This window comes from Mesorhizobium sp. B264B1B (genome assembly GCF_020165765.1).
GTDB lineage: Bacteria > Pseudomonadota > Alphaproteobacteria > Rhizobiales > Rhizobiaceae > Mesorhizobium.
The window spans coordinates 1-53,156 of sequence record NZ_JAIUIS010000019.1; the positions used below are offsets into that span (position 1 = coordinate 1).

The following is a 53,156-nucleotide window of genomic DNA, read 5'->3' on the forward strand; positions in this document are numbered from 1 at the left end:
GCCGTCTGGGGCGCGGCCGACATGCAGCGCGCCACGTTGATGCGCGACGAAGCCGCCGTCGAAGATCGCCCGGCGGCTCGCCAGCGTCAGCGCGCGCACCAGGCGGTTGCCATAAGTCTCGGTGAACAGGGCGGCCGAGCGGCCGCTGGCATGATAGCCCGGCTGGCTCTCGCGCTCGATGAGGGTGACGTCGGCCCAGTCCGCCACCTCGGCGGCAAGCGAGAGGCCGGCAATGCCGCCGCCGATGACGACGATTTTCGGGAGTGAATTCGACTGCATCGTTCAGTCGTAAAAATAATTTCTTATCCAGTCAATATTTAGCGTATAAGAAAATTGTTGGCGTTGTTGATGACGGCGGGAAGTTCAATTACCTAGGATGGAGCGGCGCGATCCCGCGGCATGGAGCTGATATGTCGGAGCAACCGAAGCTGGGTGATTGCCTGCGCGGCTTGAGGAAGACGCATGGCTGGACCCTCCAGGAGGTGAGCAGGCTCACCGGTGTCGCGGTGTCGACGCTGTCCAAGGTCGAGAACGACCAGATGTCGCTGAGTTACGACAAGCTGCTGCAGATCTGCGAAGGGCTCGGCATCCATGTAACGGAACTGCTCAGCGGCGACCGCAAGCAGCCGGCGGCGCGCACCCGCCGCTCCGTGACGTCACCGTCCAACACACTGCGCCAACTGACCCGCAATTACGACTACCGGTACCTGGCCACCGACCTGGTGCGCAAGCGCATGGTGCCGATCCACGCCTATGCGCGCGCCCGCACGCCCGAGGAGTTCGGGCCGCTGACGAAACATGCCGGCGAGGAATTTTTGATCGTGCTCAAGGGCGAGATCGAGCTGCACACCGACCAGTACGCGCCGGTGCGGCTGAAACAGGGCGAGAGCGTCTATATCGATTCCACCATGGGCCACGCCTACCTCTCTGTGGGCGACGGCGACGCCGAAATGCTGTGCGTCTGCTCCGGCGACGAGCCCGACATGGAAGGCACGCTGCTCAGCGTGCTGGAGACGGTGGAAGGATAGGGCGGTTGGCGCGTCGCATTTTTCTGCAGGTCGGTTCAGCCTTTCTGGTTCGAAGCGGCCGACGAAACCGGCTATATGACCGCTGAGACGAAATTCCCGCCAACCCGAGAAGGAAAACCCAATGAGTTCAGAAAAAGTGGCTGTCATCGTGGCCGGCGGCAGCGGCATGGGGGCGGCAGCGGCCAAGCGGCTGGCGGCGGACGGGTTCAAGGTCGCCATCCTGTCTTCGTCCGGCAAGGGCGAGGCGCTGGCCAAAGAACTGGGCGGCATCGGCGTCACCGGCTCCAACCAGTCAAACGAGGACTTGCAGCGCCTCGCGGACTTGACGCTGGAGCGCTATGGCCGCGTCGACGTGCTGGTCAACAGCGGCGGCCACGGGCCGCGCGCGCCGATCCTGGAGATCACGGACGAACAGTGGCACGCCGGCATGGACGTCTACCTGCTCAACGTCATCCGGCCGGTGCGCATCGTGGCGCCGCAGATGGTCAAGCAGAAGGCCGGCGCCATCATCAACATCTCGACCGCCTGGGTGGTGGAGCCGAGTCCGATGTTCCCGACCTCGGCCGTGTTCCGCGCCGGCCTTGCCGCCTACACCAAGATCTTCGCCAATACTTATGCAGCGGACAATGTGCGCATGAACAATGTGCTGCCCGGCTGGATCGACAGCCTGCCGGCGACGGAAGAACGCCGCGACTCCGTGCCGATGCAGCGCTACGGCACGTCGGAAGAGATCGCCGCGACCATCGCCTTCCTGGCTTCGGACGGCGCCGGCTACATCACCGGCCAGAACATCCGCGTCGACGGCGGGATCATTCGCGCTATTTGAGGCGGGTCCGGGAGGGGAGGCCTGTCCGACGCGCGCCGCGGAGGGGGTCCGGCATCCCGCCTGGCGCGACGACATCTCGCACCAAGGAGGAAAAATGCGGCTTCTGATACTTGGCACCGGCTGGATGGCGCAGGAACATGCACGGCAATTCAGCGCCATCGATGGCGTCGACATTGTCGGGGCCGTCGACCTCGATCCGGCGCGCGTCGGCGAATTCGCCGACGGCTTCAACATCCCCAACCGCTTCACCGCGCTGGACGAGGCGCTCAAATGGGGCGCTTTCGACGCCGTGGCCAATGTCACGCCGGACCGCATCCACCACCCGACCACCATGCAGCTGATCGCGGCCGGCAAGCCGGTGCTGTGCGAGAAGCCGCTGGCCGAGAATTTCGGCAAGGCGATCGAGATGGCCGAGGCCGCCGAGAAAGCCGGCATCGTCAACATGGTGAACCTCACCTACCGCAATGTCGCTGCGCTGCAGAAAGCCCGCCGGATGGTGCAGGCCGGCGAGATCGGCACGGTCCGGCATGTCGAGGCGTCCTATCTGCAGAGCTGGCTGGTGTCGAAATTCTGGGGCGACTGGCGCAGCGACCCGAAATGGCTCTGGCGGCTGTCGCGCGGCCACGGCTCCAACGGCGTGCTTGGCGATGTCGGCATCCACATCCTCGATTTCGCCAGCTATGGCGCGGCCCTCGGCATCGATCATGTGTTCTGCCGGCTGCGTTCCTTCGACAAGGCGCCGGGCAACCGCATCGGCGACTACGGGCTCGACGCCAATGACAGTTTCGCCATGACGGTGGATTTCTCCAACGGCGCCTTCGGCGTGGTGCATGCCAGCCGCTGGGCGACCGGCCATCTCAACGAATTGCGCCTGCGCATCTATGGCGATCGAGGCGGTCTCGAAGTGGTGCACAATCTCGACGGCTCGTCGCTCAAGGCTTGCCTCGGCGAAAATGTCGACGACGGGATATGGGAAGAGCTCGACGCCGGCACGGTGGCCACCAACTACCAGCGTTTCGCCGACGCGGTGCGGACCGGCGTGCAGGCCGAACCGTCCTTCCGCCACGCCGCCGAACTGCAGAAGGTGCTGGATCTGGCCGTGGTGTCGGACGAGAAGCGGGCGGAGCTCGCGGCGAGCGCGCAGACGCGGTGAGGGTGGCGCCTTCCTCTCAGGGACCGGTCACGAGGCCAAAAACCAGTTTTTGCAAATTGCCGCCATTGCCGAATTCGACGCGGTCGAAATCGCGGCTTGCCCGCCGCTGCGCCTGCGACAATTCGGAGAGGCGCCTGGTCATCTCGGTCCGGATCTTGGCGCATTTGGGATCGTCGGCAACGCTGAGGCCGACGGTCGCCGCCTCGATCTTGCGCACCATGGCGATGATATCGGCGCCATGCACTTTCTCATGGGCGGCGACGCCGGCGATGAAGCTGTCCCAGCTCTTCTGCACGGCCGGCGGCAGGGAGCCTGACGGCTTCGGCAAGGCATAGGTGATGATCAGCTTCGGCCTGGCCGATGCCAGGACGCAATCGCCGCCCTTGTTCTGGTAGTCCCTGGTCCAGGTCAGCTTGAAATTGGTGTAGGCGATGGTGCGCGTTTTGGCGCCGCGGATCAGCGGTCCGTTCTCGCCGATCGACCGGTAGAGCTCCTGTCCGGTCCGGCCTGAAATGGCGTAGGGCTCGACCGTCTCGACGGGCTTCCATTGTGCATGGGCGGCAAGCGGCAAGGCGAGCACCGCGACCAGCGACAGGCACAGACGAACACACGCTCTCAACACCGCTCTCCGCGAAACCAGGACCGGCGCCGACGCCAATGCCATCTTGTGGCTTTTCCTATATGCTGCCGGCGGGTGCTGCAAATGTGTTGGAGGGAGGCGCTGGCGCCGTGCGGCAAGACCAGGATGGGTATGGGGTTGAAGAAGTTCCCTCGGTTCGTCATCCTAGGGCGGAGCAAGGAGCGAAGCGACGCGGCGCAGACCCTAGGATCCATGCCGTGACACCTGCCGAAGAATGCAGCGAATCAGGATGTTCTCCCAACGCATGGCCCGATAGCCCCGACACATGACCGGCTATGTCTACATGACCGCCAGCCAGAAGGCCGGCACCATTTACATCGGCGTCACATCGTATGCCAGAACACAAGTCGGGCCAGGGTTCGCGCTTCACCAGCCAATATGGCGTGCAGCGACTGGTCTGGTACGAGGAGTATTTCGATATCACGGACGCCATCCAGCGCGAGAAATCGCTCAAGCGCTGGCGGCGGCAATGGAAGGTCGAACTGATCGAAAAGGCCAATCCTGAATGGTTCGAGCTATTTCGTGGAACAGGATGGTAGCCAGTGGCCACTTCGTCCTCGGGTTGACTCGGGGCATGTCGCGGGGCTCGGTGATCGAAATTCCGCACGGTAGCGGCGCTCCCATGTCACGGCATGGATTCCAGGGTCTCCGCGACGGAGCTTCGCTCCTGCTTCGCCTAGGATGACGAAGATAGGGTGGGGCTTCCGAACCAACGGCCTTGCCGGCGCCGGCGTGTCGCCGTAAGTCGTGCTCATGATCACCTTCCGCAAGGCCCTGGCCTCCGACCTGCCTGCCCTCGTGGCCATGCTGGCGGACGATCCGCTTGGCGCGGCCAGAGAGGATGCCTCGCTGCCGCTGGCGCAGGGCTATGTCGATGCCTTCAACGCCATCGATGCCGACCCCAACCAGTTGCTGGCGGTGGCGGTCGATGGCGCCGACGTGGTCGGCACCTTGCAGATCAGCTTCCTTGCCGGGCTGTCGCGCAAGGGCGCCTGGCGCGGTCAGATCGAGGCGGTGCGGGTCGCCGGGCACCGCCGTTCCGAAGGCATAGGCAGGCTGATGATCGAATGGGCTGTTGATCAATGCCGGGCGCGCGGTTGCGGCCTCGTCCAACTCACCACCGACAAGACCAGAGCGGACGCGCACCGCTTCTATGAAAGCCTCGGCTTCACCGGCACCCATCTCGGCTACAAGAAGACCTTGTAGCGCAGGCGGGGCCGTCGCTTTCCGCTAAGGCGGGCGGCTGGCGCATGCGGGAAGGCTAGCAGGCCCTATTCAATTTGCGGCGAGACCAGATATAGGTCAGCTAAGTTGACCTATATTCGATGCGTCCGGGGAGGCGTGCTTGACCCTTATGAACCTGTTGGCGTCGCGCTCCTCGCGCATGAAGGCCTCGGAAATCCGCGAGCTGCTGAAGCTGCTCGACCAGCCGGACATCATCTCCTTCGCCGGCGGCATTCCCGATCCGGCGCTGTTTCCGGCCGAGGCGATCCGCGACGCCTATGCCGACGTGCTCGGCGGCAGCGAGGCGGGGGCGGCGCTTCAGTACCAGGTGAGCGAGGGCTATCTGCCGCTGCGGCGATGGATTGCCGGCCAGATGGGCAAGCTCGGCGTCGCCTGCGAGGAAGCCAACATCTTCATCACTTCGGGTTCGCAGCAGGCGCTCGATTATATCGGCAAGCTGCTGCTGTCGCCCGGCGACACCGCACTGGTGACGTGGCCGACCTATCTCGGCGCGCTGCAAGCCTTCAACGCCTATGAACCGCGCTACGACCGGCTGCGGCCGGAAGGCGGCAACATGACGCCGGATGCCTATCGCGCGGCGGCGGCGGCGAATGGCGGCCGGGTCAAGTTCGCCTATCTGGTGCCGGATTTCGCCAACCCGACCGGCAACACGCTGGACAGGCAGCAGCGCGAGGCGGTGCTCGACCTTGCCGGCGAGCTCGACATCGCCATCGTCGAGGACGCCGCCTACCGGGCGCTGCGCTATGATGGCGAAGGCGTGCCGCCGATCCTGGCGCTCGACTGCGCGCGATCCGGCGGCATCGACAAGGCGCGCACGCTCTATTGCGGCTCGTTCTCGAAGATCCTGTCGCCGGGCATGCGCGTCGGCTGGGTCTGCGCGCCGCGCCATGTCGTGGACAAGCTGGTGCTGATGAAGCAGGCTTCCGACCTGCACAGCCCGTCGATCAACCAGATGGTGATGCACCGGGCGGCCGAAGCGGTGTTCGAGGCCCAGGTCGAAAAGCTGATCGGCGCCTATCGCGAACGCCGCGACGGCCTGCTCGGCGCGCTCGCGGCCAACATGCCGGAAGGCGTGACCTGGAGCCGCCCGGAAGGCGGCATGTTCGTCTGGGTAACGCTGCCGGAAGGCGCCGACGCCACCGCGCTCCTGGCGCGCTCGGTGAAGGAAGCACGTGTCGCCTTCGTGCCCGGCAATGCCTTTTATGCGGACGGCACCGGGCGCAACACGCTGCGGCTGTCCTTCACGCTCGCCAACCAGCGCGCGGTGAGCGAGGGTATCCCGCGGCTGGCGGCGCTGCTCAAGGCTTAAGGCGCCGGCCAGACGACGGTGCATCGCCCCAGCGGCGAACAAACCCGGGTTGCCCTGACTTGTTGCGGGTGCAAAATAGCCTTGTGTCGACGAACGCGGGTTCATGCGCCATGACCGACCTTTCCGGTATCTACCGCGACTACATTGCCTGCCTCAACCGGCAGGACTGGCCGAACCTCGGGCAGTTCGTCGACGATGACGTGTCCCACAATGGCAGGCGGATCGGTCTCTCCGGCTACCGTGCGATGCTGGAGAAGGATTTCGACGACATTCCGGATCTTCGTTTCGATATCCGGCTGCTGGTCTGCGATCCGCCTCATGTCGCGAGCCGCCTGATGTTCGACTGCACGCCCAGGGGAAATTTCCTCGGGCTTGCCGTAGACGGCCGGAAAGTGTCCTTCGCCGAGAACGTCTTCTATGAATTTCGCGGCGCGAAGATCCGGCTCGTGTGGTCCATCATCGACAAGGCCGCCATCGAAGCCCAGCTTTGAACCACGAACCTCTCCTGGCGTGCTCGGTGAAGGAAGCGCGTGTCGCCTTCGTGCCCGGCAGCGCCTTCTTCGCCGATGGCACCGGGCGCAACACGCTGCGGCTGTCCTTCACCTTGGCCGACCGCCGCGCGGTGACCGAGGGCATTCCCAGATTGGCCAAGCTGCTGAGGAACTAGCAACCGACCGGATTCCTGGCCCCGGGGCGTCAGGCCGGCTTGTCGGCAGCCCTTGTGCGCCTGGCAAGGCGTGCGGTAAATGCGGGCGTGCCTTTGCCGGTCGAATGAGGATGTCATGGTCTCCGCAACGCCCAGAGTGACGCTGCTTCTCGGCAGCGCGCCCGACGTCGTGCGCTGCGCCGCCTGGCCGAAGGAGACCTTCGCCAGCATCGTCGCCATCAACAATGCCTGGCGCGTGCGCCCCGACTGGGACGTGCTGGTGCATGCCGGCGATTTCCCGTCCGACCGGATGCCGCCTCTGGAACCGCTGCGGCAGGCCGAGATCTTCAGCGCCGCGCATTACGTGCCGGCCCAGAATACTTTCGGCGGCTTCGTCTATGCCGGCGCCACCATGTCGCTGACAGCGGCCTATTGGGCCGTCCACAGCCAGAGGCCGGACGTGCTCGCCTTCCTCGGCTGCGACATGATCTACGACACGGCCGGCGACACCCATTTCTACGGCATCGGCCGCGCCGACCCGCTGCGCGACGATGTCACGCTGCAGAGCCTCGAGGCCAAATCCGCCCGCCTGCTCATTCATGCGCTGCGACGCGGCACGCTCTGCATCAACCTGTCGGACCTGCCGCAAAGCCGCCTGGTCTTCCCAAGGCTGTCCTTCGAGGAATTGCGGTTACTGTCCCCCGAGCGCCTCGCCGGCATGAAGATGGATGCGCGTGCGGGCATCCATCAGCATAGGGTCGAAGTGGCCGAGCAAATCGAGCGCGAGCTCGGCTATTTCTACGAGGATGGCATGTACTGGAACCATCTCGACGAAATCGACCGCGCGCAGCTAGCCGACATCGACCGGCTCTGGATCTCGGCGATCGGTCCGCCTGCGGCTGAGCCGACCGAAGAATGCAGCGCGGCGGAATAGCGCCGTCGGCAGCCCATGTCGGGAGGATCGACGGTTCCAGCAGCCCCCACCAGCAGTTTCGCGCCAAATTGCCTAATTTCGGGCCGCTTTTCGGCTAAACTCGTCGGCATCTTGGCTGGAAGTGGAGGAAGCCATGAGCTTGCGCCTCGGTTTCGCCGTGCTGGTGCTGTTCGGCCTCGCCAATCAGGCGGCGGCTTTCGAGATTTCAAGCCCGTCGGTTTCCAACGGCAAATGGGCCGAAAAATATCTCGGCGACAAGGCCGGCGGCTGCAGCGGGCAAAGCGTATCGATCGCCTTGAGATGGAAGGACCCGCCGGCAGGCACCAAGAGCTACGCGCTCACCATGTTCGACCCCGACGCCGGCGGCGGCAAGGGTTTCTGGCACTGGCTGGCCTGGAACATCCCGGCAAGCGCGAAGGGCCTGGCCGAAGGGGCTGGCTCGAAGCGCGGCAAAGGCTTGCCCAAGGGTACGGTGCTCGGCAAGGGTGGCATCGGCCGCGCAGGCTATTTCGGGCCATGCCCGCCGCCCGGCAGCGGCACGCATCACTATGTCTTCACGCTCTATGCGCTCGGCGCGCCGAAGCTGCGCGCGCCGGAGAATCCCTCTCCGGAAATGGTGGCAGTGGCCGCGAAGAGCCAGGCGCTCGGCGAGACCAGCGTGACGTACACCTATGGGCGGTAGGCATGACCGGTTCAGGCAGTCGCCCGGGCCACCAGCGCATTGACGACGCTGTTGGCAAACACGTTCCAAGAGATCGTTTGAATTCCGTTCCGGTGGCCATCTGGCGGCTTTGCGCGCGGCCTCGGCCGGCGCGTCAGCGCGTCCAGAAATCGCGATGCGGCGCGATCAGCTCGTCCTCGATCTCGGGGAAGGGGCCAAAGACCTCGATCTTCTTCTGGCCCGAGGCGAGCACTGTGCGCGAGGGCAGGCTCATCGTCGGATTCTCGGCGTGATCGCCGGTGAGCGCCAGGAGCTTCGTCTCCTCGAAGCCGTAGACCAGGCGGCCGATATTGGCCCAGTAGAGCGTTCCGGCGCACATCGCACAGGGTTCGCCGGTCGAGACCAGCGTGCAGGACCAGAGGAAATCCGGCTCGTAGGCAGCCGCGGCGCGCCGGGCGAGCTCCGTCTCGGCATGGCGCACCGTGTCGAGGTTTCCCTGGCGCATAAGCACGCGATCGTCCGGCCCGACCAGTACGCAGCCGAACGGATGATGGCCGTGCACGGCCGCGTCGCGAGCGACGGCGTCGGCAGCACGGAGGTGGGCGAGCATCTGGTCGCGGGTCATTGCGCAATCCTAACACGACGGGCGAGGAGAGGAACCGACGCCCGGCGACCGGCTTCGTAGGGCTGAGAGTGCGCCGATCGGCGGGCATTGGCAAGCTTCGCCCGGCGGGCAAAACCCGAGCGCGGACCATCGCCTGATCAGGTTTGAAGCACTGTTCTCCGCTCTCGTATCCCTGTATACGAAATTGAAATGATCTGTTTTGAGGAATTGATGAGCCCACCGCCTGGGACCGTGCCGTTTTTCAGCCAGTGGGAGACGCCCGATATGACTTCGGCCGTCCTTGCCGATGGCGCCGAGGTGGCGCTGCGGCACGATCCGCTGTGGGAGAACTCGGGCGCGCGCACACTCGACGAATACGCGCTGTGGGCCGCCAATGTCTGCGGCATGGCGTGCCTCAAGATGATCCTGGCGGCGCGCGGCCAGATCGTGCCGACGATCGAACTGGCCAGGCGCTGCACCGGATATGGCGGCTATGTCGTCACCGAGGGATCGATCAAGGGCCTGATCTACGCCCCGTTCGTCAGCTTCGTGAAGGCGGAATTCGGCCTCGAGGCAGAGGTGATGACCAATGTCGCGACAGCCGACATTGAGGCGATCCTCGGGCGGTCGCGCTTCTTCATCGCCTCGGTCAGCAGCTCGATCCGCTGGCCCGAGCGCGAGCCCCCGTCCAAGGGCGGCCATCTGGTGCTGGTCATGTCGGCATCCGATGAGGGTTTTCGTTTTCACAATCCGTCCGGCCATACCGGCGCCACACGGGCAAATGCAGTGTTGGCGCCGGCCGATTTCGACCGCTTCTTTGCCAATCGCGGCATTGCCGTCAGCATTTGATCTCGAGGGATTTCGATGAAGGACAAGGCTTTTCAATGAAGAACAAGATTAGGGTCGCCGTCCTCTATGGCGGGCGTTCGGCCGAGCATGACGTGTCGCGCCTTTCGGCCGCCAATGTGCTGAAGGCCATCGACCGGACGCGCTACGAGGTGGTGCCGATCGCCATTTCCAGGGACGGTCGATGGCTGCTGCAATCTTCGTCCGAAGCCGGCGACGACAGAGCAGGGGCGCCGGTGTCAGAAGAAGGCGTGGAGGTCGCATTGTTGCCCGGTGGCAGAGGCAGGTTGGTGGCCGCACCAGGCGGCGGAGCACAGCCCGACCTGCCGCCGGTCGACGTCGTCTTTCCCGTGCTGCACGGTCCTTTCGGCGAGGACGGCTCGGTGCAGGGCTATGCCGAGGTCGCCGACGTCGCATATGTCGGCTGCGGCATTCTCGCCTCGGCCGCCGCCATGGACAAGGATATCGCCAAGCGGCTGCTGCGCGAGGCCGGGCTGCCGGTTGCCCGTTCCGTCACCGTGCATCGAAACGATGTCGGGCCGTTCCAGGAGATCGCCGGCGCGCTCGGCCTGCCTTTCTTCGCTAAGCCGGCGCGCCAGGGCTCGTCCTTCGGCGTCAGCAAGGTGAACGACCGGGACGGCTTCGAACGGGCCGTCGAGACGGCTTTCCGCTACGACGGCAAGGTCCTGATCGAAGAGTTCGTCGACGGCCGCGAGATCGAATGCTCGGTGCTGGAGCGGGCCGACGGAACGCTGACCGTATCGCTGCCCGGCGAGATCATCCCGGCCGGCAAGCACGGCTTCTACACCTATGAAGCCAAATATCTCGACGCCGACGGCGCCGTGGTGAACGTGCCCGCCGATGTCCCGGCCGCCGTCGCCGACAAGGCAAGGGAGATGGCCGCGCGGGCTTTCCAGGCGCTCGGCTGCGAGGCGATGGCCCGCGTCGACTTCTTCCTGCGCGCCGACGGCTCGCTGCTGGTCAACGAGGTCAACACGCTGCCAGGCTTCACCGACATCTCGATGTATGCGAAGGCGCTGGCGGCGATCGGCATCGGCTACAGCAAGGTCATCGACGTGCTGATCGAGCACGCACTGGCGCGGCATGCCGCGCGAAAGTCCTGACGTTCGGCGCGGCATTGACGGCGGATCACGCGAAGCTAGTTAGATTCGAGCCCTTGGCGAGAGGAGAGCTTGCATGGAAGAACTGCATCGCGGCCGGCTCATCGATCATATCCAACTGGTGGTCAGGGACATCGCCGCCAGCCGCCGCTTTTACGAAGCAGTATTTCGAGTGCTCGATATTCCGATCGGCGGCAGCGCCGCCGATTATTTCTGGGCCGACGAGCTTTTCATTTCAACCGCCGACAGCCGCGCGGCTCGGGGAGAGTTGACCGGTCGCCATCACCTGGCATTCCAGGCGAAAGACCGCGCCATGGTCGATGCGTTCTATAGGGCCGGGCTGGACGGCGGCGGCAGGGACAATGGCGGGCCGGGTGAACGCCGGTACCACCCCGGCTACTACGCCGCTTTCCTTCTCGACCCGGACGGCAACAACATCGAAGCGGTGCATCACGGGGCGGCCAACCGCAGTGCCGCCTCGGTGAAGATCACGTTCTAGAATGCGCCGACAAGAGGCGGGTGGTTTTGCTTTGATGTGGCCGGTCTCGTTGATCCCGATCGGGTGGAGGGAGCTCGATCCACGCGGAGGCGACCCGTCCGTGGGGCAGGCCTTGAAGGCCATGTGAGGCATAGTTACATCAACCATTAAGCGTGCGTTTGCACGCGAATACAACGCTTTGGCCAAGCTTCATCTATGGAGGTTGTCATGGCAAATACACTCATGGAAGGAAAGAAAGGCCAGGACTGGCTCAATCTGGTCCTTGCCGTCTGCCTGTTCATCTCACCCTGGATAATCGGCTTCGCTGCTGAAACCGCTCCCGCATGGAACGCCTGGATCGTCGGCGTCGTGCTGGGCGCGGTGGCCGTGGCGGCGCTTGCCGCCTTCGCCGAGTGGGAGGAATGGGTAGGTGTCGTTCTCGGGCTCTGGCTGATCGTGTCGCCCTGGCTGCTCAAATTCATGGCGAACACGAATGCGATGGCCACCCACGTCATTCTCGGCGTGCTGGTGGTTGCCGTATCGGGTTGGGCCGTCTGGGACGTCCGTCACCCGCACGCACATGCGTGACCGCTGACCAAGGACGGGGCCGGCGCGCGAGCGGGGCCCCTTCCGGCTTTGAACGTCTGCCCATTGCGTTTGCCGCCGGCTGCGAAGGGCAGGGTCGCCGGCTTGCAATCTGAGGCCAGGCCATGGATTTCGACGGACCCAACGCCATATCCTGCACAGCATATCCTGCGTAATCCAGGGAGTTTTGAGCGTGACCCTCGCGCGGATGGCGGTTCTGGCAGCGGCCTTCATGGCCGCCGCGGCCGCCAGTCACTCTTCCGTGACCGCGGAGGCTACGGAGAAGGTCGCGTTGCGCGTCGTGATCGACGGCGCCATCGGCCCGGCGAGCGCCAGGCAGCTCAACGAAGCGCTGGCCAAAGCCGCCGAGCGGCACGCCGAAGCGGTTGTCCTCGAGATCGACACGCCGGGCGGGCTGGTCACCTCGATGCGCGAAATGATCGCCGATATCCTTGCCTCGCCGGTTCCCGTCATCGGCTATGTCGCGCCCGCCGGCGCGCACGCGGCAAGTGCCGGGACCTATATCCTTTATGCCACCCATGTCGCGGCGATGGCGCCCGGCACCAATCTGGGCGCCGCCACGCCGGTCGAGCTTGGCGGGTTGCCGCCCCTTCCCGGTGGCGACCAAAAGGACAAGGGCGACCAGAAGAATGCCACCGGGCCTCCGGCCGGCGACCCGATGATGACAAAGGTGACGAACGACGCGGTCGCCTTGATCCGTTCGCTCGGCGAACTGCGCGGCCGCAATGCCGACTGGGGCGAAAAGGCGGTGCGCGAGGCAGCCAGCCTTTCCGCCAATGCGGCACTTCAGGCACATGTAGTCGACCTCGTCGCCCGCGACACCGCCGAGCTGCTCCAGCTTGCCGACGGCCGCACGGTCGAGGTGGCCGGCAAGCAACAGGTGCTGGCGACCAAGGGCGTGGCGGTCGAGACGCTCGATCCCGGCTGGCTGATCCGGCTTCTCGCCGTCATCACCGATCCCAACATCGCCGTCGTCCTGATGCTGGCCGGCGTCTACGGCCTCGTCTTCGAGTTCACCAGCCCAGGCGCAGTGGCGCCCGGCGTGATCGGGACCATCTGCCTGCTGCTCGGGCTCTATGCCCTCAATTTGCTGCCGATCAGCTATACCGGCCTCGCCCTGATGCTGCTTGGCATCGCCTTCCTCGTCATCGAGGCCTTCAACCCGACCGTGGTGCTCGGGCTCGGAGGCGTGGCCGCCTTCCTGCTCGGCGCCGCCATGCTGCTCAAGGTCGAGGGCCCCGGCTTCGAGATGTCGTGGGCGCTCATCGGCACCGCCGCGGCGCTGACGCTTGGCCTGGCGCTGCTGGCCGGCAGCTATCTGTGGAGGGCGCGCAGGAGCCTGCCGCGTGTCGGCGCGCAGGCCATGCACGGGCTGCCGGCCAGGATCCTCGACTGGTCGGGCAGCGAGGGCCATGTGCTCGCGCAGGGCGAGCGCTGGCGGGCGAAAGCCGATGAACCGCTCGCCCCCGGCGACAGCGTCGAGGTGGCCGATGTCAGGGATCTCGTGCTGACGGTCCGGCGCAGGAACAATGGAGCAAGGCAATGATCATCGGTTACGTCGCCTACCTGGTGCTCGCCCTCATCGTGCTGATCTTCCTGTCCGCCGCCATTCGCATCCTGCGGGAATATGAGCGCGGCGTGGTCTTCACGCTCGGCCGCTTCACCGGGGTGAAGGGCCCCGGCCTCATCCTCCTCGTCCCCTTCGTCCAGCAGATGGTGCGGGTCGACCTGCGCGTGGTGGTCCAGGACGTGCCGCCGCAGGACGTGATCTCGCGCGACAATGTCTCGGTGAAGGTGAACGCGGTGCTGTATTTCCGGATCGTCGACGCCGAGCGGGCCGTCATCCAGGTCGAGGACTTCATGGCCGCGACAAACCAGCTCGCGCAGACCACGTTGCGCTCGGTTCTCGGCAAGCACGAACTCGACGAGATGCTGGCCGAGCGCGACAAGTTGAACAGCGACATCCAGGAGATCCTGGACCAGCGGACCGATGCATGGGGCATCAAGGTGTCCAATGTCGAGATCAAGCATGTCGACCTCAACGAGAACATGGTCCGCGCCATCGCCAAGCAGGCCGAGGCTGAAAGGCTGCGGCGCGCGAAGGTGATCAACGCCGATGGCGAGCAGCAGGCGGCGGCAAAGCTGGTCGAGGCCGGCAAGATGCTGGCGCAGGAGCCACAGGCCATGCAACTGCGCTATTTCGAGGCGCTGCACGACATCGCCGGCGAGCGCTCGTCGACGGTGGTGTTTCCGCTGCCGATGGACCTGCTCACGATTTTCAACAAGCAGCCGGGCGCCGGGAAATAAGCTTGGGAGGGGTTTGGCAGCCCGGCCGCGGGCCGGCGAGCTCGGGACCGGCACGATCACCCGGCGATTCCCCGAAGTTGCGATCTCCACGCCAAGCGCTGCCGGTCCTTTGCTGTCAATTTTAGGAGTTTTATTCAGAATTCGGCAATATATAGCGGGCTTTTTAGCGGATTCATTGTTTTTAATTAGCTTAAGCTTTCGCTATGGATTCTCGACTAGGGTGACGGCGAAATGATCGAGAGCCCTGACGGCGTGGCGGCTTGCCCGGCCAGTCAGGTCAATCGCCTCCTGCAAGTCAAGCTTCGGTTGCATAAATGAGTGGGCCCATGTCGATTGCCGGCATCATCGAAAGGATCCTGGACAAGTTGTCCGGCTCCAGCCTGCTTGCGGCCGGCCTCTTGCTGCTGACCGCGCTGGGCAGCGCCCTGATCGCCTATTGGCGGACGGCGGAGCGCAAGAGCTTCAGGGAATTCTTCGATTTCGTCTTTCCCAACGAGATCGTCACGCATCCCTCGGCGCGGGCGGACCTGCTTTTCTGGATCACCCGCAAGGCGATTATGCCCTTCCTGATGCTGCCGGCGGGCGTGACCTTCGTCGTCGCCGTCGGTTACGCGACGAATCGGACGCTGGCGGCACTCCTGCAAATCGAGCCGCCGCTGCTGCCGGGACCGCCGGGAGCGGTGACGATCGTCGTCTTCACGGTGACGATGCTGATCGCCTACGACATATCCTATTACCTCTACCATGTGGCCCAGCACCGCTTCCCGTTCCTGTGGGAGCTGCACAAGGTGCATCACTCGGCGGAGGTGATGGTCGGGATCACCAAGGACAGGGTTCATCCGCTCGACGAGCTCATGAACCGCGCCTGGGACGGCGTCATACCCGGGATCTGCTTCGGCATCTGGACCCTTTTGTCGCTTAACCTCGTCGAAGTGACGATCTTCGGCGTCAACGTCTACGTCATGCGCAATATCCTGATGATGGATTTCGTCAGGCACACCCATTTCAAGATATCGTTCGGGCCGCTCAACAACATCGTGCTGTGCCCGCATTGGCACCAACTGCACCACAGCGTCGATCCAAGGCACTACGACAAGAATTTCGGCTTGCTGTTCTCGTTCTGGGACCGGCTGTTCGGAACGTTGTGCGTGCCCAAGCCCGATGAGGATTTCAGGTTCGGATTGATGGAACGCGGCGCGCGCGACTATCAATCCCTGTCGGGGCTTTACGTGCTGCCGCTCAAGAAGATGTGGGGGCACATCGCCCGGCGGTTTCGCCGCCGCGCTTCGTCCGAGCCGACACGGAGCCCGCAGCCATGAACGCTCACGCCGCGATCGAGGGCCGGAAGGCCGGCGCTTTGGAGATCGTCACCTCCGAGGAGCGCCTCGCGTCGGTCGGGCCGGCCTGGACGGAGCTGTGGCGCCGGGCGGAGGGGCTGATCTTTCAAAGCCACGCCTGGGTCACGGCGTGGTGGCAGACGGCCCCGGACCGGGATCTGCGCGGTCTCAGGATCGGCCTCGTCTGGAACGGTGACCGGATCGAGGCCGTCATCCCGCTGGCGACGGTGCGGCGCAAGGGCGTCAACGTCCTGGAATGGGCTGCCAAGGACCACAGCGACTATGGCGACGTGCTGGTCGCGCCGGACTGCGATCCGGCGGCGGTCGCGGCGCTATGGCAGGAAATTTCGGCCGCGGGCGGCTTCGATCTCGTCTATCTGAACCGCCTGCTGCCGGACGCCGCGATGCGCACGCTGCTTGCTCCCGCTTCGGCGCCCAAGATGGCGCTGCGCCCGAACCGCCGCAGCGAAACCAGCTTCCGGGTCGCCGGGCCATGGCGTACGGGCGCGGACTGGTTCGGGGAACAAACGAAGAAGATGCGCCAGAATTATCGCCGTGGCCGCAAATTCCTCGAGGAAGGCGGCGAAGTGCGGTTCCGCCTCATGTCGCCGGACGAGCCGATGCAGCCCGTCCTCGACAGGCTCGCCGAGTTCAAGCGCAAATGGCTCGCCGCGCGCGGACACGAATCCAACCTGTTCGATGAGGGGTCGCCGGCCCTGGCCGCGCTGGTCGCGGTGCTGGCCAGGGAAGGGCTCCTGCATGTCTTCGTGCTGGAATGCGCCGGGATGGTGGTGGCGGTCTCGATCAATTTCGTCCAGCGCAACACGATGATGGCCTTCGTCACGACCTACGATCCGGATGTCGAACGGGCGTCTCCCGGCATGGTGCTGATGATGGACTACATCCAGTGGTCGATCGACAGGGGACTGACGATGGTCGACTTCCTGTGCGGCGGCGAGGATTTCAAGCGGCGCTTCGCGACCCAGTCGGTGACGCTGGATTCGGTGCTGGGAACAAGGACGTTGCGCGGAACACTCGCCGCGCTGGCGGACCGGACCCTGCATGCCGGCAGGGAACTGCACCAGCGGTTGCGGCCTGATCCTCGGCAAAAGCCGGCACCGGTGGAATAGGCCCGATTCACCGGCGACGTGCGAACCTATCGGTCGATCATCACCATGGTGCGGTCGCCGTAGCGCGGGCCGGAGACCTTCCCCGGGGCCAGCGCGTCGTCGAGCGCCGCCATCTCGGCGGCCTCCAGTTTCAGCGACGCCGCGGCGACATTTTCTTCCAGATATTTGGTCCGCTTGGTGCCGGGGATCGGCACGATGTCGACACCGAAGACATTGCCCTTCTCCAGGAGCCAGGCCAGCGCGATCTGCCCTGGCTTGACGCCTTTGGCGGCGGCGATGTCGCGGACCTTCGCGGCGGCCTCGACATTGGCGTCGTAGTTCGCGCCCTGGTAGCGCGGGTCGCCGCGGCGGTAATCGCCTTCCGGATAGTCCTCGGCGCGCTTGGCGCCGCCGGTCAGGAAGCCGCGGCCGAGCGGTGAGAACGGCACCAGGCCGATGCCGGTTTGCCGCAGCAGGGGAATGATTTCCGGCTCGAGATTGCGCTCCCACAGCGAGTACTCGCTCTGCAGCGCCGAGACCGGAAACACGGCGTGCGCCCGCTGGATGTTCGCGGCTCCCGCCTCCGACAGGCCGAAGAAGCGGACCTTGCCCTGTTTGACCAGCTCGCCGACCGTGCCGGCGACATCCTCGGCCGGCACGGCTGGATCGACACGGTGCTGGTAGAGAAGGTCGATATGGTCGGTGGCGAGCCGCTTCAACGACCCTTCAACCGCCGCCCTGATGGTTTGCGGCCTGCTGTCGCGTTCGGTGCCGACCTGCCGGCCATTTTCGATGCGAAAGCCGAATTTGGTGGCGATGGTCACCTGGTCGCGCTTGCCCTTCAAGGCGCGGCCGAGCAGCGCCTCATTGGCGTAAGGGCCATACACCTCGGCGGTGTCGAGGAAGGTGCAGCCGAGTTCGATGGCGCGGTGCAGCGTGGCGATGGATTCGGCTTCGTCGGCCGGGCCGTAGGACTGGCTCATGCCCATGCAGCCGAGGCCGATGGCCGAGACCCGCAGCCCCTGGCTGCCGAGCTTGCGTGTGTCGAGCGTCATGGCGTGTTCTCCAGAGGGGGGAATTCAAACACCATATAGCGCGCGCGCTCAATTTCCACAGGTAGGCGGCGTCCAGCGGGCTCGCCCGGCCACCGGAGCCCTGATGCAGGTCGCCCGAAATGACTTAGCGCGTCGCCTCAAATCTGTTCAGACGAGGCGCTTCAGGGCAGGGGCCGGTCCGCCGGGGCGGCCGTTGACATGAGCGTCCGGCAAGCGGTCGATCATGGTCAGGCCCTCGAATTCGATGGCGGCTCCAAGCAGTTGGGCGGCCGCCAGGACCAGGTGCTCGACGTCCTCGAGAGCAACGTTTTCGTCGAGGTTCCTGAGCCTGATCCGTTCGGCCACCGCGGTGATGTTGACGATGCCGTACGTCCTGAAAGCCGTCGTGACCGCGGATTGAACGTCATCGCGCAACCGCGTCGAGTAGTCATACCGCATCGAAACCTCCTGGACTGGTTTTGCCTTTGTAGCATGCGCCTCGCATCGGCGTCTGGCAAGCGAAAATATGAAAATAGTCGATATATATCAGTTAGTTAGCATGGTTACGCAAAGGCGCACCCGACGCTTTATAGTCATCATGAGCAGGATGGGGAGGTCGCGTATTTGCCGACCTTGACGTGTTAGGATTGCTATCCTAATTATTAGTGGAATGAGACAGATACTCATTCGCGTATTGGGTTTTGCGAGGAAGTGCCGTGACTGAACTGGAACGTCCTGAACGCTTGCAGGTCATGCTGACCGCCGATGAACTGGCGGCATTGGAGAACTGGCGCTTCGACAAGCGCATGCCGAGCCGCTCGGCCGCGGTCAGGGAGCTCTTGCGGCGTGGCCTCGCCTCGGACGGATTCCTGGCGGCGGAGCAGGGCGTCAAGTCCCAGGACTTCGGACTGCTGTCCACCCCGGGCGGCAACGGCAATGTGGGCGACGGCCATTCTGACTGAGGCGCGGTGACATTCAGGTGATGCCGGCCCGCAAGGACGGGTTCCGCGCTTCCGGTGCCCATGGACTTGAATGTCCGCTCTGTCCTGGTGCTCGAAAACCATTTTGTATGGTCGCTGGCGTCTCCGATGCCGGCCGCCCTGATCTGCGGAACGACCTTCCCCTCGATCACTCCAGCCGGCGAGGCGATTTCGATGAAGTTGAAGCAGCAGGCCGCTTCAAGGTGATTGCCTTGTCCGGCGCACGCGTTATCTAGTGGCTATAGGCTGACACCTGGCGGGGCAATGGCTGACATAGCAAGCGGTGAAAAACAGGACGCAACGGCCGATGCGCAGCTGGCGGCGATCGTCGATTCCTCCTTCGACGCCATCATCAGCAAGGACCTGAACAGCATCATCAAAAGCTGGAACCAGGCGGCCGAACGCATGTTCGGCTACAGCGCGGAGGAAGCGTTGGGGCAGTCGATCCTGATGCTCATCCCCGACCACCTCAAGAACGAGGAAACCGAGATCATCGCCAAGGTCCGCCGCGGCGAACGCCTCGCGAGCTACGAGACGACGCGAAAGCGCAAGGACGGCACCTTCATTGCCGTTTCGCTGACGGTGTCGCCGATCAGGAACGCCAGCGGCGAGATCGTCGGCGCCTCGAAGATCGCCCGCGACATCAGCGCCAGCAGGGAGAACGAGCGCCGGATCAAGATGCTGATGCGCGAGGTCAACCATCGCGTCAAGAACCAGTTTGCGGTGATCCTGTCGATGGTCAGGGAAACCAGCAAGCGCTCGCAGGACCCGCGCGAGTTCGAGGAGATGATCCGCGCCCGCATCATGGCGCTGTCACGCTCGCACGATCTGCTGGTCACCTCGAACTGGGCGGGAGCCAGCCTGTTCGACCTGGTCCAGGAACATCTCAAACCGTTCGGCCGCGAGGAGCAGATACTGCTTTCGGGACCGCTGCTGACCTTGCAGTCGAATGCGGTGCAGAATCTCGGCATGGCTTTCCACGAGCTCGGCACCAATTCGTCCAAGTATGGAGCGCTCGCCAGCGATTCCGGCCGGGTCGAGGTGACCTGGAGCATGAGCGACGACGCTCTGGCCGAACGCGAATTCCAACTTGTCTGGGAGGAGCGGTCGCCCCCCTATAGCGGCGGCGACGAGCGCGACGACACCACGCGCAAGGGGTTCGGCACCGTTGTCCTGCAAAGGGTGGCGCCGCAGTCGCTCGGCGGGTCCGCCGTGATCGAGCGCTCGCCCGGCTATTTCAGATGGACGCTGAACGCGCCGCTGGCGTCGATCATCGTGCCGCAGCACCCTATGGAAGACGCCGGCCAGACGATCGGCTTAGGCATCTGAAAGCCGCCGCCGTGGCCAAGGCGCGCCGCATTTGCGGATTCAGGGGGCTAGAGGATGTTGGCCGTCACCTCGACGATGATCGCAGCTCCTTCGAGCGAGCCGTCGGGCACATGCACGACACGCGAAACGCGCAGGTCCTGGGCGTTTCCGTCGACGGACAGCGAAACGCTCTCGCCGATCCGGGGCACGGCCTGGAAAACGGCCTCGATCGATTGAGGCCGGTTGTCGATGGATACGCGGCAGTTGACGGTCATGGGCATCTCCTGTGGCGGCCACCCCACGCGTCAACGCCGGCCCCTCGGAATGGTTTCAGGCAGGGATGCGGCAATCCCCGAACGTCGATGCCGGCGCCTGGCCGACCGGTCAATTCGGGAAATTGTTGACCGGCTCCTCGCAGCGGTAGACCGGACAGTGCCCGTCGCGGGCCGGGATATAGGCCGACATCGGCACTTCGGGCCAATCGCATTCATTGCCGAACTGCCTGACATAGCGGTCATAGGTATTGGGGCCGGTGGTCAGCACGACGGCGCGGTGGCTCTGGATCATGGCGCGGATCTGCGCGCAGCTCATGGCGCGGCTGTCGGGCCGGGCTTCGGCCAGGCCGGTGGCGGCAAGCATGGCAGCCACGGTCGGCAACAGGATTCGAACGGACATGGCGGTCTCTCCAAGGCATGATCCGCAACGCCGGGCGATTAAGCTTGGTTGCGGCATGCCGGGGAGATTCGCACTTTGTCTGGCGGTTGCGCAACAGCCGGCGTCTTCTCTTGCGAGGGACGGCGCGGGCGCGCAACCAAATCGCGCCTCGCGCATTGCTGGGCATGCTCGGCAGGAAGCCTTACCAGACCCCGCGATGGCCGCCCGGGAACAGGGATCGCGAAGCCATGTGCTGTTCGTTCTGCGGCGGCCGCGACCACGGCTACGAGGACTGTCCGCAAAGGCCGCCGTCCGACAATCCGGCCGAGCCGAACTTCGATGATCCGCCGGGCGACGATCTGATCAAGAGCGGCCCGGGCGAGGGCAGGCAAGGCGCATAAGAATTTCGCGATCCGGTCGCCCCGCGCATCAATGGGCGTGCGCTTCGTTGCGCTTGCGGGTCGCGGCTGCCTTCCTGGCTGATGCCGACCGGCTCCCCGCCGAACGCGAGGCGGAAGCCTTGCCGCCTTTTTCGCCGCCCTTATGCGCGGCGGGATGGCCGGTGTGCTTGCCGCGGCCGGAGCCGCCCTCCTTCTTGCCGCCGCCATCATCCTTGTTGACGGTGGCCCAGGCGCGGCGCTCGGCTTCCTTCTCGGACACGCCGCGATGCTCGTAGCCCTCGGCGATGTGGTCTGCCTTGCGCTCCTGCTTGTCGGTGTATTTCGATTTTTCTCCGCGTGGCATGGATCTGCTCCCGGGTTCATTCGATGCCCCTGCAACTGCGCAGCCAAGGATGTGGTTCCAATTCCCCTGGTCGCGGCCGGCTGCGAAGGTTCCCGCTGAACCGCTCCAGGCGTGAGTTCGACGCGATTCCCCAGGGAAAGCGCCACGTCCCTTTCCCGGGAAAGCCCTACGTACTCTTCTGGGCATTCGCCGGACGGGCTGCGGTCTCGGGGCCGGCGAAGAAAGCGCTCAATTCGGCGGCCGTTTGCGCGGGTGCTTCTTCGGGAAAGAAATGCCCGTCTTGGACCGCATGGCCGCGCAGATCGCCGGCCCAGCCGCGCCACAAAGCCAGCGGTCCGCCTTCGCCGGCATACCATTCGGCGAGCGCGCCTTGCCCGCTCCACAGCGCCAGCACCGCGCAGGCTATGCGCCGGCCGCCGGCGCGATCGGCATGGTCGTGCTCGCGGTCGAGCATCGTGGCCGCCCGGTACTCCTCGCAGATCGCATGGGCATGGGCGGGATCGCGCAGGGCCTCGACATAGGCCTGGCGCACGCCGGCGGAAAATGTCTCTGGCGACGAGCCCCAGCCGCCCAGGGCATCATCGACGATCGCGTCGGCCGCACTGGCCAGGAGCTTTTCCGGCAGCGGCTCCGGCTGCGCCAGCAACGACCACGGCCAATAGCCGAGCGCCAGCCTGGCGTCGGCCCGGTCCCAGGCGTCGGCGGTGGGCACGATGTCGAGCACGGCAAGCCTTTCGACGCGGTCGGGATGGTCGAGCGCGAGGCGGTAGGCGACACGCCCGCCGCGATCATGGCCGGCGACCATGAAGCTGGAAAAGCCGAGCTCGGCCATCAGCGCCACCATGTCGCGGGCCATGGCGCGCTTGGCGTAAGGGGCGTGATCGGCGCTCGACGCCGGGCATGAGCTGGCGCCATAGCCGCGCAGGTCGGCGCATATGACGGTGAACCGGTCCGCCAGGCGTGGCGCCACGTCGCGCCACATCAGATGCGTCTGCGGAAAGCCGTGCAGCAGAAGGACGGCGGGCCCGTCGCCGGCGCGCCGGGCGAAGATGCGGGCGTCGCCGCAGTCGACCTCGAGGGTCTGAAAACCTTCGAACATGATTGCCTCCGGCAGGCGAAACGGCGGCAGGATGCGAGCGGTTGCAATGCGCGCCTGCGAAAGCCGCCAACTTTTTCCGCCGACATGCGTTGTCCCTGCGAGCAGAGCGTTTGGACCGAAGACATCGCGAACAGTTCCGCGCGTTGCGCGAGGAGGTTCGGGATGTCTCCGGTCCAAACACAGAGGAGATGACCATGCCGACCAGCACCCAGAGCGACAGTTCGAAAGCAACCAGCAAGCAGCGCAGCATCCAGCGCAAGGTCGACGCCAAGGACCGCGCCAAGGCCAAGCCCAAGGGCGACGGCGCCATGCAGGCCGGCGCGCGAAAATATCCCGCGCCGCCTTTTCCCGCCCAGCATCATCCCAAACCCGGCGAGGAATGGGCCATCGAGCCGGCGCCGCTCTATGACGCGCCGTTCTGGCGCGGTTCGGGAAAGCTGGAAGGCAAGGCGGCGTTGATCACCGGCGGCGATTCCGGGATTGGCCGTGCGGTGGCCGTGCTGTTCGCGCGCGAGGGTGCCGACATCGCCATCGTCTATCTCAGCGAGGCCCGCGACGCGGAGGCGACCAAGCAAGCGGTCGAGGCGGAGGGCCGCCGCTGCCTCGCCTTGCGCGGCGATGTCGGCAATCGCGCCTTCTGCGCCAAGGCCGTGGCAAGGGTCGTCAAGGAACTGGGGCGGCTCGACGTGCTGGTCAACAATGCCGCCTTCCAGATCCATTCCACCGATTTCGCCGACCTGACCGAGGAGCATTTCGACACCACGCTGAAGACCAACCTCTACGGCTACTTCCATATGGCGCAGGAGGCGGTGGCGCATATGAAGCCGGGTTCGGCCATCATCAACACCGGTTCGGTCACCGGCATCGAGGGATCGAAGGACCTGGTCGACTACTCCATGACCAAGGGCGGCATCCATGCCTTCACCCGGGCGCTGTCGGGCAACCTCGTCGGCAAGGGCATCCGTGTCAACGCGGTGGCGCCGGGGCCGGTGTGGACGCCGCTCAATCCGTCGGAGAAGGAGGCGCAGGACGTATCGCAGTTCGGCGCCAAGACGCCGATGAAGCGGCCCGCCCAGCCGGAGGAAATCGCGCCGGCCTATGTGTTCCTGGCCTCGCCGCAATGCTCCAGCTACATCACCGGCGAAATCCTGCCGATCGTCGGCGGTTATTGAGGCAAGCCATCGAAGGCACGCCATCGACTATTGGGCGGCCGGTGAGGGCGGCCCAACCCGGAAAGGAGGCCGAGATGAGACTTCTCGCCATCATGTCCGTCAGCCTGATGCTCGCCGCGCCCGCCGCGGCGCTGGCACAGGCCGAGCAGCAGAACCCCGACAAGCAGGCGCCCAGCGAAAAATGCCGGGCCAAGCCCGACGGCAACCAGCAGCCGACCGACAACACGCTGACCGAGACGCTGAACGATTGCGGCGGCGTGCTGAAGCCGCCGCCGACAGGCGACCAGGGCATGGCCGCGCCGGCGCCCAACGAAGGCAAGACGCCGGTGATCAAACCGGGTGAAGTGCCGCCGCAGCCGCCGAAACAGTAGCCGGCGGCTTGCCGCGATGCAGCTATCGGGTTCCGGACCGCCCCTTGAGGCGGCAGGCTTTCAGGATTTGCCGTTGCCGGGCAGAAATTCCGCCTCGCGCCCGGCATCGATCATGGCCCGCATCGCCTTCTCGGCCGGGGTCCAGCCATCGAGGGCATCGCGGCAGCTGCGCCATGCGGCGCGGTAGCGCCGGCCGTGCTTGCCGGGCCAGTCGCGCAGGCATTCCAGGCCTTCCCAGGCGCTGCGCACCACGCGCTCGCGGGCCGGTCCGACCTTCAGCCTGACCGGACGGGGAAAGAACTTGTCGTTCACGGCGATCTCCATTGAAACTGAGGCGCCCGATAACGCCGGCCGCCGTTCCGGGGTTCCGTCGCGGCCGCTAAACTTTTCGACTAATTTTCAGCCGCCGGGAGCCGCGTCCGACAGCGGCCTCGGCGGCGGGCCGGGAGCCTGCGCGGCGGGCCGGTCGTGCTCGAACTGCCGCGTATCGGGCAAGGCATGCAGCCAGGATTCGCGCCGGCCGATCCACAATTCGTACTCCGGCATGAGATCGGTCGGCGCCACGTCCAGGCTGCCGATCATCACCTCGGCTTCGTCGTCGCTGAGCGAGGCGACACGGCTGCCGCAGGTCGGGCAGAAGCCGCGGCCGGCATAGGTGCCGAGGATGCCCGATGTCTCGAAGGCCTGGCGCGGCCAGATGGCGAAGGCGGCAAAGGCGGAGCCGCTGGTCTTGCGGCAATCCTTGCAATGGCAGAGACCCACCCGCAGGGGCGGACCGCTGACGGTGAACTGCACGCCGCCGCAAAGGCAGCTGCCGGTTCTGCGCGCGGTGTCGGGCATGGCCGTGGCCTCCAACCATTCAGTGCCGCAATGCGCCCGGGGTCCTGCCCCGGGCAAGGCTTCCAACGCCGGTCGCGCCGAGCTATCCGCGCGCGGCCATGTGGTTGTCGAGCTTCTTCCTCGAGGGCCCGTAGCGCTTGATGATGGTCTGGGCCTCGCTCTGCGGGATGCCGTATTTGCGGGCGAAAGCGGCAACCTCATAGGTTTCCTCGCTCGAAACCAGCTTGCGATCCTGCTTGATCTTCGATTTGTCGTCCGCCATGCCGAGCCTCACTTTCCACCCCCGGGGGGGGGGGGGGGCGGCGCGACCCTGCGGTCATACATAACAGCATTTGACGCCGCTGGTTCCATAGCGGCTTTTGCGCGCTTTGGCGATCACCCGGACCGGATATCGGCTCCGCTGCCTCAGGCCGGCTCCAGGCGCGTGGCGGCGAGATACATCAGGGCCGATGTGGCCCACTTCATCAAGGAGCCGGCAAACCGGACTCCGGTTTTTGCGACAGCGGCCCGATCATGTGGCGCCGATCACGACATCCGGAAAAAACTTCGGCGGATATGTCGGATGCGCGGTGCGTGGCGCGTCCTAGGAGCAATTCCAGGAAAGTTCGGTTTCCATCCGGAATTGGGTAAGACAAGCAAACGAAACGGGAGAACAACCATGCCGTCGCCAACCGTCCAATCGCCGTGGCAGACCGCCGCCTTGCTCATCGCCCGCCTGATCTTCGCGGCCGTCTTCCTGATGGCGGTGACGTTCAAGTTCATGGGCATGGGCGCCACCGCCGGCTATATCGCCGCCGCCGGCTTTCCGTTTCCGCTGCTCCTGGCCTGGTGCGCGGCGATACTGGAGGTGCTGCTGGTGATCGCTTTCCTCACCGGCGCCTTCTTCACGCCGGCCGCGCTGGTCGCGGCGGTCTACGTGCTGTTCCTCGGCTTCGCCTTCCACGGACCGAGCCACTGGGCCGGCAACCAGGCGGAATTCGGCTTCTTCGTCGACCATTTTTCCTTCCTGGCCGGGCTGCTGTTCGCCGCCGTGCACGGGCCGGGCCGCGTGCTTTCGCTCAATCCGGGATGGCCGGGCAGGGCGTAGCTACATCTGGTCGTTGTAGGGTTCCTTCATCTGGCCGACCATGCGCGCCAGTTTCGAAAAGGACGGCATGTCAGCTTCGGGCTGGCACTGGTTGGCGAGCTCCAGCAGCCGGATCGGGAAATTGACGGCGTCGCGGCTCGACGCCGACATGCCCTCGGACCGCTCCTCGCTGGTTTCGCCGGCTTCGGCCTTGCGCAGGGCGATGTCGATCTCCTCTGATGTCAGCACGCCCTTCCTGACCAGGACGTGGTTGATCGATGCGACGGCCATCAGCAGGCCCTCGAGTTGCAGGTTGGCGACGTTCATGGCGGTTGCTCCCATCGGTGAGGCGCGTCACGCTGAACAGGGCCCGTGCGACGCACTTGCAGGTATCGGCCTACGCATGTCGCCCAAAACCGAGGTCACTTTGAGGCGGCGTGCATAGGCGTTCAGAACGCGCGGACATCCATTCGCGATCCGCGCTCGGCAAGGAAAATAGTTCAAGACCGATGTCGGGCTGCAGCGCAGGCTTGTTCGTCATCGCCAGGAAGCCCAGGAAACAGGCAAGGAAGCGGATGCGATGACAGTCACCATTACGGCATTCAAACGGTCGCCCGACGGCGGCAAGGGACTGGCGCGCGACACGCGCGTTCGCTGGGCGCTCGAGGAAGTGGGCCAGCCCTACGAGGTTCGTCTGGTTTCCCATGCCGAGATGAAGGCGCCCGACCATCTGGCCATTCAGCCCTTCGGCCAGATCCCCACCTACGAGGACGGTTCGCTCTGCCTGTTCGAGACCGGCTCGATCGTCTTCCACCTTGCCGAGCGGTATCCGGGGCTGCTGCCGGAGGATCGCGATGCCCGCGCCCGCGCCATCACCTGGATGTTTGCCGCGCTCAACACCGTCGAGCTGCCGATCCTCGAACTGACGACGGCAAAAATATTCGAGGCCGACAAGCCCTGGAGCGAGGAGCGCCTGCCATTGGTGAAGGACCGCGTTCGCGCCCGGCTGGACAGGCTCTCGGCCCATCTGGGCGGCGCCGACTGGCTCGACGGCGCGTTCAGCGCGGGCGATCTGTTGATGGTATCTGTGCTGCTGCGGCTCAGAATGTCGGGCATTCTGGACGAATATCAAAACCTGGCTGCCTATGTGGCCCGCGGCGAAGCCCGGCCCGCCTATGGCAGGGCGTTCGCCGCGCAATTCGCGGTCAATGCTCCAGCACCCAACTGACAAAGCCGATAGGCCGGGGGAGGATCACGCTGGGACGGGCAAGATAGGATTTTTTTCTTAAAGACTGTTGACGGGGTGAAGGCAACTATGCTATGTTTCTATCTATGGTGCTGAGTTGCGCCGATGACCCGCCCCCGAGGCGGGTTTTTGATTCTGGCGCCGCCGAAACAAGAGCGCCGGTCGTGCTGGGTATTGGCGCGATATTCGAGCGGATCTTCATTCAACGCGCTTAGCGACCTTCACAGCGAGATTGTGACGAAGCCCCGGTTCATTAGTTGGGCTGATCCTGTTCGCCCATGCCGTGAAGGCGTGCATTCGCTGCGCGGGGATGCCTAAAGCCGATAAGGAATTTTTTCCTAAAACCTGTTGACGGGGTGAAGGCAACTATGCTATGTTTTTATCTATGGTGCTGAGTTGCGCCGATGACCCGCCGCCGAGGCGGGTTTTGTGTTTCTGGTTTTGCTTTCCTCTTCGAAGGATGGCGCTCTACGGCGCCCCCCTCTGGCCTGCCGGCCATCTCCCCCACGGGTGGGGAGATCGGCTGTTGTCCCGGCTTTCGCCAATCGCCAACGTTGTAGAAAAAAGCGAGGCGCCGAAGCTGCGATCTTCCCCCTCGTGGGGGAGATGTCCGGCAGGACAGAGGGGGACGCGAAGGAATGCGACGTTTCGAACCTGACGATTATCCGCGAGAAATCCCATGCCACGCTATGCCACCATCATCACCGGGGATGACGGCCTTGAGGTCGTCAGCGCCATTGGCGAATTCGAGGGTGCGGCACCGCAGACGCGGCTCGGCCGGATCGAGCAGGTCGCGCCCGGCGTGCTGATCGGCATGGTTCGGGACGCGGCCGGCGGCTTCGCTTTCCCGCAGGCGACAATTCATAGCGGCGCCATCGGCCTCGCCATGGCGGGCCTGAAGGATCTGCCGGGCGTCGCAAAACCTGCCCGGCGGCCGAAGGGCGCCAGGAACGTCAGGAGGAAATCCACCCGCTCGAAGAAGAAGCGGGTCCGGTCGGTCAAGTCCGTGCCGTCGAAGGCCAAGGCCGGCGATGCCGAGGCGGTGACGGGCCATGGCTGACGAAACCGCCGCAGTGCCGGCGCGCGGCAAAGGGCGCAAGCCGGCCGCCAGCCGGAGCGCAAGCCCGGAGGCCGCGCCGGAGACCCGCCGCAAACGCCCGAAGAAAACGCTGGGCGACGACTTTCTCGCCGCCGTGCGCGCAGATTTCCGCGCCCATGGCGCCGGCGTCATCGCCGAAGTGCGGGCCGACAAGCCTGACCAGTATTTGAAGATCGTGCTTTCGGTGCTGCCCAAGGATTTCGATGTCGCCGTCAACCATCTGGATGCCCTGAGCGATGAAGAGATCCGCAGCCGCATCCGCGCGCTCGAAGCCGCGGTCAAACCGTTCCTCGAAGACATCGCCGGTGGCGGCGAGGACGGAATATCTGGCGCTGCTGGCGGAGCTTGACCGCAGGCGTCGTACCAACCAGCTTGCCGCCTACCGGCCCTATGCCAGGCAGGCGGCGTTTCACGCGGCAGGCGCCGCCAACCGCGAGCGGCTGTTCATGGCCGGCAACCAGCTCGGCAAGACCCGCGCCGGCGGCGCCGAATGGGCCATGCACCTGACCGGCCGCTATCCCGCGTGGTGGCAAGGCAAGGTTTTCGATGCGCCCGTGCGGCTGTGGGCCGCCGGCGTGACCGGCGAGGGCACGCGCGACAATCCGCAGCGCGTGCTGGTCGGCCCGCCGCAGCAGCAGGCGCAATGGGGCACCGGCATGATCCCGGCCGATGCCATCGTCGACACCATGATGGGCCGCGGCGCGCCGGGCGCGCTCGACAGCATCGTGGTGCGCCATGGCGGCGGCGGCGACGTGCAGGCCGGCGAGAGCGTGCTGTCGTTCAAGAGTTTCGAGAAGGGCCGCGAGAAATGGCAGGGCGAAACGCTGCACGGCGTCTGGTTCGACGAGGAACCGCCGCTCGACATTTATTCCGAGGGCCTCACCCGCACCAACGCCACCGGCGGCATCACCATCGTCACCTTCACGCCGCTGCTCGGCATGTCCGATGTGGTGCTGCTGTTTTTGTCGGCGGCGAAGGTGGAGGGGATGGGGAAGGGGTGATGGAGAAGAAACTGATTGGGGAAGAGCGGCATCGCACTTGGCGCTTGCTCCCCTTCGTCGGCGCTGCCCCTCATCCGGCTGCCGCCACCTTCTCCCCGTAATGACGGGGAGAAGGGAGCTGGCCGCAATCTCGGCGCCGATTTTTGAACGTTCGCGATTGGCGAAACCGTCGACAACAGCACCCCTCTCCCCGTCACTATACGGGGAGAGGGTGCCGGCAGGCAGGTGAGGGGCGGCGCGACGTTGGTCCGAAAAACCTAGCCTTCACAAGACGCTACATCGATTATCTCGAAAGTGATTCAGGATCCCCCATGTCCCGTCACGTCACCTTCATGACCATCGACGACGCCGAGCATTATTCGCCCGAGGAGCGCGCGGCGATCGTTGCCGCCTATCCCGCGCATGAGCGCGAGGCCCGCGCCCGGGGCATTCCGGTGCTGGGGTCCGGCCGCATCTTTCCGGTGGCGGAGGAGTTGATTGCCTGCGCGCCCTTCCGGCTGCCGCGCTACTGGCCGCGCATCGGGGCGCTCGATTTCGGCTGGGACCACCCTTCCGCCGCGGTCGAGCTCGCCTGGGATACAGAGGCCGACGTCGTCTATGTCGCCAAGGCCGCGCGCGCCTCGCAGCAGACTCCCGCCATGCAGGCGCTGACCCTGAAGCCTTGGGGCGAATGGCTGCCCTGGGCGTGGCCGCGCGACGGCCGCCGCGAGACGCTGGAAGGGGCGGGCACGGCGCTCGCCAAGCAATATGCCGCGCATGGGCTCAACATGCTGACCCGCCACGCGCAATTCCCCGACGGCTCTGTCTCGGTCGAGGCCGGGCTGATGGAGATGCTCGACCGCATGCAATCCGGCCGCTTCAAGGTGTTTTCGACGCTTGTCCCCTGGTTCGAGGAGTTCCGGCTCTACCATCGCAAGGACGGCCAGGTGGTGAAACTGCGCGACGATTTGATGGCGGCGACGCGCTACGGCGTGATGATGCTGCGCGAGGCGATGGTGGATCCGGCGGAGTTCAAGGCGGCGAGGCGGGCGAAGGGGCAGAGCGATCCGCTGGGGGCGTTCAGGTGAGGGCGGAGGGCTCTTCGGAGCGTCGCGGCAGCGCAATTCCCGCTGGAGGAAACGGGCGCTCCGGCGCCGGCCCATGACCCTCGCTGCGATGTCCCTGCGCCTACTCCAGGATTTTCCAATATGAATCCTTGCGGATCACCTTGCCGTCGCGAAACGTGTAGAAGTCGCAACCCCGGACCTCCTTTTTCTCCCCCTCGCGTGTGGTGCCGGTGAGCGTCCATTTCGAGATGCCGGTATCGGCGGTCGAATCCACAAAATGTTCGGCGTTGCCGTAGTGGACATCGGGCAAGCCTTCAAAGCGTGTCGCCAGTGCTTTCCGTACGTTTGCCTTGCCCTCGAAACGAGAACCCCAGGGCTTGCCTCCCCTCGGCATCTCCAGAATGCAGTCGTCGGAAAAGAACGCCATGATCCGATCGAGATCGTGCGCGTTGAAGGCCTCGCATAGCTGCGTCAGCGCCGATCGAATGTCCATTCGCCCGTCTCCCTTCAATTGGATGACCGATGTTTTGCTCCCGCATTCTATGGTCGAAGTAGGTCACCGGAGAGGAGACCGGTCAAGGGCGTGAATTTTTCACGCGGCACTCACACAGATGAACCTTATCCCCCGGGCTCTGGCATCCGCATGACCCTCCGCATCATCCCCGCGACCCTGCGCGATCTCTCCTATATCGCCGCCAATTTGCGGCCCGAGGATCGCGCCGAGATCGATTGCCAGCTCGACTACTGGTCGCCGGCGCTGCTGGCGCTCACCGCGCTGCAAGGGTTTGCCTATGTGGCCGAGCTCGGCGGCAATCCGGAGGTCGGCTTCGGCGCGGCCGAACAGCGGAGCGGGCTTTGGATCGCCTGGAGCTGGGGCACGCGCCGCATGAGGCGCTGCGTGCCCGGGATTACGGAGTTCTTTCACGCGGTGCTCGGTCCGCAAGTTTCCGCCCGCGGTGCCTGGCGGGTCGAGGCGCGGGCGCTGGCCGGCAATGAACTGGCGCTGCGCTGGCTTGGGCGGCTCGGCGCCACGCAGCGCTGCCTGCTGCCTGGATATGGCAGGAACGGCGAAGATTTTTTCCTTTACGACTGGACAAGAGAAGGCTGGAACCATGTGTCTGTTTCAAAAACCACCGGAACTGAAGCCGCTGCCGGCAGTGCCGACGGCCGGGGATAAGGACGTGCAGGCGCGCGAAGCAGCACTTCGGGCTGAGCTCGAACAACGCCAGGGCACGGCCAGCACCATCAAGACCGATCTGGCGCCCGGCAGCCTCGCCGGCCAGCGCCGCGTGCTTTTGGGGATGTGACCATGACCGCGATGAAGCGCAGTTTTCGCCGGCGCGTGCTGGACTGGTGGTACTGGAGGCGGCATGCAAGGTTGGTGAAGCGGCGTGGCGGGTGAACGCTGCCAATCTCCCCCACGAGGGGGGAGATTGGCAGCTTCCACCGCTCACCCCTTCTTCGCGAATGCCCAGACCATCATCGGGTATTCCTCGTCGTTGCTGAGGTCCCGCCACAGGCCGTAGGCGCGGACCGGGCCGCCTATGTGGGCGCGGGCGCAGGCCTTGTTGCCCCAGCCGAACGCCTGGACGTTGTCCTCGGCGAAGCCGCCATCGACCATCAACTGCTTCAGGCCGGCCGGCGTCCACCTGTTGTAGTCGTGCGGCCTGGCGTGGACGCGAAACAGGAAGGGCGTCGCCACCATCGCCCAGCCGCCCTCGCGGGTCATGGCGTGGATGTTCCGCGCCGCCGCCTGCGGCCGCTGTACATGCTCCAGCACCTGATCGGCGATGACGATGGAATATTGCTCGTCGGTGCGATCCTTGCAGATGTCGAAATCGGGGAAGTCGACCGAGCGATAGTTGGGGCACATCGCCTTCCAGTAGCGATTCCAGCCGGGCGAGATCTCGATCACGTCGCGCGATTTGCGGTTGGCGGCCGTCAGGAAGGTGGTGAAGGCCTCGATCTGGCGGATGCGCAGCCAGTTGCGGGAATCGTAGCCGATGAGCCGTTTAACGGTACGTTTGCTCTGGTTCTTCAGGGCGGCAAGGCTTGTCGTCGTCACATCGACCTCCTGCAAAACCCCGCCGCGAAGCGTTCCTAGACCAAGAACCGCGCAAAAGGATGACATCGTCGGCTGAAGCTGCCGATCTCCCCCCTTGAGGGGGAGATGTCGCCGGAGGCGACAGAGGGGGTCGCCTCGCATGAAGCGCTAACCTCCTTCTGTTGCAGAAGGCCGAACCCGGTCGATCCGACCCCCTCTGGCCGCTTTGCGGCCATCTCCCCCTCAAAGGGGGAGATCCCCCAGTTTTAACGAGGCCCCCATGACCAGCGATTCCCGTGCCCGCGATATTCTTTCCCGCCAGTCCGAGCTCGAGAGCGAGCGCGCCGCCTACGAGCCCGTGTGGGAGGCGGTGGCGGAGTTCTGCGATCCCGATGCGCCCGATATCCTGTCCGGGCGCGGCGCCCGCCGCGGCGACAACCAGGCCGAGCGGCAGGAGCGGCGCGGCGCCCGCGTCTATGCCAACACCATAAACTCGGCCGCCAACCGGCTGGCCGCGGGGCTCGAAAGCCTGATCATCCCGCAGTCGGAGAAATGGCACGGGCTGACCACCGCCGAGATGGACGACGAGGAGACCGACGAGGAAAAGGAATGGGCGGAAAACCTGCGCGACTTCCTGTTTTCGCTGCGCTACTCCGCCAATTCCAATTTCGTGCCGGCGACGCAAGCCTGCCTGCGCAATGTCGTGCGCTACGGTCCGGCCTATCTCTATGCCGAGGAAGGGTTCGGTTCGACGCTGATCCGCTACGCCTCGATCCCGGTGGTGGAAGGCTATCTCTCGCGCAACCGCTGGGGCCAGGTCGACATCTTCCACCGCCGCTACGAACGCACCGCGCGCCAGGCGGCGCAGCTGCTCGGCTACGAAAAACTGCCGGCGCGCATCAGGACGCTGGTCGACGACCCCGCCAAATGCGAGGAGAAGATCGCGCTCATCCAGTGCATCCAGCCGCGTGACGAGCGCCGCATGTACCGATCGGGCGGAAGCTACCGCTATCTCGACGCCGCCTTCGCCTCCTACCATGTCATCGAGGACGAGGAGGAGATCGTGCGCGAGAGCGGTTTTCGCACCTTCCCGGTGTCGGCGTTCAACTGGCGCCGCTACGAGGGCGACGCCTATGGCATCTCGCCGACCATCGAAGCCTTGACGACCGTGCGCGAGGAAAACGCGGTCCGCCGCTCGGGCCTGCGCGCGCTGCAACAGATCACCGATCCGCCGACGGCGTCGAAGGCCAGGCTCGACTATGTGCCGGTGCTCGATCCGGGCGAGAATTATCCTGGCCTCATCGACGACAATGGAAGGCCGCTGATCGCGCCGATCACCACCGGGCAGAACCCGAGCTACGCCTTCGACTATGCGGCGAGCCGGGCGGAGGAGATCCGCGACATGATGTTCGTCAACCTGTTCCAGACCCTGGTGCAGAACCCGCAGATGACCGCCACCGAGGCGCTGATCCGCCAGGAGGAGAAGGGCGCGCTGCTGGGGCCGTCGGGCTCGATCATCCAGGCGGGCTTTGCCACCAATCTCGACCGCGAGCTCGGCATATTGGAGGACAAGGGTCTCTATGACGAGGACAGCCGCTTCCTGCCGCCGGCGAGCCTGGCGGGCAAGGCGGTGCGGCCGACCTTCACCGGTCCGCTCGATGTCTTGCGCCGCTCGGCGGAAGCGCGCGACACCATCCAGCTGGTGACCACGGCCATGCAGATGGCGCAGTTCGACCCTGATGTGATGGACAATATCGACAGCGACGAGGCGCTCAAGATCGTGCAGAGCGCCGGCCGCAGCCCGCAGCGCATCTTCCGCCGCAAGGATGAGGTGGCTGGCCTGCGCGACGCGAGGGCCAAGGCCAGCCAGGCGCAGGCCGGCATGGCGGCGATCGCCACCGCCGGCAAGGTGGCCAAGGATGCCGTGCCGGCGGCCGTGCAGGCGCGCGACAGCGGCCTGCTCGAAGGCCTGCAAGGCATGCTGCAGGGCGGCACCGCCGATGGGCCGGCACCTGATGCCGGCGCCCAGGGCGCGATGCCGGCCGGACAGCGCGCATGAGCCGCAAACGCTTCGCCCACGCGTCGCAAAGCGGCGGCCCCGCCAAAGCGCGCGAGGCGCTGGTCAAGGCGTATATGCGCGTGTTCTCCGGCGAGGACGGCGAAATGGTGCTGGCCGATCTCGCGGCGACGGTCGGCTATTTCAGGCGTCCGTCATACGGCGAGTGGATGGCGCGCACCAGAACGCCCAACGGCTTCGAGCTGCACAGCGCGCTCAGCAACGCCCGCGCCGAAGTGGTGCAGCACATTATGGGGTTCCTGACGCTGGACGAGGCGCAGCTCGTGGCGCTGGAAAAGGCGGCACGGATGGAGGAGAGGTGAGGCGCTGAAGCGCCGATCTCTCCCCTCGTGGGGGAGATGCCCGGCAGGGCAGAGGGGGGCGCTGTCCCGCCGACCTTTGCCGTGCTCATCGCACGGCGATCAAATCACGAGCGGTCGCTCAGGCCTGGCCCTAGACGGCAAACCTATGGGCATGTTCAAAGTTCGGCGACGATCGAGGTCGGCGCTCTACGGCGCCCCCCTCTGTCCTGCCGGACATCTCCCCCACGAGGGGGGAGATCGGCGGTCTGGCCGCCGGTGATTCAATAATTGCCGTTGTAGTACCGGTCGTCGCAAGGCGCGGTGTAGATGCGGCCGTAGCGGTCCTGGTAGCGGCAGAGCTGGTCGCCGCGGCGCTGCGGGGTGGTGGCCGAGCCGACGACGGCGCCGAGCAAGGCGCCGCTGGCCGCGCCGATGACCGTGCTCTTGGTGTTGCCGCCGATGGCCTGGCCGACGAGGGCGCCGCCGGCGCCGCCGATCAGCGCACCGGTTCCGGCCCGCTGCTGGCCTTCCGTCTGCGCGCAGCCCGCCAGCGCGGCGATCATCAAAACGGCGGCAGTTGTTTTGTGAAGGTTCATGTGACGTCTCCCTTAAAGATTTGAAATCCCTATCGATCGTCCCGTGCGGCCGCATTGCGGCGGAACGGCGGCACAGGCTGTCACGATATAAGACATGGTTTCTCGGGCGTTGATGAACCGGGAGGCGAAACACCTCTTTCGAACAAGGCGCTAGCGCCGATGCCTGTCAAAATGATTCAGCCTGAGCGGTCCCGGCCGTGTCTGGCCGCCCTTCCTGCCGCGTAGACCGCTCCTCACCCTCACACAAGGACGATTGGCGGCGCCACCAAGCTCACTTTCAACCTAACCCTCAAAAGGAACATCACATGACAGATCTGGCAGATGCCGGGTCCGTGGTTGCCTCGTCGCAGCCGGCGGGCAACCCGGAACGGCCACCGGCAGGCGCGGATAACGGGTCCGCCGGGCTTGCCGGCAAGAGTTGGTTTGACGGTCTTTCCGAAGGCAACCGCAAGCTTGCTGAAGCCAAGGGCTGGACCAAGCCTGAAAGCCTCGATCGGGTTTTCACATCCTATGCGGAGCTGGAGCGGCGGCAGGGCGAAAGCCTGCGCGTTCCAGCCAGGGACGCGCCTAAGGAAGACTGGGACAAATTCCATGCCCGGCTGCCCGAGGCGATGCGTCCGCTGACATCGCCCGAAAAGGTCGAATACCGGCGGCCCGACGGCCTGCCGGAAACCTTCGCCTATTCGGACGAACTCGCCCAGGCGTCCAAGGCCTGGGCGGTCGAAGCCGGCGCCACGCCGAAGATCGCCCAGGCCTATCATGACAGGTTCGTCGGCTACATGGCCGAGCAGGCGGCGGCCCAGCAGGCAGCGCTCGCCCGCTCGGTCGAAGCCACCCATGACGACCTCGTCAAGGATTGGGGCCCGGCCGACAGCGATGGCTTTCGCCAGAAGCTGGAGGTGGCCAACCGGGCGATGAAGAAGCTCGGCCTGGTCGATGCCTACAAGCAGAAGGGCATCCTTCTGCCCGACGGCGCCCTGACCGATCCGCAGATCGCCAGGGCCTTCCAGGCGATCGGCGAGGCGATGTTCCGCGAAGACACGATCGACGCCGACGCGGCGCCGCGGGGGCAAAACCCCTTCCGGCGCAACGCCGCCGGCGAGCGCAACGTTTCGGCCATTTCAGCCCTTGTCAAAAGCGACCCTCAACGCGCCCGGCGGCTGGCCAGGGAAGCGGGCGAAAACCCGGATCTCTGGATGCCGAACAACCCGCTCTGATCCCGACGCATCAGCCGCCGATCAATCTCTCAAAGGAAGACAAAATGGCAGACGCCTATACCCGTATCGCGGACGCGATCGTTCCGTCCGTTTATGCCCAATACGCTTTCGAGGAGCACGTCCAGTCGCTCGAAATCTACCAGGCCGGCATCCTGTTTTCCGATCCGGCCATCTCCTCGAAACTGTCGATGGGCGGCCGTTCCGTCGACATGCCCGGCTGGAAGGACCTCGGCAACGATCCGTCCGAGCCGGTCAATGACGACCCGGCCGATTCCATCGAGATGAAGAAGATCGGCTCGCGCCGCGAGGTCGCCGCCCGCAATGTCCGCGCCCAGGCGTGGGGCGTTCCCGACCTGACCTCCATCCTGGCGGGCGACGATCCGCAGAAGCTGATCGTCAAGCGGCAGACCGAGTACTGGCAGCGCGCCAACAAGCTGACCCTCATCGGCATGCTCAAGGGCGTCGTCGCCGACAATCTGGCCAATGACGGCGGCGACCTGGTGCGCGCCACCGGCGCCTCCATCGTCGACACCGACATCATCGAGGCGGCCTACCTGATGGGCGACCGCGCCGACAAGTTCCGCACCCTCTGGATCCATTCCAAGCAGATGAAAGCGCTGAAGCTCGCCGACCTCATCGACTATGTGCCGTCCTCGCAGCAGGGCGGGCCGCTCATCCCCTATTACATGGGGCTGCGCTGCGTGGTCGACGACGACATCCCGCAGGCGGCGGGCGTCTACACCGCGTTCATGTTCAAGGACAAGGCGATCCTGTGGAACGAGCTGCCCGTGAACACCGAAGGCGGGCCGCTCGAGTTCGACCGCAAGCCGCGCCAGGGCCATGGCGGCGGGGTGACGGAAATGGTCGGCCGCCGGCATTTCGTGCCGCATGTGCCGGGCACCCGCTTCCTCGACGCCTCCACCGCCGGCGAATTCGCCACCGACGCGGAGCTGGCGCTGGCGGCGAACTGGGACCGCACCGCGTCGAGCGTCAAGACCATGACGTTCATCGCTCTGAAGACGACCGAGGCATAGGGTTTCGTCTCCCGGGAGGTGGGCCAGGCCCACCTCCTTCCTGCGAGCGCCGGCGCTTGAACATTGACGCCAACCGTCGATGCCGGCGCTGCCCCTCATTGCCCTGCCGGGCATTTCTCCCCGTGAACGGGGAGAAAGACGCACTTCCCCCAATCACAACCCACGGAGGCCTTACCCATGGCCATAACCCCGACCGACATCGCCAATATGGCGCTGGCAGTCCTTGACGAGGCGCCGATCGACAGCCTTGACGAGGACATTAAGGCCGCGCGCTTGCTCAACATGCATTTCGACCTGACCCGCGAGGCCGAGTTGACGAAATACGCCTGGGTGTTCGCCGTCCTTTCGGCATCCCTGGCCGGCAGCGATACCGGTTCCGGCGATTGCACGCTGAACTGGGTCTATGAACTCCCCGTCGATTGCCTTCGCCCGCTGCCGCTGACCCACAATGGCGAGCCGGACGGCATCGCGATCTCGTGGCGGCAGGAGGCGGGGCTGGTCTACAGCGACCGGGCGGGACCGCTCACCATCCGCTATGTCGCGAACCTCACCGACCCCAACGACTGGGACGCGCCGTTCACCGAAGTGCTGGTGGCGGCACTCGCCATCAAGATCGCGCATCCGCTGACGCACAAGGCCGGCATGATCGACATTGCCCGTTCGGCCTACGACCGCGCGCTGGACGCCGCCTTCACCGCGCAGGCCATCCAGCGCGGCGGACGGCTTTCGACATCGAGTTGGGCGCGGCAGCGCGGCGACAGCCGGTTTTATGCGGGGGCCATGCGCTGATGGCGACGCTCTATCCGGTCCAGGACGTCTTCACCCGCGGCGAGATCTCGCCACGCCTGCACGCGCGCGCCTCGCTTGATCTCTACCGCGCGGCGCTGTCGAAATGCGAAAACTTCGTCACCCTGCCGCATGGCGGCATCCGCAAGCGCGGCGGCACCTGTTTCGTCGGCGAAGTCAAGACGTCCGCCAAGGCGACGCGGGCGATCCCGTTCATCTTCTCGGCCGACCAGGCCTACATGCTGGAGTTCGGCAATCTTTACATCCGCGTCTACGCCTATGGCGCGCGTGTCGGCACGGTCGAGGTGGCCTCGCCCTATCTTGAAGCCGACCTGTTCGATCTCGACTATGTGCAGTCCGCGGACCAGATGTGGATTTCCCACAGGGATTATCCGCTCAAGGTGCTGACGCGCACCGCCCATACGGCATGGGCGCTCGACGACTACGCGATCGACGACGGGCCCTATGACGACATCAACGATACGCCGACCACGCTGACGCCCGCGGACTATGGGGCGCTGACGCCGAAGATGACGTCGAACACCGCGCCTTCCGGCACGGTCTCAGGCATGGGCGGGGCAGGGGACGCCTTCCAGCTTTTCGACAAGGCGACAGAGACGGACAGCGGCATCGCCGGTGCCACCAACGGCTCGGTCACCTACCAGCTTGCCGGTGGCGCGCAGGCCATCCTCGAAAACTACTATCTGACCGCACGCACCGGCGGAACGGTCGACCGCACGCCGACTATCTGGGTGCTTGAAGGATCGAATGACGGCGCGACATGGGTGACGCTCGACAGCCGCACCGGCGAGACCGGCTGGTCGGGCGGCGAAACCCGCTACTACGAATTTCTGAACAAGCTGGCGTTCGAATATCACCGCTTTACTTGGAAGGCGATCAACGGCGCCTCGGACAGCGCGTTTTCCGAACTGAACCTCAACCGGGCGGCGGCCAGCCAGACGCCGTTCGACCTCACGGCGTCATCGACCGCCGGCATCAACGGCGGCGCCGGCTTCCAGGCTTCGGACGTCGGCCGGGCCATTCGCCTGCTTGCGTCCGACGGCCGCTGGCGCTGGGCCAAGATCACCAGCCGCACCAGCGCCACGGCGGTGAAGGTCCAACTGCATGGATTTGCCCTGCCTGACCTCAGCCCGATATCCCGCTGGCGCCTGGGCACGCTTGTGCCGGGGAAATATGTCGAAAGCGGATCGCTCTACGAGGAGCGCCTGGCCTTCAGCCGCAAGTTTTCCGTCTACGCCTCGGCAACGGGGGATTTCAACAATTTCGCATTGGGCGAGAAGGATGACGACGCGCTGGAATTCCTCCAGGCCGGCGGCGGCCAGGCGAACGACATCACGTGGATCGCGGAATCGGACGGCGCGCTGCTGATCGGGACGCTCGGCGGCATCCGCGCACTCTCCGGCTCCGGCATCGACGAGGCATTGACGCCCTCCTCGTTCAAGAACCGGCGCTCGCGCACGTCGGGCTGCGCCCGCATCCGCCCCGTCGATGCAGGCCAGTCGTTCCTCTATGTCACGCGCTCGCGCCGCTCGATCGCCGAGCTGACGCAGGCTTCGACCGGCCGCTTCACCTCCGACGATATCGGCCAGATCTCCGAACATATCGCCAAGCGTGGCGTGGTCGAGCTGGCGTTCCAGACCGACCCCGACCCGATGCTGTGGTTTCCGCTCGATAATGGCGAGCTCGGCGGCTACACCCACCAACCCTCGCAGGAGGTGCGCGGCATGCACCGCCACCGCCTCGGCGGTACCGTCGCCGGTTCCGGCTGGGCGGCTGTCGAAAGCGCTGTGGTGACGCCGGGCCAAGACGGCGTCGACGACATCTGGCTGATCGTCAGGCGGACCATCGGCGGCGTGACCAGGCGCTATATCGAGATCATGCAGGCGCCGTTCGAATATGGGGCGCTGGAGGACGCCTTCCAGGTCGATTGCGGCCTGACCTATTCGGGCGCCGCCGTCAACACCGTGTCCGGGCTTGCCCATCTCAACGGCGAAAAGGTCGACGTGCTGGCCGGCGGCAAGGTCTATCGCGGGCTGCCGGTCGCCTCCGGCCAGGTGACGCTGCCCGGCGGCGCCGTCGCGGCCAAATGGCAGGCCGGGCTTGCGTTCCAGTCGCAGGCCGACACGCTGGAGCTCGACGTCGCCGGCCGGGACGGCTCGATCCTCGGGCGACGCAAGAAGGTGGCGGGGGTCATCCTGTCCCTGCTCGAAACCGACACGACAGGGCTTCAGGTGCAGTCGCTGATCCGCGGCCGCTGGGAAAGCGTGCGCATGCCCTCCATCGTCGCGCCCGACGGCAAGGCGAGCCTGTTCACCGGCAATGTCGAGGTGCCCATCGACGACAGCTGGGAAGGGCAGGGCCGGGTGCGGATCCGCCACGTCAACCCGACGCCCTGCACGATAAGGGCATTTACGCCAGTGTTCGACGCCGAGCCGTAGGGCGAGCTGGCGTTCCTCGCCCCCGCGAGGCGGGGGAGAGGTGGCCGCGAAGCGGTCGGAGAGGGGGCCTTCGTAAGGCGCAGGCGCTTCTGCCGGAGAGTCCGGCACAGCTCGGCGCCATCCCCTCTCCGTCTCGGCTTCGCCGAGCCACTTCGCCCCACTTGGTGGGGCGAAGAACCCAGGCTGAATCAACGCCGCGATCCTTCGCGCCTCCCTCTGCCCTGCCAATCTCCTCCACAAGGGGGAGATTGGCGCTCCACCGCCTCCAGCCCACCACAAGGAACCCATCCCGTGACCACATCCCCCCATGCCGAACAGCTCGGCAGGGCGCGGACGGCTGCCGACTACGCCGCCGTCATCGCCTTGCTCGATGCCGACCTCAATGATGCGATCGCCCGCCGGCGCGGCTGCGAACAGGCCGAGGACCGCGCCGTTTTCGGCGACGGCGATCTCTCCGCCGCGCGCATCGCGCTGGACGACTGCAACGACGTCGTCGCGCTGCTGGAGAAGATCATCGCGGCAGCGGACAAATGCCGTGCCGAGGCCGCCGCGGCAGAGGCGCGCGCCGCCGTCGAGGCGCTGGGCGGGCAAGCGAAAGCCAAGGCGGAGGTGCTGACCGAGCGCTGGCGCGCCGTGCGCCGCCTGGTCGAGCTGTTGCGCCAGGACCTGTTCGAGGCCGATGCGCTCGCCCGCGCGCTCGCCACCGCCAACGGCCTCTTCGACGCCGCCGGCATGCCTGACCTGAAGGTGAACCTGGCCGTTGCCCGTCGCGCCGCCATGGCCGGGCCGCGCGCGGCGGCGCCGGCGCGCCTCAGCCGCCCGGCGATCCAGGCCGACAGGCTGCTTCTGTCGTTCACCAACCCCGGCGGCGCGCTCGACCCGCGACCGGCGCTCGGTGCGCGCCCGGCCAGGAAAACCCCCATTGCCGCATCCCAGCGAGGCTGACCATGTGCACATTAGCCCTTCTCGGCACGGCCATCTCCGTGGGTGGCGCATTGATCGAAGGCCGGCAGCAAAACCAGGCGGCCGGTTACCAGGCCAAGGCCTACGGGCAGCAGGCGCAGGCCGATGCGCAAAGTGCCGCCTTCGAACAGAGCCAGGAGCGCCACAGGCAGGATCTGCTGCTTTCGCAGGCGCGGGCCCGGGCGGGCGCCTCCGGCGTCGGCCTATCGGGCTCGCCGGCCGAGGTGCTGGCGGCCAATGCCAGGCAAGGCCAGCTCGACCTGAAGGCGATCCAGTACGGCTCGGCGCTGCGCCGCAACACTCTCGACAGCCAGGCGGCGCTCGCGCGCTACTCCGGCAGGCAGGCGGCGGCGGCGTCGATCTTCAAGGCCGACGGCAGCCTCGTGTCCGGTTTCTCCCGTCTCTACGACCCGACCAAGGCCGTGACCTTCGGCAAGGGCGCCTTCCCGCCGGCGCCGGGCGGCGCCTTCACGGGAGGGCTCTACTGATGGCGACGATTCCACTCCAGCTTGCCCAGCGCCGGCTCGAGGCCGGCAATGGCGTTTCCTATCCCGAGGGGTCGCCGGCCGGCAGGGCGATGCAGGATCTTGGCGACGAGCTCTCGGCCGTCGCCGAGCGCTACCGGCAGATGAAGGAGCGGCAGGAAGCGTTCGACGCGGAGCTCGCGCGCCGCCGGTTCGCCGACCGCATCGCGCAGGCGGAAGACGACGTGGCGGCGAATGCGCCGGCCGACGGCAGCGGCCTGCACGATGCGATGTATGGCGAGGTCGATCCGCGCAGCGGGCAGGTGGTCAAGCCCGGCCTGTTCGACAGGCTGTTCGACGAGGCCCTGCCTGACATACCGGAGAGCCGGCGCGCCGCTTTCGCCAGGCAGAAGGAGCCGATGCGCGCGGCCGGCTCGCCGCGCATGGCACAGCGGCAACAAAAGCAGCGCGATGAGTATGAGCTGGCGGAGTGGGCGAAGGTCGACACCATGTCCACCAGCTCCATCGCAAAAGGCGACCCGAACGACATCGGAGCTTTCGAGGCGATCCGGCAGAACGGGTCCGATCTGATCGCCAAGATCGGAAACCCGGTTATCAGGCAAGCGGCGGAAGTGGCCTGGCGCAGCAACACGGCCAAGGCACTGGTTCAGGCGATGATCGCCCAGGATCCGAAGCGGGCCGCCGAGATGTTGGGCGGGGCGCCGGCAGACTCTTCCAGCAGCGATGCCTCCGACGTTAGCTGGATCCGTCTTGCCGGCAGTTCAGATACGGCGGCAGCGAAAGGCAATCGTGTTGGCAAGCTCGCGCCGGATGAAATTGTGGCACAAGCATTTGGGGAAGACATTCCACAAGACGACCGGTCGGCGCTGCTCCAACAGGCGCAGGCGGCTCACGCTTCTCAGCAAGTTGAGATGCGCACCCGTATTGGCCTCGCCGAACAGAACGCACCTAGGGCGATCAGGGACACTGGCAGCTATTCGGGCCCGACCTTCACGCCAGAACAGTTCGTGGGGCTCTATGGGGCGACGGAAGGGTTCAGGCGTTTTCAGGCTCTCCATCAAGCGCTTGATGTCAGTCGCCAGTTCCACGGCATGCGCACAATGTCCAATGACGCCGTGCAGGCCATGGTCAAAGAGTCTGCGCCCAAGGCCGATAGTGCGACGCCAGAAGAGGATCGGGCGCGTTATGATGCAATAGCCGCCGCGGCGGACCTGACATTTCAAGCGAGGCGAGGCGATCCGGGCGGTTATGTACGCAAGACATTCGCGGCCCTCGACGCAGCTTGGAATAATCTTTCGAAGCCGGAGGACTATCAGACCGCGATCGTTGGCTCGATTGCCGCCCAACAGCAGTTGGGCCTCAACCCCGTCCAGCCGTTGCCGAATTCTGTGGCAAAAGGCGTTGTAGGGAAATTTAAAGACGAAGCTCACCCGCCCAAATCTCAGCAGACAGAGCTGCGCAATGTGCTTGCCGCTCTGCCGAATCAAGAGGCGCTTGAAGCGGTGCTTGGCCATCTTTTGCAGGCCAGTGCGTCGCAAGCAGACAACGATGCCGCGAACAGCTCGCTTCGGGCAGCAGGCGTCGACCCGATGGGCGTGCTCGATTTGCAGAACACCGTCCAGTCGGGATGGTCGGTACCAACTGGGTACGCAACCAACCGGTACCTGACGGCTCGAGAGCGGTTAGGGAACCTAATAGCTGGCGATAGTGAACCGGGAAGTCTGTGGCGGTTCGCCGCGCAAAAGCTTGTAGGCTCTGAGGGCCTCGGCAATGACGGTATTTCGGTAGCCGACTTCACACCTGTCGTGGGAGCTTCGTTGGCGCTCGACGAAGCCCTGAATGCCGCCCTGGATGGAAACTACAGCGATGCAGTGCTCGACGCCTTAGGTACCTTTCCCGGCGAAAAGTTGGTGGGTGAGGTTTTCCAGGGCGCCAAAAGTATTGCCAAGCCCTGGGTCGAGAGCTCTTCCGTATTTTCGAAGCGATCGGCTGAACTTGCCAAAGGCGGCGAGATACTTGTTCGTGGCGTCGACGCCGAAACCCTTCGATCCCAACAAGCCATTGCTCGGTCGGTCTCTCGGCAGTCTCGACGCCGTAGAACGCGATCCGGTGAGATATCCGAAAGTGCTTTTGAAGCTGCAATGCTGGCTTCTCTGCTTTCTAGGGACGCCTCCATGATTAAATATGCCGGTGCAAAGGTTGGGTGGACGAAATCAAAAAACTACCGAAAAACGTTCTTTAAAGCGAATCCCGCACTCAACGAGGGAGATTATGTTGTTCATCATAGTGTCGAGCAAAACGTTCTTGATAGATACCCAGGGCTTTTTGCAAGTGAAGAGATACATTCACTCGAAAATCTCCGTGGTGTCCGAAAGGAATTCGACGTAAATTTGCATTTAAAAGTGATTCGAGCCGAGTGGGATGAATTCTATAAGACGCACATCACGGCAACCCGGCAGCAAGTGCTTGACTACGCAACTGAGTTAGACAAGAAATATGGGCATCTGTTCGACCCACCGATAGGTGAATAATGCGATATTATGAAGTTAGGCCTGACGTGGCTGGTGGGCTGGGTGAGAACACTGTTATGGACACCAGCGTCCATCCGCCTGCCGTGAGCAAGCTCCACTATCAGGTTGAGGGATGGTTCGGCGACGCGCTTGTCACCACTTTTCCTTGTTTCCTGGTGACGGAAGAAGCCAAGCGCGGATTGCTCGATATTGGCATCTCCGGCGCTACATTCGCTCCTGCCGAAGTGACCAAATCCGAAAATTTTCTGGAGCTGCAGCCCGATGTCGAGCTCCCTCCGTTTGTTTGGCTCAAGGTGGACGGTAGAGCAGGTCACGACGACTTCGGCGTCAATCAGAAACTGAACCTCGTGATATCGGAGCGCGCCTTCGATGTGCTTGATGAACTGGGACTTCCTTCCGCATCCATCCAACCGTTCGACGTCGGCAATAAGTAGTGGGGTCGCCCGCGTCGTTGCCGACGAACGTTAAAGCGCCTCGGATAAGTGTCGAGTTAATCATGACGATCAATGCCAAATCCAATTTTGAGCAGCGTCACACATCTGCCTTCGGTTTAATGTCAGCCGGGCTCGACGAAAAGATCTTATCGTCGCCAATGGTGGGCTAGATCACGTATCAAATATTAAGCCTCGTACCAGGGAAGAGCACATAAGGCTCCACATGGAAGCCGGCGATTTTCAGCGCTGGGCTAGGAGACGATGGCTGCGGACTAAGATAAGTAGTGGAGAGAAACTGTGAGCAAAATTACCCCGGATCTCGGTAAAGTAAGCCGTCTTCCTCTACCAGCAGACGACCCAGGTGCAGATGATGACCTTGACAGCGCCCTTCTGGAAGCTCGTGAATATATCCAATCTTACGACTGGGTAAGGAGAATCGAAGGCGAGTATTTCGGATATGGTGCCGAAGGGATAATATACATTTTTCTCTTCGAGATTTCACCCGGGAAACCAGATGTGCCACGATGGATATGGGTGCTCGTCGGTGATGTACCCCCAGCGTACATGCCCGGTGACGATTTGGAGACCCCGTACGAGGCGCTGGACGGATATATCGGTGCAATGGATGAGTGGGTTGAAGCTGCGCGGCAAGGGAAGTCCGTGGCGAAGCTCATTCCCGTTAATGTCCCGGCGAATCCCGCCAACGCCGAGATGTTGAGTGGACGGCTTAAATTCCTCGACGAAAAGATTCTGCCGCTGCTTCAAGAATGATGTCTCGGCAGGCAGAAGAGCCTAAGATATGGATAAATGGAAGTTCGAAGATCCAGAAAATTTGGCCGTCATATCGACCCGAAAAATATTTGGTGGTGGCGGCTGGGTTGCCTACGCCTCACATGATGCCGATGATGAGTCGTGGCAATTCTACGGAGATGAAGCTGAAGTTGATCAAGGCGACCTAATTTGGTGAGTTTGGCCGAAGTGGTAGAGCTTGATAATACGGTTGCACAATTGGCAGATTTGCCAGTGGGTTGGCATGCTCGGCGCGATACAAAGACCTCACCATGGAGGCGGAGCAAAATGCCCGACGAATTTCCGGAACTGAAGGAGAGCTAGTTCCGTCATCCAAATTCCTGGTGGGGTGAATTTCTGGCCGGTCGGCGCCCGATGGCCGAAGAATACAATTTTAAGCAAATGTTTCCGGATTGGTCTATTCTGTTACCTGGCGGCAGTTCAGGTGCAATACAGCGGAAACACCCACGGAACACCTTGGCATTAGGGCTGCCAGTGCACTTCGATGGCGCAGCTGGCAGCTCTGCGATGTGTAATATTAGCTAGGCGTAAACTTTGGCATGTTCGTTGCACCTTACCCCTTGAGGGGGCCACAGGGGTTGGAACCGATGTATCGAAATGACACAGAACTGTTCGCGCGGGCGAACGAGCGGGGCATTACGATCTATCAACGCTCGAAAACGGTGTGGATCGCGGCGGGAAGCTACCGGGACCGCGAATATGCGGTGAAGGGGCGGACACCCGCCCTTGCGCTCGCCTTGTGGAAGGAGGCCACCAGATACAGCGGGTCGGGACTTTAGAGCCTGTCCTTGCCGTCTGGATGAAGCCTCAAAGGCGATCTAGACGCCCGCTACGCGACAGAACATCTGCAAAGCCGTCAGGGCGCGGGCCTCGGTCGGCTCTTCGCCTCCTGCCTGTGAATCCGCCGGCGCCGTCACCGCTCCAACGGATTTGTACCGGGAAGCGAACGGCCTTTCTTCTGCCGTGCGGTTGTCGTTTGCAGCGACGACAATCGCGGATTTTTTCATCGGAAATCACACCTTGTGGAAGCGCTGCGACATTGACGCTCCCATAGCGCAAGCCACCGCAGTGCGCGGGTGTTAACACGGCAGCCAGTCCGGGAGCAAGCCGGCATTGCTGCTTGTTCAGGAAGTGCGTGCCCAAGGACAAAAAACCGACCGCTGAATTGTCTCTCGCCTAGCCGAGCGATCGTGACCAAACTTCTCAAGGAAGAACCTGAATGACCGTGGCGCCGTGGCCGCACGGGCCAGCGCTTATCCCATCCGAACCCGTCGCCACGCCGCCAACCAACCCGAATTCCAAGCCTTGCTTTCGCGAGGCTTTTTTTATGGAGCAAGCCTCATGGCCCGACCCGCAACTGCCGCCGTTCGCCTGCTGACGGGCGAGCGCGAACCCGTGCGCCTGGCGACGACGGCAAACCTGGAGACGGTCATCGTCGACGGCGTTGCCTGGATCCTCGGCCTGAAGACGATCGACGGGGTTTTGACCGCCGTCGGCGACCGGGTGCTGGTCAAGAACCAGTCGGACGCCCGGCTGAACGGCATCTATACGGCGAGCGAGGGCTACTGGTACCGCGCCGCGGACGCCCGCACCGCGCGCACGATGCAGAAGGGAACGACCGTTCACGTGCAGGAGGGGGTTGCTTCGGGTGGCCTGGTCTACGCTTTCCAGACCCTCAATCCTGTGATCGGCACGAGCGACATCGTGATCTCCTACTATCTGTCGGATGATCCGCTCGGGGATATCGGCGGAGCGCTGGCGGCAGTCATCCACATCGCGGAACTCGCGCGCGACCTGGCCCAGCAATATGCCGCCGACGCCGCGCAGGTTTCGGGCGTCAACGTGCCGATCTACGCATCCGTGGCGACAGCATCGGGCTCGACGATCGCTGCCGGCGTCAAGAGCATCAGGACCCAATTCTACGCCCCGGTCTTCACGACCCCGGCAACCCTGGTGGGCGGCGCCAACTATGCCCGCATGTCGCGCGCGGCGATCACCGCCGGCGGCTACCCGGCGCTGGCCTATTTCCGCTCCGCCGACCGCTTCATGCCGGACGGGACGACCGATGCGGTCAATGGCGGGTTTTGGGTGTTGAATGAAAGCGTCGCCACCGCCACGATGTTTGGCGCCCGTGAAGGGCTTGCCGACAACGCGCTTGCGTTAAACGCGCTCGGCTCCTATTGCCGGATTACCAAGGCCGTGCTCGTCCTGCCTGCCGTAGCAACATACTACGCGGTTGGCTCTTCTATCGACTGGCGCGACATCAGCGAGATCAATGGCAAGGGGGCGCTGATACGCGGTGCTTTCGACGGCCTTTCGGCGGTCCGCATCGGTGGGACCGGAACGAATGTTTTGCGCGGCGCAAAGATCTGGTTGGAAGTCCAGAATACACCAGACAAATCTGTTGTCGCCAACACGCGAGGCATTCACTTCGGCGGCATGGCCGAGAGCAAGCTCTGGCTTGCTGCCCGTGGTTACGACGAAGGGCTCTATTTCGACGGCCTGACGGCAAATACAAATTGGGTAAGCAACGAATTCAACATCATCACTCTCTACAACAACGGCTCCCATGTGCATTGCGATCTGGCTGGCGCGAGCTATTTCGTAAACAACCAGTTCCGCGGTGGAACCTGGTACATCGGCACCAACCAGAAGGCGGCGGGTCGCGGGACCTTCAAGCTGACTCTCGCCGGGACCGCTGCCGTTGAAGAGGTGTTGATCGACAGCCCCCAAATCGGCATTGATGGTGGCTCGGCCGGCGTTAGCCATGCAGCTTTCATCTACGCCGCGCTAGGCAGCACCAGCAACCTGACCACCGTGTTTTTCAAGAATGCGCGCATCGAAACTTACAGCGCCTTCACCAACACACTTGCTCTCGTCAACGTGCCATCCGCGACTGGCTTCGCCTCCTTCAACATTGATCTTTTGAGCGCGTCAGGCATCGATGACGCGAACATCCTTTCGCCTGATCTGAAGCGCCTGTTTGTCTCGCTGCGAGATATGTCGAATAGGCCGACTGGAGGGGCCAACTTGGTGAGGCGCTTTCAGGGCGAGCGGTTCTTTCCGGTGCAGGCCGAGGGCCGCATCACGGTACCCGGCGTCGTTTTGTACGACAGCGCGACCGGCGGTTATACAGCTCCATCGCCCTTCCTGACCAACGGTGTCACGGCGCGCACGTCGCGGGCCAACGGCGACGGCCAACTTGTGGTGTCAAGCTCGGGCCAGGCTGTCGGCCACATCTACAAAAAAGCCAACACCACACAGCACGCGTTCCTCAACTTCCTTAACGGTTCGCGCGCCATTACGGTCATCTGTTTCGACGCCTCTGGCACCGTGTTGTCAGGCAATGCCCCGTACTATGCAAAAGGTAGCAACGGCCAGTCAATCGCTCGAACCGGTGCATCGGTTTATGAATTTTCGACCAACTGGCTGTGGATACACCCATCTGTTGCCTCATTCTTCGTTGGGGCGTCCGGATGGATTGGCGCAACGATCATTGAAAGTATCGATTTTGAACAAGGCTTCGCCGCGCCCATACTGCGATTGCGTGATCAAGAGACCGACATCAGCCGGCTTTGCTATAGCTTCCTTATGGAAAGCTATCTTCCCGTTGGAGCGACCATCGAGCGGGCACAATTTGGTGGATATCGAAATACATTCCTACTGAAGACCACCGTCTCCACCGCCGCCATTTCCGGTGCCACCACGATTGGCTTAGCAAGCGTCGCGGGAATCACGGCTGGCGACCGTATTGGAATCGAACTTGACACTGTGATTACCGGAGCAGAGCTCCAATGGCACCACACAACTGTGAACGGCGCACCTTCGGCTAACACGGTGACACTGACCAATGCCTTGCCGGCAGCAGCCGCTGCCGGCCGCGCGGTCAGGCTCAATCGCTGGGTGGTGCGCTAGTTCGGTTTCTTGCAGGATCAGCAATGCTTCGTCGCCATGGGGAAGTACGGCACCTTCAGGTAGTCATCGGCCGCCATGGGGCGGGGTGTCGATGTTCCGGCGCATGCCGAGATAAAGCCTGCGGGCGATATTTCTGAGCAAGGTCTCGCCTCCGATGGTTTATCCGGGCTCTCGTCTCGTCACCGCCTGACGCCCCAGGCATAGGTTCTTTGCTTGGACGCGTTCAGACGGCGCACCTCGTACCGGCCCTGCCGCTCGATCTCGGCGACCGCTTCGACCACGCCATCGAAGGACCCCGGCGTGACGTCGTCGAATACGACCATGTCGCCCTCGCGCTGAACGCCCGAAACGCAGCGATGCTCGGCCAGCACGTTCTTCCTGGTGTGCTGCGCGTCGATGAAGGCGAAGTGGATCCGGTTCACGCCGACCCTGGGCAATTGAAGGAGTGAATCGCCTTGCAGGAAAATGATCCGGTCGGCCAGCGGCTGCCACGGCCGAAGCAGTTCGGCGCGCGACTTCCTGCCGTCATGGTCGTCGATGCAATTCCAGTAGAAGCGATGATGGTGCGGCAGGACGTCGAGCGTGACGACATGCCCGCAGGCGCCGGCATCGGCGAGTGCCTTGGCCATGCAGATCGCGGAGAAACCACGCGCGGTGCCGGTCTCGACGACGGTGGTGAACGGCCTTGGGCTGTCGGCCAGCTGGCGGCGAAGAAGACTGTAGAGCACCCGCCCGTGCGGGTAGGCGAGCGCGCTGGTCTTGATGGTGATCTGGGTGTGGAGGGCCAGTTCGTCGAGCCAGTCGCGATCGACGGCAAAGCCGGTTTCGGCCTCGAGCCTGTCGATCTCAGGGAATGAGACGCGCCGGGTGGCTTCGAACAGCCTCAGATATTCCTTTTTCGAGGCACGCGGCGCCGAGCCCAGCGGGTCGACGTTCCAGCGGCGATCGATGGCGGCCGACAGGCTGTTGAAGGCCAGGCGTCGCGCGGCGCCAACAAAGTCTCTCATCCCAGACCTGTTCGTCCTAAAATTGTATTTTTTCTAACCATGCGTCGGCCGGCGCGCAAGGCGACCTCCGGTTTTGACGCACTGCAAGTAGGCACCGAGGCGCGCGCAACGGCGACTATCCGCACCCCTGTGCTGCCGGCGATCACCCACTCACCTCATCCACCAAGAAATCGAAAGGGATATCATGGACCGCAATTTTACGCGGGCGCTTGCGCTCGTCCTCAAATCCGAAGGCGGCTGGTCGGACAATCCGGCCGATCCGGGCGGCGCCACCATGAAGGGCGTCACGCTCGCCAATTTCCGCCGCTACGTGAAGGCGGATGCCGCCAAGGCGGATCTCAGGAAGATCAGCGATGCCCAACTCGCCACGGTGTACCGCCGCTTCTACTGGGATGCGGTGGCTGGCGCCGAGTTGCCCGACGGCGTGGATTACGCGGTGTTCGACTATGCCGTGAACAGTGGGCCAAGCAGGGCGGCGAAATATCTTCAAGCAGTGGTCGGCACCGCCCAGGACGGCCGCATCGGGCCCGAGACGCTCGCGGCCGTCGGTTCCCGACCGGCCGCCGTCGTCATCGACAATCTCTGCGATGCCCGCCTGGCTTTCCTGAAGCGGCTTCCGACCTGGCCGACTTTCGGCAAAGGCTGGTCGAGCCGGGTCGGATCCGTCCGCGCACAGGCGCTGCTGCTGACGGCTGTCGGGGCAGGCGAGGCATCGGCCACGCGGCCAGATCCTGCGCCGACCGCTGCTGCGGCGGCGCCGGGCGGCGCTGCTGCCACAGATGCCGTCGAACCGGTCGCGGCGGCGCCTGCCGGCGCCAACATCCCAGCCGCCGCCAAGGCGGGCGGGATCATTGTCGCGTGCCTGCTCGTCGCCTACGCCGCCTGGCACCACGTCGCCGCCACCTTGCAAGGAATGTTCTGATCATGGCCACGACAACCCAGCCGACCATCCGCCCGACCAACAAGCTGACGGCCGCGACCATCGCCGCCGCCGCCGTTTCGATTTCGGGCGTCTTCGTACGCAATGTCTGGCCGTCCTGGTACGATGCCGAGACATGGGCCACGCTGCTGCCGCTAGCCGTGTTTGCCGTCGGCTATCTCGTCAAGGACGCGCCAAACCAATGAGCGCGCTCCTCTCCTTCCTGCTCAGCAATTCGACCGTTCTCGGCATCGGCGCAGCCATCGTCGCTGCGTTTGGCTGGGGTGTTCGCCAGCGGCTTGCCGGCGAGCGCGCCGAACGTAGTCGGCAGGCCGCGGCCGAGGCGGCGGCGCGCGACGTCGCCGACCAGGTTGACAACGATATCGGCGCGCTGCCCGCCGCCACTGCCCGAAAGGAGCTCAGGTCATGGGCAAGGGATTGATTGTCGCAGCGGCCGCAGCACTTGTCGCGGTAGCCGGCTGCACCACCGTCACAGGCGGATTTTGCGCGGTCTCGAGCCCGATGCGCTTGTCCGCATCCGCCGTTGCAGCGCTGTCGGATGCGGAAGTCCGGATGCTGCTGGCGCACAACCGCAAGGGCGAGAAACTGTGCGGGTGGAAACCATGACGATCGTATTGCCGCTCGATTCGGGCCCTGCTGCTCTGGGACTGCTCATCTTCGGTGCCGGATCGGTCGTTCTGTTTCCTGATCGCGAGACAATGAAATGATGCATGATCTTTTCGATGTGCTCGGCATCAAGGTGCCGGTGGTGGTCGCCGGCCTTTCCGGCGGCATATTGCGCGCGCTGTCGCGCCACCGCTACAAACCGCGCGAGATGGTGGCCTCGCCGATCTGCGGCGCGCTAGCCGCCGCCTATCTGACGCTGCCCGTGGTCCAGTATTCCCGCGCCATGGGCCTGCCGATGGCCAATGACGACACCACGACCCTGGCGGCCGCATTCCTCATCGGCGTCTGCGCGATGTGGATATCGGATATCGTATTCGAGGTCGTGGTGCGCAGGTTCAGGCCTGGGGAGTGACGCCGCGCGTCCGTGGTGATCGGCAGCAGGACGCCCCCGTCGACTGGAC

64 protein-coding genes and 4 pseudogenes are annotated in these 53,156 nt (G+C 64.5%); 50 read left to right on the forward strand and 18 right to left on the reverse strand.

The annotated features are described in order from the left end of the window. The coding region (locus LB547_RS28190; protein WP_224702990.1) for an FAD-dependent oxidoreductase at positions 1 to 279 on the reverse strand (279 nt) is incomplete at its 3' end. Between the two features lie 131 nt (positions 280 to 410). Between LB547_RS28190 and LB547_RS28195 the strand changes: the two genes are divergently transcribed. From LB547_RS28195 to LB547_RS28205, 3 genes are all read left to right on the forward strand, one after another. After that, positions 411 to 1,028 carry a helix-turn-helix domain-containing protein gene (locus tag LB547_RS28195; RefSeq protein ID WP_140516014.1) on the forward strand — a complete coding sequence of 206 codons (618 nt, stop codon included), beginning with the start codon at positions 411 to 413 and terminating at the stop codon, positions 1,026 to 1,028. 121 nt (positions 1,029 to 1,149) lie between these two features. Then, entirely contained in the window at positions 1,150 to 1,854 is a 705-nt protein-coding gene (locus LB547_RS28200; protein ID WP_140630682.1) for an SDR family oxidoreductase, read from the forward strand. A 94-nt stretch (positions 1,855 to 1,948) separates the two neighbouring features. Beyond that, entirely contained in the window at positions 1,949 to 3,007 is a 1,059-nt protein-coding gene (locus tag LB547_RS28205) for a Gfo/Idh/MocA family protein (protein WP_140521504.1), read from the forward strand. A 16-nt stretch (positions 3,008 to 3,023) separates the two neighbouring features. Here the strand turns inward: LB547_RS28205 and LB547_RS28210 are convergent, their stop codons facing one another. After that, a complete protein-coding gene (locus tag LB547_RS28210; protein ID WP_140561090.1) occupies positions 3,024 to 3,671 on the reverse strand; it encodes a DUF922 domain-containing Zn-dependent protease in 648 nt (215 codons plus the stop codon). Between the two features lie 241 nt (positions 3,672 to 3,912). On the opposite strand from LB547_RS28210, the pseudogene LB547_RS28215 reads away from it, so the two are divergent. From LB547_RS28215 to LB547_RS28245, 7 genes and pseudogenes are all read left to right on the forward strand, one after another. Beyond that, a pseudogene (locus LB547_RS28215) lies at positions 3,913 to 4,186 on the forward strand (GIY-YIG nuclease family protein). Positions 4,187 to 4,400: 214 nt separating this feature from the next. After that, positions 4,401 to 4,853 carry a GNAT family N-acetyltransferase gene (locus tag LB547_RS28220; RefSeq protein ID WP_140500024.1) on the forward strand — a complete coding sequence of 151 codons (453 nt, stop codon included), beginning with the start codon at positions 4,401 to 4,403 and terminating at the stop codon, positions 4,851 to 4,853. Positions 4,854 to 5,001: 148 nt separating this feature from the next. Beyond that, entirely contained in the window at positions 5,002 to 6,201 is a 1,200-nt protein-coding gene (locus tag LB547_RS28225; RefSeq protein WP_181177974.1) for a PLP-dependent aminotransferase family protein, read from the forward strand. Positions 6,202 to 6,311: 110 nt separating this feature from the next. Further along, positions 6,312 to 6,692, forward strand: a complete 381-nt coding sequence (locus LB547_RS28230; RefSeq protein ID WP_140500021.1) for an ester cyclase — start codon at positions 6,312 to 6,314, stop codon at positions 6,690 to 6,692. An 11-nt stretch (positions 6,693 to 6,703) separates the two neighbouring features. Beyond that, positions 6,704 to 6,868, forward strand: a pseudogene (locus LB547_RS28235) (PLP-dependent aminotransferase family protein); the annotation flags it as partial. Between the two features lie 115 nt (positions 6,869 to 6,983). Beyond that, positions 6,984 to 7,781 (forward strand): hypothetical protein, encoded by a 798-nt coding sequence (locus LB547_RS28240; RefSeq protein WP_140657711.1) that lies wholly within the window; start codon positions 6,984 to 6,986, stop codon positions 7,779 to 7,781. 133 nt (positions 7,782 to 7,914) lie between these two features. Beyond that, a complete protein-coding gene (locus LB547_RS28245) occupies positions 7,915 to 8,463 on the forward strand; it encodes a YbhB/YbcL family Raf kinase inhibitor-like protein (protein WP_140500017.1) in 549 nt (182 codons plus the stop codon). 133 nt (positions 8,464 to 8,596) lie between these two features. Here LB547_RS28245 and LB547_RS28250 read toward each other — a convergent pair whose 3' ends face one another. Further along, positions 8,597 to 9,067 (reverse strand): nucleoside deaminase, encoded by a 471-nt coding sequence (locus tag LB547_RS28250; RefSeq protein ID WP_140657713.1) that lies wholly within the window; start codon positions 9,065 to 9,067, stop codon positions 8,597 to 8,599. A gap of 210 nt (positions 9,068 to 9,277) precedes the next feature. Between LB547_RS28250 and LB547_RS28255 the strand changes: the two genes are divergently transcribed. The 8 genes from LB547_RS28255 (at position 9,278) to LB547_RS28290 (ending at position 16,871) form a co-directional block, all read left to right on the forward strand. Then, the gene (locus LB547_RS28255; RefSeq protein WP_140657787.1) at positions 9,278 to 9,895 is read left to right on the forward strand and encodes a C39 family peptidase; all 618 of its coding nucleotides are present in this window, start codon (positions 9,278 to 9,280) and stop codon (positions 9,893 to 9,895) included. Positions 9,896 to 9,930: 35 nt separating this feature from the next. Then, positions 9,931 to 11,016, forward strand: a complete 1,086-nt coding sequence (locus LB547_RS28260) for a D-alanine--D-alanine ligase family protein (RefSeq protein ID WP_140739643.1) — start codon at positions 9,931 to 9,933, stop codon at positions 11,014 to 11,016. A gap of 73 nt (positions 11,017 to 11,089) precedes the next feature. Next, on the forward strand, positions 11,090 to 11,512 hold the full coding sequence (locus LB547_RS28265; RefSeq protein ID WP_140739646.1) for a VOC family protein: 423 nt from the start codon (positions 11,090 to 11,092) through the stop codon (positions 11,510 to 11,512). Positions 11,513 to 11,719: 207 nt separating this feature from the next. Next, positions 11,720 to 12,079 (forward strand): SPW repeat protein, encoded by a 360-nt coding sequence (locus LB547_RS28270; protein ID WP_140500009.1) that lies wholly within the window; start codon positions 11,720 to 11,722, stop codon positions 12,077 to 12,079. A gap of 190 nt (positions 12,080 to 12,269) precedes the next feature. Further along, positions 12,270 to 13,643, forward strand: a complete 1,374-nt coding sequence (locus LB547_RS28275; RefSeq protein ID WP_224655993.1) for an NfeD family protein — start codon at positions 12,270 to 12,272, stop codon at positions 13,641 to 13,643. Further along, positions 13,640 to 14,404 (forward strand): slipin family protein, encoded by a 765-nt coding sequence (locus LB547_RS28280; protein ID WP_140623014.1) that lies wholly within the window; start codon positions 13,640 to 13,642, stop codon positions 14,402 to 14,404. The genes LB547_RS28275 and LB547_RS28280 overlap by 4 nt, the downstream gene beginning before the upstream one ends. 326 nt (positions 14,405 to 14,730) lie before the next feature. Next, entirely contained in the window at positions 14,731 to 15,723 is a 993-nt protein-coding gene (locus LB547_RS28285; protein WP_140515985.1) for a sterol desaturase family protein, read from the forward strand. Further along, entirely contained in the window at positions 15,720 to 16,871 is a 1,152-nt protein-coding gene (locus LB547_RS28290) for a GNAT family N-acetyltransferase (RefSeq protein ID WP_140582370.1), read from the forward strand. The genes LB547_RS28285 and LB547_RS28290 overlap by 4 nt, the downstream gene beginning before the upstream one ends. 26 nt (positions 16,872 to 16,897) lie before the next feature. Here the strand turns inward: LB547_RS28290 and LB547_RS28295 are convergent, their stop codons facing one another. Beyond that, positions 16,898 to 17,905 (reverse strand): aldo/keto reductase, encoded by a 1,008-nt coding sequence (locus LB547_RS28295; RefSeq protein WP_140568013.1) that lies wholly within the window; start codon positions 17,903 to 17,905, stop codon positions 16,898 to 16,900. Between the two features lie 147 nt (positions 17,906 to 18,052). Continuing rightward, a complete protein-coding gene (locus tag LB547_RS28300; RefSeq protein WP_224519116.1) occupies positions 18,053 to 18,343 on the reverse strand; it encodes a hypothetical protein in 291 nt (96 codons plus the stop codon). 257 nt (positions 18,344 to 18,600) lie between these two features. Here LB547_RS28300 and LB547_RS28305 point away from each other — a divergent pair, with 257 nt between their 5' ends. Continuing rightward, a complete protein-coding gene (locus tag LB547_RS28305) occupies positions 18,601 to 18,846 on the forward strand; it encodes a hypothetical protein (protein WP_140499998.1) in 246 nt (81 codons plus the stop codon). 282 nt (positions 18,847 to 19,128) lie between these two features. Then, positions 19,129 to 20,193, forward strand: coding sequence for a sensor histidine kinase (locus tag LB547_RS28310; RefSeq protein ID WP_140499996.1), 1,065 nt, complete (start codon positions 19,129 to 19,131; stop codon positions 20,191 to 20,193). A gap of 47 nt (positions 20,194 to 20,240) precedes the next feature. On the opposite strand, the gene LB547_RS28315 is transcribed toward LB547_RS28310, so the two are convergent. Both LB547_RS28315 and LB547_RS28320 read right to left on the reverse strand, forming a co-directional pair. Next, on the reverse strand, positions 20,241 to 20,447 hold the full coding sequence (locus LB547_RS28315) for a hypothetical protein (protein WP_140499995.1): 207 nt from the start codon (positions 20,445 to 20,447) through the stop codon (positions 20,241 to 20,243). Between the two features lie 109 nt (positions 20,448 to 20,556). Next, positions 20,557 to 20,847, reverse strand: a complete 291-nt coding sequence (locus LB547_RS28320; protein ID WP_140521515.1) for a hypothetical protein — start codon at positions 20,845 to 20,847, stop codon at positions 20,557 to 20,559. A 227-nt stretch (positions 20,848 to 21,074) separates the two neighbouring features. Between LB547_RS28320 and LB547_RS28325 the strand changes: the two genes are divergently transcribed. Beyond that, positions 21,075 to 21,227, forward strand: a complete 153-nt coding sequence (locus LB547_RS28325) for a hypothetical protein (protein ID WP_181167215.1) — start codon at positions 21,075 to 21,077, stop codon at positions 21,225 to 21,227. A 28-nt stretch (positions 21,228 to 21,255) separates the two neighbouring features. On the opposite strand, the gene LB547_RS28330 is transcribed toward LB547_RS28325, so the two are convergent. Both LB547_RS28330 and LB547_RS28335 read right to left on the reverse strand, forming a co-directional pair. Beyond that, positions 21,256 to 21,570 (reverse strand): plasmid stabilization protein, encoded by a 315-nt coding sequence (locus tag LB547_RS28330; protein ID WP_140499991.1) that lies wholly within the window; start codon positions 21,568 to 21,570, stop codon positions 21,256 to 21,258. Between the two features lie 166 nt (positions 21,571 to 21,736). After that, complete coding sequence (locus tag LB547_RS28335) at positions 21,737 to 22,669, reverse strand: alpha/beta fold hydrolase (RefSeq protein ID WP_140759779.1); 933 nt, start codon at positions 22,667 to 22,669, stop codon at positions 21,737 to 21,739. Between the two features lie 194 nt (positions 22,670 to 22,863). On the opposite strand from LB547_RS28335, the gene LB547_RS28340 reads away from it, so the two are divergent. Together LB547_RS28340 and LB547_RS28345 are read left to right on the forward strand one after the other, a co-directional pair. Next, the gene (locus tag LB547_RS28340) at positions 22,864 to 23,841 is read left to right on the forward strand and encodes an SDR family oxidoreductase (RefSeq protein ID WP_140759784.1); all 978 of its coding nucleotides are present in this window, start codon (positions 22,864 to 22,866) and stop codon (positions 23,839 to 23,841) included. Positions 23,842 to 23,915: 74 nt separating this feature from the next. Beyond that, on the forward strand, positions 23,916 to 24,212 hold the full coding sequence (locus tag LB547_RS28345; protein ID WP_140499986.1) for a hypothetical protein: 297 nt from the start codon (positions 23,916 to 23,918) through the stop codon (positions 24,210 to 24,212). Positions 24,213 to 24,272: 60 nt separating this feature from the next. On the opposite strand, the gene LB547_RS28350 is transcribed toward LB547_RS28345, so the two are convergent. From LB547_RS28350 to LB547_RS28360, 3 genes are all read right to left on the reverse strand, one after another. After that, complete coding sequence (locus tag LB547_RS28350; RefSeq protein WP_140499984.1) at positions 24,273 to 24,524, reverse strand: DUF982 domain-containing protein; 252 nt, start codon at positions 24,522 to 24,524, stop codon at positions 24,273 to 24,275. Between the two features lie 87 nt (positions 24,525 to 24,611). Beyond that, complete coding sequence (locus LB547_RS28355; protein ID WP_140499982.1) at positions 24,612 to 25,052, reverse strand: GFA family protein; 441 nt, start codon at positions 25,050 to 25,052, stop codon at positions 24,612 to 24,614. Between the two features lie 82 nt (positions 25,053 to 25,134). Then, on the reverse strand, positions 25,135 to 25,314 hold the full coding sequence (locus LB547_RS28360; protein ID WP_115144153.1) for a DUF3606 domain-containing protein: 180 nt from the start codon (positions 25,312 to 25,314) through the stop codon (positions 25,135 to 25,137). 396 nt (positions 25,315 to 25,710) lie between these two features. Between LB547_RS28360 and LB547_RS28365 the strand changes: the two genes are divergently transcribed. After that, positions 25,711 to 26,139 (forward strand): DoxX family protein, encoded by a 429-nt coding sequence (locus LB547_RS28365; protein WP_140759789.1) that lies wholly within the window; start codon positions 25,711 to 25,713, stop codon positions 26,137 to 26,139. On the opposite strand, the gene LB547_RS28370 is transcribed toward LB547_RS28365, so the two are convergent. Continuing rightward, positions 26,140 to 26,445, reverse strand: coding sequence for a hypothetical protein (locus LB547_RS28370; RefSeq protein ID WP_140499979.1), 306 nt, complete (start codon positions 26,443 to 26,445; stop codon positions 26,140 to 26,142). It lies immediately after the preceding gene. Positions 26,446 to 26,698: 253 nt separating this feature from the next. Here LB547_RS28370 and LB547_RS28375 point away from each other — a divergent pair, with 253 nt between their 5' ends. The 5 genes and pseudogenes from LB547_RS28375 to LB547_RS28395 form a co-directional block, all read left to right on the forward strand. Continuing rightward, positions 26,699 to 27,346, forward strand: coding sequence for a glutathione S-transferase family protein (locus tag LB547_RS28375; protein WP_140759793.1), 648 nt, complete (start codon positions 26,699 to 26,701; stop codon positions 27,344 to 27,346). Positions 27,347 to 28,043: 697 nt separating this feature from the next. Next, a complete protein-coding gene (locus tag LB547_RS28380; protein WP_140521518.1) occupies positions 28,044 to 28,424 on the forward strand; it encodes a hypothetical protein in 381 nt (126 codons plus the stop codon). Continuing rightward, on the forward strand, positions 28,417 to 28,812 hold the full coding sequence (locus LB547_RS28385; RefSeq protein WP_140521519.1) for a hypothetical protein: 396 nt from the start codon (positions 28,417 to 28,419) through the stop codon (positions 28,810 to 28,812). The genes LB547_RS28380 and LB547_RS28385 overlap by 8 nt, the downstream gene beginning before the upstream one ends. Next, positions 28,700 to 29,428, forward strand: a pseudogene (locus tag LB547_RS28390) (terminase large subunit domain-containing protein); the annotation flags it as partial. The gene LB547_RS28385 and the pseudogene LB547_RS28390, both read left to right, overlap by 113 nt. A gap of 227 nt (positions 29,429 to 29,655) precedes the next feature. Continuing rightward, positions 29,656 to 30,531 (forward strand): annotated as a pseudogene (locus LB547_RS28395) (terminase large subunit domain-containing protein); the annotation flags it as partial. 100 nt (positions 30,532 to 30,631) lie between these two features. On the opposite strand, the gene LB547_RS28400 reads toward LB547_RS28395, so the two are convergent. After that, positions 30,632 to 31,003, reverse strand: a complete 372-nt coding sequence (locus tag LB547_RS28400; protein WP_140759803.1) for a nuclear transport factor 2 family protein — start codon at positions 31,001 to 31,003, stop codon at positions 30,632 to 30,634. A 150-nt stretch (positions 31,004 to 31,153) separates the two neighbouring features. Between LB547_RS28400 and LB547_RS28405 the strand changes: the two genes are divergently transcribed. Next, a complete protein-coding gene (locus tag LB547_RS28405) occupies positions 31,154 to 31,687 on the forward strand; it encodes a hypothetical protein (RefSeq protein ID WP_140759812.1) in 534 nt (177 codons plus the stop codon). Positions 31,688 to 31,691: 4 nt separating this feature from the next. Further along, on the forward strand, positions 31,692 to 31,817 hold the full coding sequence (locus tag LB547_RS32430) for a hypothetical protein (RefSeq protein WP_263483546.1): 126 nt from the start codon (positions 31,692 to 31,694) through the stop codon (positions 31,815 to 31,817). Between the two features lie 143 nt (positions 31,818 to 31,960). Here the strand turns inward: LB547_RS32430 and LB547_RS28410 are convergent, their stop codons facing one another. Next, entirely contained in the window at positions 31,961 to 32,575 is a 615-nt protein-coding gene (locus tag LB547_RS28410) for a class I SAM-dependent methyltransferase (protein WP_224519113.1), read from the reverse strand. A gap of 259 nt (positions 32,576 to 32,834) precedes the next feature. Here LB547_RS28410 and LB547_RS28415 point away from each other — a divergent pair, with 259 nt between their 5' ends. Next, positions 32,835 to 34,613: a portal protein gene (locus tag LB547_RS28415; RefSeq protein WP_140759832.1), complete on the forward strand. Its 1,779-nt coding sequence runs from the start codon at positions 32,835 to 32,837 to the stop codon at positions 34,611 to 34,613. Continuing rightward, positions 34,610 to 34,933 (forward strand): hypothetical protein, encoded by a 324-nt coding sequence (locus tag LB547_RS28420; RefSeq protein ID WP_140759836.1) that lies wholly within the window; start codon positions 34,610 to 34,612, stop codon positions 34,931 to 34,933. Before LB547_RS28415 ends, LB547_RS28420 begins: the two co-directional genes overlap by 4 nt. 260 nt (positions 34,934 to 35,193) lie before the next feature. Here the strand turns inward: LB547_RS28420 and LB547_RS28425 are convergent, their stop codons facing one another. Beyond that, on the reverse strand, positions 35,194 to 35,508 hold the full coding sequence (locus tag LB547_RS28425) for a YMGG-like glycine zipper-containing protein (RefSeq protein WP_140521524.1): 315 nt from the start codon (positions 35,506 to 35,508) through the stop codon (positions 35,194 to 35,196). Between the two features lie 305 nt (positions 35,509 to 35,813). On the opposite strand from LB547_RS28425, the gene LB547_RS28430 reads away from it, so the two are divergent. From LB547_RS28430 to LB547_RS28480, 11 genes are all read left to right on the forward strand, one after another. Then, positions 35,814 to 36,725, forward strand: coding sequence for a hypothetical protein (locus LB547_RS28430; protein ID WP_140759839.1), 912 nt, complete (start codon positions 35,814 to 35,816; stop codon positions 36,723 to 36,725). A 44-nt stretch (positions 36,726 to 36,769) separates the two neighbouring features. After that, positions 36,770 to 37,759 (forward strand): Coat protein, encoded by a 990-nt coding sequence (locus tag LB547_RS28435; protein WP_140515933.1) that lies wholly within the window; start codon positions 36,770 to 36,772, stop codon positions 37,757 to 37,759. A gap of 177 nt (positions 37,760 to 37,936) precedes the next feature. Beyond that, positions 37,937 to 38,548, forward strand: coding sequence for a hypothetical protein (locus tag LB547_RS28440; protein ID WP_140759842.1), 612 nt, complete (start codon positions 37,937 to 37,939; stop codon positions 38,546 to 38,548). Beyond that, a complete protein-coding gene (locus LB547_RS28445) occupies positions 38,548 to 41,004 on the forward strand; it encodes a hypothetical protein (protein ID WP_140759845.1) in 2,457 nt (818 codons plus the stop codon). Before LB547_RS28440 ends, LB547_RS28445 begins: the two co-directional genes overlap by 1 nt. 291 nt (positions 41,005 to 41,295) lie before the next feature. After that, on the forward strand, positions 41,296 to 41,949 hold the full coding sequence (locus LB547_RS28450) for a hypothetical protein (protein WP_140759848.1): 654 nt from the start codon (positions 41,296 to 41,298) through the stop codon (positions 41,947 to 41,949). A 2-nt stretch (positions 41,950 to 41,951) separates the two neighbouring features. Continuing rightward, positions 41,952 to 42,455, forward strand: a complete 504-nt coding sequence (locus tag LB547_RS28455; RefSeq protein WP_140657731.1) for a hypothetical protein — start codon at positions 41,952 to 41,954, stop codon at positions 42,453 to 42,455. Then, positions 42,455 to 44,983 carry a hypothetical protein gene (locus LB547_RS28460; protein ID WP_181177971.1) on the forward strand — a complete coding sequence of 843 codons (2,529 nt, stop codon included), beginning with the start codon at positions 42,455 to 42,457 and terminating at the stop codon, positions 44,981 to 44,983. The genes LB547_RS28455 and LB547_RS28460 overlap by 1 nt, the downstream gene beginning before the upstream one ends. Positions 44,984 to 45,039: 56 nt before the next feature. Continuing rightward, positions 45,040 to 45,417, forward strand: coding sequence for a hypothetical protein (locus LB547_RS28465; protein ID WP_224655991.1), 378 nt, complete (start codon positions 45,040 to 45,042; stop codon positions 45,415 to 45,417). A gap of 297 nt (positions 45,418 to 45,714) precedes the next feature. Next, complete coding sequence (locus tag LB547_RS28470) at positions 45,715 to 46,188, forward strand: hypothetical protein (protein WP_140685701.1); 474 nt, start codon at positions 45,715 to 45,717, stop codon at positions 46,186 to 46,188. Between the two features lie 28 nt (positions 46,189 to 46,216). Beyond that, complete coding sequence (locus LB547_RS28475; RefSeq protein WP_181177972.1) at positions 46,217 to 46,384, forward strand: hypothetical protein; 168 nt, start codon at positions 46,217 to 46,219, stop codon at positions 46,382 to 46,384. A 430-nt stretch (positions 46,385 to 46,814) separates the two neighbouring features. Further along, positions 46,815 to 47,006: a hypothetical protein gene (locus LB547_RS28480; protein ID WP_140759851.1), complete on the forward strand. Its 192-nt coding sequence runs from the start codon at positions 46,815 to 46,817 to the stop codon at positions 47,004 to 47,006. 39 nt (positions 47,007 to 47,045) lie between these two features. Here LB547_RS28480 and LB547_RS28485 read toward each other — a convergent pair whose 3' ends face one another. After that, positions 47,046 to 47,234: a hypothetical protein gene (locus LB547_RS28485; RefSeq protein ID WP_140521537.1), complete on the reverse strand. Its 189-nt coding sequence runs from the start codon at positions 47,232 to 47,234 to the stop codon at positions 47,046 to 47,048. Between the two features lie 334 nt (positions 47,235 to 47,568). Here LB547_RS28485 and LB547_RS28490 point away from each other — a divergent pair, with 334 nt between their 5' ends. Beyond that, complete coding sequence (locus LB547_RS28490) at positions 47,569 to 50,142, forward strand: hypothetical protein (RefSeq protein WP_140515919.1); 2,574 nt, start codon at positions 47,569 to 47,571, stop codon at positions 50,140 to 50,142. Between the two features lie 179 nt (positions 50,143 to 50,321). Here the strand turns inward: LB547_RS28490 and LB547_RS28495 are convergent, their stop codons facing one another. Continuing rightward, positions 50,322 to 51,149 (reverse strand): O-methyltransferase, encoded by an 828-nt coding sequence (locus tag LB547_RS28495; protein WP_140759854.1) that lies wholly within the window; start codon positions 51,147 to 51,149, stop codon positions 50,322 to 50,324. 184 nt (positions 51,150 to 51,333) lie between these two features. Here LB547_RS28495 and LB547_RS28500 point away from each other — a divergent pair, with 184 nt between their 5' ends. From LB547_RS28500 to LB547_RS28520, 5 genes are all read left to right on the forward strand, one after another. Continuing rightward, positions 51,334 to 52,071, forward strand: coding sequence for a glycoside hydrolase family 108 protein (locus tag LB547_RS28500; protein ID WP_140728471.1), 738 nt, complete (start codon positions 51,334 to 51,336; stop codon positions 52,069 to 52,071). A gap of 2 nt (positions 52,072 to 52,073) precedes the next feature. After that, the gene (locus tag LB547_RS28505; RefSeq protein ID WP_140499933.1) at positions 52,074 to 52,274 is read left to right on the forward strand and encodes a hypothetical protein; all 201 of its coding nucleotides are present in this window, start codon (positions 52,074 to 52,076) and stop codon (positions 52,272 to 52,274) included. Then, entirely contained in the window at positions 52,271 to 52,510 is a 240-nt protein-coding gene (locus LB547_RS28510) for an ABC transporter permease (protein ID WP_140499931.1), read from the forward strand. Before LB547_RS28505 ends, LB547_RS28510 begins: the two co-directional genes overlap by 4 nt. Beyond that, positions 52,495 to 52,695: a hypothetical protein gene (locus LB547_RS28515; protein WP_140561068.1), complete on the forward strand. Its 201-nt coding sequence runs from the start codon at positions 52,495 to 52,497 to the stop codon at positions 52,693 to 52,695. The genes LB547_RS28510 and LB547_RS28515 overlap by 16 nt, the downstream gene beginning before the upstream one ends. A 100-nt stretch (positions 52,696 to 52,795) precedes the next feature. Beyond that, positions 52,796 to 53,107, forward strand: coding sequence for a hypothetical protein (locus LB547_RS28520; protein WP_140759908.1), 312 nt, complete (start codon positions 52,796 to 52,798; stop codon positions 53,105 to 53,107). The last annotated feature ends 49 nt before the right edge of the window (positions 53,108 to 53,156 follow it).

Coding starts and splice junctions, on each gene's coding strand:
- LB547_RS28195 (WP_140516014.1), top strand. CDS start 411: ATGTCGGAGCAACCGAAGCTGGGTGATTGCCTGCGCGGCTTGAGGAAG.
- LB547_RS28200 (WP_140630682.1), top strand. CDS start 1,150: ATGAGTTCAGAAAAAGTGGCTGTCATCGTGGCCGGCGGCAGCGGCATG.
- LB547_RS28205 (WP_140521504.1), top strand. CDS start 1,949: ATGCGGCTTCTGATACTTGGCACCGGCTGGATGGCGCAGGAACATGCA.
- LB547_RS28210 (WP_140561090.1), bottom strand. CDS start 3,671: ATGGCATTGGCGTCGGCGCCGGTCCTGGTTTCGCGGAGAGCGGTGTTG.
- LB547_RS28220 (WP_140500024.1), top strand. CDS start 4,401: ATGATCACCTTCCGCAAGGCCCTGGCCTCCGACCTGCCTGCCCTCGTG.
- LB547_RS28225 (WP_181177974.1), top strand. CDS start 5,002: ATGAACCTGTTGGCGTCGCGCTCCTCGCGCATGAAGGCCTCGGAAATC.
- LB547_RS28230 (WP_140500021.1), top strand. CDS start 6,312: ATGACCGACCTTTCCGGTATCTACCGCGACTACATTGCCTGCCTCAAC.
- LB547_RS28240 (WP_140657711.1), top strand. CDS start 6,984: ATGGTCTCCGCAACGCCCAGAGTGACGCTGCTTCTCGGCAGCGCGCCC.
- LB547_RS28245 (WP_140500017.1), top strand. CDS start 7,915: ATGAGCTTGCGCCTCGGTTTCGCCGTGCTGGTGCTGTTCGGCCTCGCC.
- LB547_RS28250 (WP_140657713.1), bottom strand. CDS start 9,067: ATGACCCGCGACCAGATGCTCGCCCACCTCCGTGCTGCCGACGCCGTC.
- LB547_RS28255 (WP_140657787.1), top strand. CDS start 9,278: ATGAGCCCACCGCCTGGGACCGTGCCGTTTTTCAGCCAGTGGGAGACG.
- LB547_RS28260 (WP_140739643.1), top strand. CDS start 9,931: ATGAAGAACAAGATTAGGGTCGCCGTCCTCTATGGCGGGCGTTCGGCC.
- LB547_RS28265 (WP_140739646.1), top strand. CDS start 11,090: ATGGAAGAACTGCATCGCGGCCGGCTCATCGATCATATCCAACTGGTG.
- LB547_RS28270 (WP_140500009.1), top strand. CDS start 11,720: ATGGCAAATACACTCATGGAAGGAAAGAAAGGCCAGGACTGGCTCAAT.
- LB547_RS28280 (WP_140623014.1), top strand. CDS start 13,640: ATGATCATCGGTTACGTCGCCTACCTGGTGCTCGCCCTCATCGTGCTG.
- LB547_RS28285 (WP_140515985.1), top strand. CDS start 14,731: ATGTCGATTGCCGGCATCATCGAAAGGATCCTGGACAAGTTGTCCGGC.
- LB547_RS28290 (WP_140582370.1), top strand. CDS start 15,720: ATGAACGCTCACGCCGCGATCGAGGGCCGGAAGGCCGGCGCTTTGGAG.
- LB547_RS28295 (WP_140568013.1), bottom strand. CDS start 17,905: ATGACGCTCGACACACGCAAGCTCGGCAGCCAGGGGCTGCGGGTCTCG.
- LB547_RS28300 (WP_224519116.1), bottom strand. CDS start 18,343: ATGCGGTATGACTACTCGACGCGGTTGCGCGATGACGTTCAATCCGCG.
- LB547_RS28310 (WP_140499996.1), top strand. CDS start 19,129: ATGGCTGACATAGCAAGCGGTGAAAAACAGGACGCAACGGCCGATGCG.
- LB547_RS28315 (WP_140499995.1), bottom strand. CDS start 20,447: ATGACCGTCAACTGCCGCGTATCCATCGACAACCGGCCTCAATCGATC.
- LB547_RS28320 (WP_140521515.1), bottom strand. CDS start 20,847: ATGTCCGTTCGAATCCTGTTGCCGACCGTGGCTGCCATGCTTGCCGCC.
- LB547_RS28325 (WP_181167215.1), top strand. CDS start 21,075: ATGTGCTGTTCGTTCTGCGGCGGCCGCGACCACGGCTACGAGGACTGT.
- LB547_RS28330 (WP_140499991.1), bottom strand. CDS start 21,570: ATGCCACGCGGAGAAAAATCGAAATACACCGACAAGCAGGAGCGCAAG.
- LB547_RS28335 (WP_140759779.1), bottom strand. CDS start 22,669: ATGTTCGAAGGTTTTCAGACCCTCGAGGTCGACTGCGGCGACGCCCGC.
- LB547_RS28340 (WP_140759784.1), top strand. CDS start 22,864: ATGCCGACCAGCACCCAGAGCGACAGTTCGAAAGCAACCAGCAAGCAG.
- LB547_RS28345 (WP_140499986.1), top strand. CDS start 23,916: ATGAGACTTCTCGCCATCATGTCCGTCAGCCTGATGCTCGCCGCGCCC.
- LB547_RS28355 (WP_140499982.1), bottom strand. CDS start 25,052: ATGCCCGACACCGCGCGCAGAACCGGCAGCTGCCTTTGCGGCGGCGTG.
- LB547_RS28360 (WP_115144153.1), bottom strand. CDS start 25,314: ATGGCGGACGACAAATCGAAGATCAAGCAGGATCGCAAGCTGGTTTCG.
- LB547_RS28365 (WP_140759789.1), top strand. CDS start 25,711: ATGCCGTCGCCAACCGTCCAATCGCCGTGGCAGACCGCCGCCTTGCTC.
- LB547_RS28370 (WP_140499979.1), bottom strand. CDS start 26,445: ATGAACGTCGCCAACCTGCAACTCGAGGGCCTGCTGATGGCCGTCGCA.
- LB547_RS28375 (WP_140759793.1), top strand. CDS start 26,699: ATGACAGTCACCATTACGGCATTCAAACGGTCGCCCGACGGCGGCAAG.
- LB547_RS28380 (WP_140521518.1), top strand. CDS start 28,044: ATGCCACGCTATGCCACCATCATCACCGGGGATGACGGCCTTGAGGTC.
- LB547_RS28385 (WP_140521519.1), top strand. CDS start 28,417: ATGGCTGACGAAACCGCCGCAGTGCCGGCGCGCGGCAAAGGGCGCAAG.
- LB547_RS28400 (WP_140759803.1), bottom strand. CDS start 31,003: ATGGACATTCGATCGGCGCTGACGCAGCTATGCGAGGCCTTCAACGCG.
- LB547_RS28405 (WP_140759812.1), top strand. CDS start 31,154: ATGACCCTCCGCATCATCCCCGCGACCCTGCGCGATCTCTCCTATATC.
- LB547_RS28415 (WP_140759832.1), top strand. CDS start 32,835: ATGACCAGCGATTCCCGTGCCCGCGATATTCTTTCCCGCCAGTCCGAG.
- LB547_RS28420 (WP_140759836.1), top strand. CDS start 34,610: ATGAGCCGCAAACGCTTCGCCCACGCGTCGCAAAGCGGCGGCCCCGCC.
- LB547_RS28425 (WP_140521524.1), bottom strand. CDS start 35,508: ATGAACCTTCACAAAACAACTGCCGCCGTTTTGATGATCGCCGCGCTG.
- LB547_RS28430 (WP_140759839.1), top strand. CDS start 35,814: ATGACAGATCTGGCAGATGCCGGGTCCGTGGTTGCCTCGTCGCAGCCG.
- LB547_RS28435 (WP_140515933.1), top strand. CDS start 36,770: ATGGCAGACGCCTATACCCGTATCGCGGACGCGATCGTTCCGTCCGTT.
- LB547_RS28440 (WP_140759842.1), top strand. CDS start 37,937: ATGGCCATAACCCCGACCGACATCGCCAATATGGCGCTGGCAGTCCTT.
- LB547_RS28445 (WP_140759845.1), top strand. CDS start 38,548: ATGGCGACGCTCTATCCGGTCCAGGACGTCTTCACCCGCGGCGAGATC.
- LB547_RS28455 (WP_140657731.1), top strand. CDS start 41,952: ATGTGCACATTAGCCCTTCTCGGCACGGCCATCTCCGTGGGTGGCGCA.
- LB547_RS28460 (WP_181177971.1), top strand. CDS start 42,455: ATGGCGACGATTCCACTCCAGCTTGCCCAGCGCCGGCTCGAGGCCGGC.
- LB547_RS28465 (WP_224655991.1), top strand. CDS start 45,040: ATGGACACCAGCGTCCATCCGCCTGCCGTGAGCAAGCTCCACTATCAG.
- LB547_RS28475 (WP_181177972.1), top strand. CDS start 46,217: ATGGATAAATGGAAGTTCGAAGATCCAGAAAATTTGGCCGTCATATCG.
- LB547_RS28480 (WP_140759851.1), top strand. CDS start 46,815: ATGTATCGAAATGACACAGAACTGTTCGCGCGGGCGAACGAGCGGGGC.
- LB547_RS28485 (WP_140521537.1), bottom strand. CDS start 47,234: ATGAAAAAATCCGCGATTGTCGTCGCTGCAAACGACAACCGCACGGCA.
- LB547_RS28490 (WP_140515919.1), top strand. CDS start 47,569: ATGGCCCGACCCGCAACTGCCGCCGTTCGCCTGCTGACGGGCGAGCGC.
- LB547_RS28495 (WP_140759854.1), bottom strand. CDS start 51,149: ATGAGAGACTTTGTTGGCGCCGCGCGACGCCTGGCCTTCAACAGCCTG.
- LB547_RS28500 (WP_140728471.1), top strand. CDS start 51,334: ATGGACCGCAATTTTACGCGGGCGCTTGCGCTCGTCCTCAAATCCGAA.
- LB547_RS28505 (WP_140499933.1), top strand. CDS start 52,074: ATGGCCACGACAACCCAGCCGACCATCCGCCCGACCAACAAGCTGACG.
- LB547_RS28510 (WP_140499931.1), top strand. CDS start 52,271: ATGAGCGCGCTCCTCTCCTTCCTGCTCAGCAATTCGACCGTTCTCGGC.
- LB547_RS28515 (WP_140561068.1), top strand. CDS start 52,495: ATGGGCAAGGGATTGATTGTCGCAGCGGCCGCAGCACTTGTCGCGGTA.
- LB547_RS28520 (WP_140759908.1), top strand. CDS start 52,796: ATGCATGATCTTTTCGATGTGCTCGGCATCAAGGTGCCGGTGGTGGTC.